The following is a 56,620-nucleotide window of genomic DNA, read 5'->3' as shown; positions in this document are numbered from 1 at the left end:
CACGCCTCGAACTCCTCCGGCTCGGTGGCGCGCAGCCGGAGCGGCAGCGCGCCCGGGTCGTCGTAGGTGGCCCGGCCGATCCGGACGCCGGCCGCGAGCTGTTCGTCGAAGGAGCCGTACCCGGCGAGCGCCGCTCGGGCGTCGGCCCAGTACGCCTCGTCGAGCCGGACGATCACGCTGCCGACCAGGCTCGCCTTGTCCGGGAAGTGCCGGTACAGCCAGGCCCGGGACACGCCGGCCGCCTCGGCCACCTCGGCCATCGTGGTCGCCCGGATTCCCTTGGCGCGCAGCGAGTCCTCCGTCGCGGCGAGCAGTCGCTCGCGGACGCTTCCGGGTTTCGTCTCGATGGGCACGCGCTGTTCCTCTCGGCCGGCGGACCGCGCGGCCCGCGAGCCGACCCTACGCGCAGTAGACACTTTCCGGAATGTGTGTACACCCGCCATGAACATGTTCTACATTGTGGTCGTCGTCACCGGACGCGCTCGCGCCGGAGATCGGACCGGCCCACCGGATGGCCGGAACCTGCACACGAGGAGCTGCGACATGCCGGCACCGACCACCGCCGTCATCGGCGCGGGAATCAGCGGTCTGACCGCGGGCAAGATGCTCGGGGACTACGGAGTGCCCTACACGTGCTTCGAGTCGTCGGACCGGATCGGCGGCAACTGGGCGTTCGGCAATCCCAACGGGCACAGCAGCGCCTACCGCTCGCTGCACATCGACACGTCCAAGCATCAGCTCTCGTTCAAGGACTTCCCGATGCCGGAGTCCTTCCCCGACTTCCCGCATCACACCCAGATCAAGCAGTACCTCGACGGATACGCCGCGGCGTTCGACCTCGAGTCGCGGATCGAGTTCCGCAACGGTGTCGTGCATGCCCGCCGGAACGCGGACGGCCGGTGGGAACTCGACACCGAGGACGGGCGTACCCGGTACTTCGACTTCCTCGTCGTGGCGAACGGTCACCACTGGGATCCACGGATCCCGGACTTTCCGGGCGAGTTCACGGGCATGTCCCTCCACTCGCACCGGTACGTCGATCCGCGCACGCCGATCGACTTCTCGGACAAGCGCATTCTCGTCGTCGGGATCGGCAACAGTGCCGCCGACATCGCGGTGGAACTGTCGTCGAAGGCGCTCGGCAACGAGGTCACCCTGTCCACCCGCTCGAGCGCCTGGATCGTGCCGAAGTACATCGCGGGCCGTCCGGCCGACAAGTACTACCGGACCAGCCCCCACCTTCCGCTCTCCTGGCAGCGCAAGCTCGCCCAGCTCGGGCAGCCCGTCATCGCCGGGCGTCCCGAGCGGTACGGCCTGCCCACGCCCAACCACAAGTTCTTCGAGGCCCACCCCACCCAATCGGTGGAACTGCCGCTGCGCCTCGGTTCCGGCGACGTCGTCGCCAAGCCGAACATCCGCCTACTCGACGGCGCGACCGTGCACTTCGAGGACGGCACCTCGTCGGACTTCGACGTCGTCGTCTACGCCACCGGCTACAACATCACCTTCCCGTTCTTCGACGAGGATTTCGTCAGCGCGCCCGGTAACCACATCCCGCTCTACAAGCGGATCTTCAAGCCCGGCCTCGACAACCTCGCCTTCGTCGGGTTCGCACAGGCCACGCCTACCCTGTTCCCGTTCGTCGAATGCCAGGCCCGGCTCGTCGCAGCCCACGTGATCGGCCGGTACCGGCTGCCGTCGGTGGACGAGATGGAGCGGGTGATCGAAGCAGATCAGCGCAAGTACACCGGGCACATGCTCGACCGGCCCCGGCACACCCAGCAGGTCGACTACTTCCTCTACGAACACGACCTGCGGGTACACGAACTACCCGCCGGCAGGAAACGGGCGCTTGCGCACCGGTAGTCGCGTCCACCCGACCGACCTCCCCGAGAAGGTGTCCGAATGACACACCGACACAAGACCTTCCGATCCGGTGACGCGCTCTGCGACGCCTGGCACTTCCCCGGGCAGGGCGAGGCGTTCGCCGGTGACGGCGGCCGCCCGGTCGTCGTGATGGCGCACGGGCTCGGCGGCACCAAGGATTCCGGTCTCCAGGCGTTCGCGGAGCGGCTCGCCGCGGCCGGTCTCGACGTCCTCGCCTTCGATTACCGGGGATTCGGCGCGTCCGGTGGTGCGCCGCGTCAACGGGTCGACCTGCGCGGCCAGGCGGACGACTACCGGGCCGCCCTGTGCGCCGCCGCCCGCCTCGACGGGGCCGACCCGAATCGCCTGATCCTGTGGGGTGTGTCGCTGGCGGGTGGACATGTGCTCTCGGTGGGGGCACACCGCCGGGACGTCGCGGCCGTCGTCGCCCTCACACCGCTGGTCGACGGCCCCGCCGCGGGTCTGCTGGCGGCGCGGCATCATTCGATGCCGTCGATGCTGCGGTCCACCGCGATCGGAACCCGCAGCCGAGTCGCGGCCCTGAGAGGCCTTCCCCCCGTGACGATTCCGATCGTGGGCCGCCCCGGCGAGACCGCGGCACTGACCCTGGACGGGTATTTCGAGGACTACACGGCACTCGCCGGCCCGACGTGGCGCAACGAGATCGACGCAGGCGTCGCGCTCGAACTCGGTACCTACCGGCCGGGCAAGGACGCCGCCAGACTGCGGTGCCCGCTGCTCGTCCAGATCGCCGACTTCGACCGCAGTGCACCCCCGCACGCCGCCGCGGTCGCCGCCGCCCGGGGACGGGCCGAGGTCCGCCACTACCCGTGTGACCACTTCGACGTCTGGCCGGGGCGCGACTGGTTCGATGCCGCGGTCGCCCATCAGATCTCGTTCCTGTCCCGGCACCTCGGTGCCGGGAGCCCGCCCGCCGGGAGTCCCCGGCACGACGGCGCCGCCGGGAGTCCCCGGCACGACGGCACCGCCGGGAGTCCCCGGCACGACGACGCCGCCCCCACGACGACGAGGTAGACCGATGGCAGAGACCGTCCAGCAAGCCCTCCGTGAGCGATGCGACCAGGACACCACCGCAGTCGTGTACGGCGACAGGACATGGACGTGGCGCGAGCACCTCGGCCGCGCATCCGCCCAGGCCGCGGCCCTGCTGGGCGTGGCGGACCCGGACCGCCCGATGCACGTGGGCACCCTGCTCGGCAACACTCCCGACATGCTCGAGGCCATGGCGGCGGCCGGACTCGGCGGCTACGTCCTGTGCGGCATCAACACCACCCGCCGCGGCGACGGCCTGGCCCGCGACATCCGGCGCGCCGACTGCCAGATCGTCGTCACCGACCCGGAACACCGGCCTCTGCTGGCCGGGCTCGACCTGCCGGGGGTGCGGATCCTCGACACGTCGTCGCGGGAGTGGGCCGACCTGCTCGCCGGCGCCGGTGTCCTGCACCCGCACCGCGAGGCCGAGGCCATGGACACCTTCATGATGATCTTCACGTCGGGCACGAGCGGCGATCCCAAACCGGTCCGCGTCGCCCACCTGATGGTGCTGTTCGCGGGTCAGAACCTCATCGGTCGGTTCGGTATCGCCGACACCGACGTCTGCTACTTGTCGATGCCGCTGTTCCATTCCAACGCCGTCCTCGCCGGCTGGAGCGTGGGCATCGGCAGCGGCGCCGCCATGGTCCCGGCCGCCTTCTCGGCGTCCCGGTTCCTCGACGACATCCGACGCTGCGGCGCGACCTACATGAACTACGTCGGCAAGCCCCTCGCCTACGTGCTCGCGACCCCCGAGCGGCCCCACGACCGGGACAACCCGCTGCGCGTGGCATTCGGCAACGAGGCCACCGATCGCGACATCGAGGAGTTCGCACGCCGGTTCGACTGCACGGTATGGGACGGCTTCGGCTCCACCGAGAACGCCGTCATCGTCACCCGCGAGCCCGGCACCCCGCGCGGATCGATCGGCAAGGGCCTCGACGGCGTCGCCGTCTACAACTCCGCCACCGTCACCGAGTGCCCCGCCGCGGAGTTCGACGCCGCCGGTGCCCTGATCAACGCGGACGAGGCGATCGGCGAACTGGTCAACACCCACGGCGCCGGGTTCTTCTCCGGGTACTACAACGACCAGGAGGCCACCGACGAGCGACTCCGCCACGGCATGTTCTGGTCCGGCGACCTCGCGTACAAGGACGCCGACGGGTGGATCTACCTGGCCGGCCGCACCGCGGACTGGATGCGCGTCGACGGCGAGAACCTCGCCACCGCTCCCATCGAACGGATCCTGCAGCGCCTGCCCGCCCTGAACCGCGTCGCCGTCTACGCGGTGCCGGACGATCACGTCGGCGACCAGGTGATGGCCGCGATGGTTCTGCAGGACGACGCCGAACTGACCCCCGAGATGTTCGAGGAGTTCCTCGCCGCCCAGCCGGACCTGTCGCCGAAGGCGTGGCCCCGCTACGTGCGCATCGCTGACGACCTGCCCGGTACCGCTACGAACAAGATCCTCAAACGCGAACTGGTGCAACAGGGCCCGACCCCCGGCGGCGGCGTGCTGTGGTCCCGCCGCGACCGTCGCGCGACGGGCACGACATCGGGGGAGGAGGGCGGCTACGTCGTGACCGGGTGAGCCGGGGGAGAGGCCGCGCGTTCGAGTCTCGCTGAGCGGGACTCCGGCGAGGGCGTCGCAGGTGCGCTCCTAGCATCCGCGTCATGACCGCAACCACCGTCGCCGCCTCCGACGTGCACGCGCTGCTCGAACGCCGGCAGCAGTACTCGCGTGACCACCTCGAGGAGTGGATGCGGCCCGAGGAACGCTCGGTGTTCTCCCCGTACGACCGGCTCGGCGCCACCGCCCAGGGCTTCATCGGCATGCACGAGGGCAGGAACCCGCGCGGAATCGTCGTCTTCTGAACGCGACGAGAGGTCTCGCCATGGAGAGGGTGGCGTCGTTGCCGGCGGACACGCAACTGGGCCGGGTGGCCGAGCGGGTACGCCGGATCGAGGCGCTCGGGTACGACACCGTGCACGTGTCGGAAACGGTGCGGGACCCGTTCGCCGTGTGCGCGCTGGCGCTGGAACACACCTCGCGGCTGACGGTGCGCACCAGCATGGTCGTGGCCTTCGCCCGGAGCCCGATGGTGACCGCGTATTCCGCGTGGGAGCTCGCCCGCTTCTCCGGGGGCCGCTTCCAGCTCGGTCTCGCGACGCAGGTCCGCGGCAACATCGTCGGCCGGTTCTCGATGCCGTGGAGCAATCCCGCCGCCCAGTTGCACGACTACCTCGACTCCCTGCGGGCGATCTTCGGGTCGTTCGCCACCGGAGAGCCTCTGTCGCACAGCGGCACGCACTACACATTCGACCGATTGCAGCCGTACTTCCGACCCGGCCCCGTCCACGTCCCGGCGCCGCAACTGTGGACCGGTGGCGTCAACCGGCGGATGTGTGTGCTCGCCGGTGAGTGCTCCGACGGATTCGTCACGCACCCGACGAATTCGCACCCCACATTCCTGCGCGAACACATCCTGCCCGCACTGCGCGAGGGCGCCGAACGCCGCGGCCGGCGCGACGGCGGCCCCCGCGTCGTGGTGGTTCCCAAGGCGATCACCGGCCGCGACGACCGCGTCGTCGCGGCCGCGCGTGAGGCGGCCCGCTCCGAATTCGCGTTCCTGTACTCGACACCCGCCTACCGCGGAACGCTGGCGGCGCTCGGTCTCACCGAATTCGGTGAGCGGCTGACCAGGCTGGCGCGGGAACAGCGTTGGAACGAGTTGACGGAGACGGTGAGCGACGACGTCCTGCGCACCCTCGTCCCGCACGGCACCTACGCCCAGCTGCCGGCCGTCCTCGAATCCTGGTACGGCGGCACGTGCGACGGGTTGTCGATCGACCCGCCCGAGGACCCGGCCGACGACGACGAATTCGCGGCCCTGCTCGACCGCATCCGGGCGATCCCGGTGCGGCCGGTGCGGTGAGGACCGCGGCGCCCGACCGGTCGCCTCGTCAGGCCGGTCCGCCGGCGGCCTCGCCGTTGCGCTCGGCACGACGCCCGACCTTCTCAGCCTCGGACAGATCCTCCAACCGCTCGGCGCGGGCACGCTTGTCGGCTGCCTCGCCCTGTTTGTCGGCGGCGTCCTTCAGCTGCGCCTCGGCCGGGGCGGCGGCGGCCTGCTCGGCGGCCCTGATCTGCTCCTGTTCCTTCCGCCGGGCCGATTCGACCGCCTGCGTGCGCTGTGCCGCCTCGGCGTCGGCCTGCCGTTTCGCCGCCTCGGCGCGTTGCTCGGCCTCCTGTGCGGCGGTGCGCTTGCGCTCCTCCTCACGGGCCCGGGCCTGCGCCACCTCACGCTGCCTCGCCTCGTGGGCCTCCGACTGCTGCGCCCGCGCCTGCTCGCGCTCGGCGCGCAGCGCGGCGTCGGCCTCCTGCTCCTTGCGGGCGGCCTCCTCCTCGAGGGCGCTCGCCCGGGCGAACGCGTCGGTGCGCTCGGTCATCGCGGCGCCGCGCTGCTGCACGTCGCGGGCGCCGAGGACAGTTCCCACGGTCCCGTCGAGCAGACCGAGGCCCCGCTCGTACATCAGTCGTGGGGGTGCGTCGGGCGGGAACCGCGAGAACACCTGCTGCTCGATCATCTGCAGCGGGAATCGGAAGATCTGGTACTGAAGGCGCAACACGGCCAGGGGCACGGTGGTGATGTTCATGTCGTCTCCGCTTCGTCGGGTATGAGAGGTCAGGGCGTTTCGGCGTCGTCGCCGAGGCTCTCGGCCTTCTGCCGGGCCCGCGCGGCCTCGGCGCGCGCCTCGGCGGCCTCGGCCATCGCCTCCCGGTGTTCCTCGGTGGCATCGATCGCGTCGGCGGTGGCCTCGGCCACCCGGGCGCGCTCGGCGGACTGCGCGCGCGCCGTCTCGACGCGGGCGTCGCGTTCGGCTTCGAGCCGCCCGGCCGCGGCCCGGTGCTGCGCCTGCTGCTCGGCGGCCAGATGCTCGCTCTGCTGCCGGCGGCGCACGTCCTGCTCCGCGGCCGCGGCCTCCTGCCGGACCGTCGCTCGTTCCTGCGCGCCCCGCTCGTGGATCGACCCGAGTTCGTCCGCAGCCTCCTCGGTCTCCGCCCGCGCGACGGCTTCGGCGGTGTTCGCCTCCTTGCGTGCGTGGGCCTCGGCCTGCTGGAGCTGGCCCTCGGCGGTGAGCGAGTCGTTGCCGGTCACCGCGCCCGCGACTTCCTTCGCCTTGCCCTTGATGGAATCCAGCAAGCCCTCGCGGGCTTCCGCAGACGTGCCCTCTTCGTCCATGACGTCCTGCTCCTCGGTGGTAGGGACTGTCTGTGCGGGGTTGTCCGCTACCCGGGGGTAACCCGAAATGGCCCGCGTCAATCACGCAGGCGGGGATTTTCGGAGTGCGGATCCGGGCCCGGCCGCCTGCGCTCCGGCGGACAATGAGGCGCGAGGATCCGGCTCAGGGGGAGGCGACGTCGATGACCGGGAACGACGGCTCGGCTCCGGACGGGACGTATCGACGGGTGCTTCCGGAGGCCGGAGCGCACGTCGGCGGCGGCCGCTACCGGCTGGTGGAGCGGCACGGCACCGTGGGCGGCCTGCAGTGCTGGCGGGGGCGCGACACGGCCATGAACCGGACCGTCGCGCTGACCCTCGTGCCTCGCCCCGCCCCGGATGCCGGCTTCTTCCCGGGGCTGTGCGTGCGGACCGCCTCGGCGGCCTTCGAGCGGGCAGGGGCCGCGGCCCGGGTCTTCGACGTCGTCGGCGACACCGACCACTGCGTGGTGGTGGCAGAGTGGACGCGGGGCCGGTCGCTGCGCGACGTCGCCGCCGACCGTCCGGACCCGGCCGCGGCCGCACGGATGACGCTTCGCCTGGCCGAGACGGTGCGCGCCGCGCACCGGCAGTCCACGGTCCTGTGCCTGGACGATCCGGTCCGCGTCCGGGTCGGCGAGTGCGGTACCGCCGTCCTCGCCTTCCCCGCGATTCTGTCCGGTGCGGACGAGACGACCGACGTCGCCGGGCTCGGCGCGGTGCTGCGCTGTCTGCTCGGCGCCGGCGAGGCGCGCCCCGGCGCAGAGCCGATGCGGCAGCTCGCCGACGAGGCTTTGGGCGGACATGTTTGTACCGCAACCGATTTCGTCGACCGGCTGGATCGGATGCTCCCGCGTGGCGACGTGCGGTTCCGGGGCGCGGAACGCACGGCCGAAGCCGTACGCCGCCAAACCCCTTCGCCGGCACCGGAACGGTTCCCGGCGCATCGGCCGCCCGCGACCCCTCCCCGGCGCATCGCGGTCGTGCCTGCCTCGGCTGCAATGGTTCTGGTGGCGTGCCTCGCCGCGGTCGGCTGGGTCGCCGGCACCGCCCTGAGTGGCCCGGGTGGCGATTCCGTGGTGACGGCACCGACGCTGCCCGCAGTCGCCGTCGTGGCGCCGACGATCGGTGCCGGGGCGGCGCCGCCCGGCGCCCCCCTCGTTCCGCTGTCCGTGCGCGCCCAGTCGCGGGACGGGACTACCGACAATGCGGTGACGGCGGACCTTGCGGCGGACGCCAACCCGAACACGGCCTGGAGCACCGACCTGTATCCCCGGCCGGTCCCGGCCGGCCGGAGCGGCGTGGGCCTGACGATCGCCTTCCCGCGGCCGGTCCGGCTCAGCGAGGTCCGGATCGACAGCCTCAGTGCCGGTTCGCGTGTCGAGATCCGAACCGCGCCCCGCGGTGGCGGCCCGCACCCCGCGGCGCAGACGATCGGCGGCGCTGTCCTCGTCTCCGGCGTGACACGCATACCGGTGGCGGCGACGGCGGCACCGATGTCGGAGGTCCTCGTCTGGATCACGGAGCTGGCGTCGGTCGGGCCCGACCGCTTCCGGACGTCGCTGACCGAGGTGGGATTCAGCGGAGACGCCGGACCGTGATCGTCCGCTGGCACCTCGTCAGTCGTACGCGCGGACGTGGCGCACGACCACCCGCGGACCGTACCGTGCGCGCGCACGCGCCAGTGCCTCCGACCGCACCTGCTCCTCGGTCACTCCCGTGGGCAGGGACAGGATCAAGCTCTCCGTGCGGTGGTCCGGGTCGGCGGGATCCTCGACCAGGCACATCCAATCGAACGTTCCACCGGCGCGTCTGCGGGCCAATTCGATCCGGGCCGCCTCGACAGGCCCGCACCCCACGGCGGCATCGTGCGTCGTGCTCTGGTCCACGAGCCGCACGAGATGCTCGGTGGACCACCGGTGCACACCGCTGTTCAGCCGAACAGGATCCATCGCGTCACCGCCTCCCCGCGGCACATCCCCGGACCCTTCGCTTCGGGCGTCGAGTCCGGTGCGGGAGCTCTCCGGTGATTCTTCCACCTGTGCGGCCGGACGAGAAGGCCGGTTGCGGCGTATCCGCCGAGCGGACCGGCCGGGTGCCGGGCGTGGCGCCGGAGCACCCCGTCGGCCACGATGACTTCACACCCCGCACGTCGAATCGAAGGACGGTCCCGCAATGAGCACCCCCGAGCTGGCCCGGCACGCCTCGCGGTTGCGGGCCGATCTGCACGTGTTCGATCGACGTATCAAGGAACTGAGCGAAGAGTTCGGGCGGATCGATCGCCATTCCCACGGAGACTCCGCCGAGGCCGCGCTCCTCGAGATCCTCGACCTCCTCGCCGACGCGCGCCTGGATCTGCGCAGCGTCGACAAACATCTGGAGACGGCGGTCCGGCACGCCGAGAACCTGCACTGATCGCCGCGAGGGCACACCCGCTCCGACGTCGGTGGCAGTTCATTCCATAATTCCATAGAATGTCGTAGTGAAGTCGGCCGCGTCTCCCGCCGGGAAGGCCCGGCGCGCGGCGACCCTGATCCCACACGTCCCCGGAGGGCGGCTCATGAACAGCCCCACGCGCCCCACCACCCCGTCCGGCGAACGCATCGGACTCGGCCTGCGCCGCAACGCCGCCCAGTTCACGCTGCTGGTGGTGGTCAACGCCCTCGTCGGCGGCATGCTCGGCCAGGAACGCACCGTGCTGCCGCTGCTCGCCGAGGAGGAATTCGGCATCCGCGCCTACACCGCCGGCCTGTCGTTCATCCTCGTCTTCGGCCTGTCGAAGGCGATCACCAACTACTTCGCGGGCACCTTCTCCGACCGGTACGGGCGCAAACCGGTGCTCGTGGCCGGCTGGCTGGTCGCAGTCCCGGTACCGCTGCTGCTCATCTGGGCTCCGTCGTGGGGCTGGGTGATCTTCGCCAACGTGCTGCTCGGCATCAGCCAGGGACTGACCTGGTCCACCACGGTGGTGATGAAGATCGACCTGGTCGGCCCGGCCCGCCGGGGGCTCGCGATGGGACTGAACGAGGCCGCGGGGTATGCCGCCGTCGCCGCGACCGCGCTGGCCACCGGCTACCTGGCCGAGTCCTACGGTCTGCGGCCGGCGCCGTTCCTGCTCGGCATCGCCTTCGCGGCGCTCGGCCTGGGACTGTCCACCCTCGCAGTGAAGGAGACCCGCGAACACGCGCGCCTCGAAGCCGTCGGCCACGTGGCCCGCGCCGACGGACGCCACGACCACCTGCACGACAAGCTCACCGACCGGCAGGTGTTCGTCCAGACCAGCTTCAAGGAACCGGCACTGTCGTCCGCCAGCCAGGCCGGCCTGGTCAACAACCTCAACGACGGCCTCGCCTGGGGCCTGTTCCCGATCCTGTTCGCCGCGGCCGGCCTCTCGGTCGGCCGGATCGGCGTCCTCGCCGCGCTGTACCCGGCCGTGTGGGGAGTCGGCCAGCTGGTCACCGGCGCGCTGTCGGACCGGTGGGGCCGCAAGTGGATGATCGTCGCCGGCATGTGGCTGCAGGCCCTCGCCCTGGCCGTGATCGCCGTCTCGGATGCGTTCCTGCCGTGGGCGATCGCCGCGGTGGCGCTCGGCGCCGGCACCGCGCTGGTCTACCCGACCCTGCTCGCCTCGATCGGCGACGTCGCCCACCCCGCCTGGCGGGCACGGTCCGTGGGCGTGTACCGGCTCTGGCGCGACGGCGGATTCGCCGCCGGCGCCCTGCTGGCCGGTATCGTCGCCGACGCGTTCGGCGTCCACGCCGCCGTGTGGGTCGTGGCCGCGCTGACCGCCCTGTCCGGGCTGATCGTCGCGGTGCGCATGTACGAGACCCACCCCCGACCTGCCCGCGTCGCACAGGAGGACCCCGCCCATGCCTGACCGAGCCGCCAAGGATGCCCTCTTCGGGGAGTTCGCCGCCGTCGGCAAGGTGCTCGGCAACCCCGCGCGCCTGGAACTGCTCGACCTGCTCGCGCAGGGCCCGCGCAGCGTGGACGAGCTCGCCGCCGCCGCCGGCCTCGGGGTGAGCACCTGCTCGGCGCACCTGCAGACGCTGCGCGCGGCCGGGCTGGTGCAGTCCCGCCGCGACGGCAAGCGGATCTTCTACTCGCTCGCCGGGGACGACGTGGCCGTCCTGTGGGACACCCTGCGCCGCGTCGCCCAGCGGCACCGCCCGCACACCGAGCTCGCCCGTCGCGCGTATGTCGGCCCGGACGACACCACGGCCGTCGGCACCGAGGAACTGCTGCACCGCCTCGAGACCGGCGAGGTGGTCCTGCTCGACGTGCGCCCCGAGGCCGAATACGCCGCCGGGCACCTGCCCGGCGCGCTGCACGTGCCACTCGACGAGCTGACCGAGCGGCTCGCGGACCTGCCGGCGGGCCGCGAGATCGTCGCCTACTGCCGCGGCCGGTACTGCGTGCTCGCCCACGACGCCGTCCGGCTGCTGCGCACCCACGGCGTGCCCGCCCGGCGAGCCGCCGACGGTGTGCTCGAGTGGCGACTCGCCGGCCTGCCCGTCGACTCCGACGTCGCCTGACCGCCTCCGCGACGTTCGCGTCCGGTTCAGTTCCGGGTCACGCGCCGGCCACCGAACCGGGCTTTCCGGTACCTACGGTCCGAAGGACTCGACCGGATCGATGGAGGTATCGAAACAGTGACGACGGCACCACTGAATCGCCGCGGGTTCCTCGGACGCACCGCGCTGGCCGGCCTCGGCGTGGCCCTCGCCGGCAGCGTCGAGGCGATCGTCCGCCCCGGACTTGCGTCCGCCGTGCCCGGCACGGCGATCGGCTACGGCCCGCTCGTCCCGGATCCCAACCGCATTCTCGCCCTGCCTGTGGGCTTTTCGTACACCGTGGTGTCGCGCTCCGGGGAGACGACCCTCGACGACGGCACGCCCGTCCCCAGCGATCCCGACGCCAACGGCGTGTTCGCGCACGGCAACGGTTCCACGATCGTGACCAACCACGAGATCGGCAAGGACGAGCCGTTCGGCGTGCCCGTCGTCGACGGCCTGACCTACGACCCCGGCGCCCGAGGCGGCACCACCACCGTCACGGTGGGGCCGAACGGGCAGCGCACGGGCCAGTACGTCAGCCTGGCCGGCACCGTGAACAACTGCGCCGGCGGAATCACCCCGTGGGGCACGTGGCTGACGTGCGAGGAAACCGAGGCACGCGCCGGCTCCAAGGGATTCACGCTCGACCACGGTTACGTCTTCGAGGTCGACCCCGCGAGCCAGGCAGCCAACCGCGGCAAGAGCCCGGTGCCGCTGAAGTTCCTCGGCCGGTACGCGCACGAGGCCGTCGCCGTGGACCCGGCATCGAGCGCGATCTACCTCACCGAGGACGCCGACGAGCCCAACGGCCTGTTCTTCCGGTGGACGCCGCCGCAGGGTTTCCGCGGCGGGCCGGGCGCCCTGCGTGAACTCGCCGTGTCGCCGGGCGGCGACACGGCGGGCAGCCTGCAGGCGATGAAGTGCCTCGACGGCGGCACGCACGTGCCCGACCTGTCGCAGGCCACCGAGCCGGGCGTGCGCTACGCGGTGGAGTGGGTCGACGTCCCCGACCGCGACGCCGCCACCACGCCGGTGCGCGCACAGTTCGCCGCCGACGAGGTCACCCGCAGCCGCAAGCTCGAGGGCCAGTGGTGGGGCGACGGCGGCGCCTACTTCGTCGCCAGCTACGCCCGCACCGGCGACGGCAGCGTCGCCGAGCACGACGGCCAGGTGTGGTTCTACGATCCGGCCTCGCAGACGGTCACGCTGAAGACGCTGTTCGGGGTCAACCCCGACCCGTCCGTCGACACCGGCAACTACGACGGTCCCGACAACATCACCGTCTCGCCGTACGGCGGCGTGATCCTCGCCGAGGACGGCGACGGCATCAGCCACCTCATCGGCGTCACCGCCGAGGGACAGCCGTTCGCCATCGCCCGCAACGAACTCAACGACAGCGAGTTCTGCGGACCGGCGTTCAGTGCCGACGGCAAGACCCTGTTCGTCAACATCCAGTCGCCCGGGCTGGTCCTTGCCATTACCGGGCCGTGGCGTCGTCCGATCAACTGATCGCACGGCCCGTGCGGCGCCGCGGGCCGTGCGTGTCAGGCGGACCAGGACCGCCAGCGCAGATCGGCGATCCGGAGCACCGGCCCCGCCGGACGGGCGGCGCGGTACTGCGCGTACTTTACGGCGAGCGCATCGAGACCGGCCGTGCCGACCGCGGAGCGCGGGTCGTGGACGGTGGCGGTGCCGTCGAGGCGGACCCACCACAGGTGCGTCCAGTCCTCCTCGTAGTGGTCGACGAGCACGGTGACATGCGGGTTGCCCTCGATGTTGCGCAGGCGCCGCAGCCGGCGCGTCGTCTTCGGTTTGTCGTCGACGCAGGTGTAGAGGACGTCGCCGGCGAGCGCGAACACGATCGGGACGAGGTGCGGGCGTCCGTCGCGCCCGGCGGTGGCGAGCCGTGCGACGCGGGCGGCGGTGACGAGAGCGCGTGCGTCCACACCCCCCACGGTAGGCGCTCGCCGGTCGTCACCTTCTCGGTCCGGGGATCCGCCTGTCGGGGCCGAACCGCGAGCCCGCGAGGCCCGGCGGCGCCGGCCGCCAGTTGTACTGGTTCTGCGGCGGCGGGGATTCCAGGTCGGCCCAGGCTTCCCGCGCCCAGGACTCGGCCTCCGGTCCCGGGCCGAAATCGATGCCCAGCGACGGGTCGTGGGTGCAGATCACCCAACGGTGACCGTCGGGAGTCTCGTGGATGCGGTAGTGCCGTGCCGTCGTGGCGTCGGGGAGAGGTGCCATGGGGACCGGGTTCCCCGCGGCGCGGCGAATCATGTCGGGCGCATCCCTCAGGTGCTGCCGAGGCGCTGCGGCCGGGCCGTGTCCGCTTCCACCCGAAGCACATCGAGGACGACGCCGCCGTCGACGGTCTCCTCCTCGACGAGGATCGCGGCCAGCCGGTCCAGCGCCGTCCGATGCTGCGTCAGGAGCGCGACCGCCCGTTCCTCGGCGGCCCGCAGCAGCCGGGCGACCTCGCGGTCCACGAGCTGCTGGGTGTGTTCCGAGTAGGGCCGCACGAGGCTCCGGTCGCTGGTGTCGGCATGGAGGTAGTTGGGATCGCCGGAGCCGTACCCCACCGGGCCGAACGCTTCGGACAGCCCGAATTCCCGCACCATGCGCACGGCGATCCGGGTCGCGCCGCTCAGATCGTCGGCGGCGCCGGTCGAGCCCTCCCCGAACACGACGATTTCCGCGGCCCGCCCACCCACCCGCACGGTGAGCAGATCGTTGAGATATCCCTCGCTGTAGAGGTGGCGTTCGACCTCGGGGAGCTGCTGGGTCGATCCCAGCGCCATGCCCGCGGGCAGGATCGTCACCTTCGCCACCGGGTCGGCGTGCGGGCACAGGGCCGCGAGCAGCGCGTGACCCGATTCGTGCACCGCCACTGAGGTCCGTTCCTCGGGGAGCAGGGCGTTGGCGCTCTCGCGGCGGCCGAGCAGCAGGCGGTCGCGCGCGGACGACAAGTCGTCGGCGCAGATGACGGTGCGGTCGTCGCGGACGGCGTTGATCGCGGCCTCGTTGACCAGGTTCGCCAGATCCGCACCCGAGAACCCCGGGGTGGCCCGCGCGAGCACACTCAGATCGACGTCGGGCCCGAGGTGTTTGCCCTGTAGGTGCACCGAGAGGATCGCGGCCCGTTCCGACTGGGTGGGCAGGGGGATGACCACCGTGCGGTCGAACCGGCCCGGCCGCAGCAGTGCCGGATCGAGCGCCTCCGGGCGGTTCGTCGCTGCCAGCACCACGATGCCGACGCTCTGATCGAAGCCGTCCATCTCGGCCAGCAACTGGTTGAGCGTCTGCTCCCGCTCGTCGTTTCCGGCGTAGGTCCCGACGCCGCGTTTGCTGCCGATGGCGTCGATCTCGTCGATGAAGATGATCGACGGGGGGCTCTTGCGGGCCTGCTCGAACAGGTCCCGCACGCGGGAGGCGCCGACGCCGACGAACATCTCCACGAACTCCGAGCCCGTGACGGACAGGAAGCGCACCTCTGCTTCACCCGCCACCGCGCGGGCCAGCAGCGTCTTGCCGGTGCCCGGCGGGCCGATCATCAGCACGCCGCGGGGACCCTTCGCGCCGGCGGCCGCGTACTTCTCCGGATCCCGCAGGAAGTCGACGACCTCGCTGATCTCCTGCTTGACGCCGTCGTATCCGGCGACGTCGGCGAAGCGGGTGGTCGGCCGGTTCGCTTCGATCACCCGGGCCTTCGAGCGGCCGAACGTTCCGATGCCCCCGATACCGCCGGCGCCGCCGCTGAATGCGCGCTGCGCCCGGCGGCCGAGCCACAGCAGCAGTCCCGCGAACACCACGAAGGGCAGCATGCTGAACAGAATCGCCCCCCACGGGCTGTCGTCGGTCTGTTCCGCGCTGACCCGGACCTGCTTCGCCTGCAGCTTGTTGTCGAGCCCGGCGAGGTCCAGCGCGGTGGGTAGCTGGGTGACGAATTCGGTTCCATCGAAAAGTGTTCCGTAGACCGATCCCTTGTCGTCGATCGTCACCTGTTCCACGGTGCCCGCGTCGACCCGGTCCACGAAGTCGCTGTAGGTCAGGGTGCTCGAGGTCGGGGTCTGCAGGGCCAGGGCGACCACCAGGCCGCCGAGCAGGACGGCGACCGCGACCAGCTGCCACCACAGGCCCGAGGACGGCGCCGGCGGGGGCGGCGGGTCCGGGGGAGGCCCCGATCGCGCCGACCGTGAGTGGTGAACGGAGAAGAACCTGGTCCGTGTGATCATTCGGCGCTCTCCTGACCTGTCCGTGTCGGATCCACGGTATCCGGACGCACGGAGGTCCTCACCCGTGTCAGAAGGATCGACGAGAGACTGTCGAGTGTGGCGGCGAACCTCGACGTCGGTATCGCAGGGTTCGCCGCCACGGTCCGGGGCTCAGGCCCGGACGGGGACCGGTCGGGGCGGCGGTGCCTCGGCAAGTTCACGGACGAGGTCCTCGGCGGCTGGCCAGTGGCCGTAGCCGGCGGCGGGGTTGAGGTGCCCGACCGGTCCGGCGTCGACGAGTCTGCTGTCCCAGTGCCGCGCGAGAGCGGCGGCCCGGTCGAACCCACAGAGCGGGTCGTTGCTGCTGGCGGCGACGATGCTGGGAAACCGCAGCGGTGTGCGCGGGGTGGGATACCAGCCGTTGTCGCGTAGCTGCTCGGGGGTGGGGTAGCCGGCGGGCAGCGCGACGGTGAGGTCGGGTGGGGTGGCCAACAACGCGCCCACGACGGGGTGGTCGTGGCGCTGGGCCCACGCCACGGTGATCATCACACCGGCGCTGTGCGCGACCAGCAGCACCGGGCCGGTCGTGCCGGCGACGACCTCGTCGAGGGCGGCGACGCGGGCGGCGAGACCGAACTTGTCGCGCTGCAGCGGCTCGACCGTGGTCACCTTCGGCAGCCGCGCGGCGAGCAGGGTCTGCCAGTGCTCGGCGACGTGGCCGCGCAGGCCCGGCACGATCACCACGGTCGTGGTATCGAGGATGCTCACTTGTCGGCTCCGGTCTGCTGCGCGGGGGTGGCGGACAGGGTGGCGAGCTTGCGGACGCCGGCGGGGTAGACGCGCTTGCCGACCAGCAGCACCGCGACCGCGCCCAGGTAGACGAGCGGCGCGAGTTGCAGAGCATCGGCGAGGCTGATCCTGTCCGCGAGGACACCGACGACGAACGGGCCCGCGGCCAGCCCGAGCAGGCTGTTGGCCAGGGTGGTGGTGCCGAACGCCGACGCCCGCACGGTGGGGTGGGTCAGGTTGGCGACCATCGCGGTGACCGCGCCGGTGGAGCCGGCGGAGAAGAACGCGCCCAGTCCGAGCAGCACCAGCTGGGCGGTGCCGACCGGCAGCCGGAACCCGACGATCAGCAGTACCCCGGCGGCGAGGCTGATCGCGATCGCGACTGTCCACTTGCGGGCCGGGTCGAGGCGGGCGGCCCGGTCGGCGACGATGCCGCACACGATCATGCCGGCGCCGATGAGCAGCACGAAGACCGCGGCCATCGCGGCGGCCTTGTCCGCGGCCAGCCCGTAGGAGCGGCCGAAGAAGCTGGGCAGCCACGCCATCAGCGCGGCGGCGGTGAACATCTGCAGCCCGCCGCCGATGTAGGCGCACAGCACCGCGGGGTTGGTGAACAGGCTCGAGATCGGGGCACGCGCAACCGGGCCCGGCGCAGCGGTGTGGGTGGTGTTCGCGTCGTCGTCGATGGCGTGGCGGGCGAGCTTGCGCTCGCTGACCAGGGCCCAGAACAGCGCGACCAGGACCAGCCCGAAGACTGCCATCGACGCGAAGGACCAGCGCCAGGACAGCTGCACGGCGATGACCCCGCCGAATGCGACGCCGATCACCGACCCGAACGAACCGCCGGCCATGAACGCACCCGAGAGCGAGGCCCGCAGCCGCGGCGCGAACACGCTGAGCACGACCGCGATACCGACGCTGCCGTAGGCGGCCTCACCGACCCCGACCAGGAACCGGGCGCCGAGCATCTGCTCGTAGGAGCCCGCCACCGCGCACAGCAGGGTCGCCACGCTCCACAACGCGGCCATCACGACGAGGCTGCGCACCCGGCCCCACCGGTCGGCGAGCATCGACAGCGGCAGGGTGAGCAACCCGACCATCAACGCGACCACGCTGTTCAGCGATGCGAGGTGCGAATCCGACAGCGACCATTCGGCTTTCAGGAACGGGAACACCGCACTGAGGACCTGCCGGGACATGTAGTCCGACAGCAGCAGCCCGAAGGTGAGTGCGAACACGAGCCACGGGTAGAACCGGGATCGCCCGCTGCGGCGAGACGGCGCCGACACGGTCGCGGCCCGCTCCGGCGCGGTGGTGGTGGGAGAGGACATGATCTTCCTAAACCTCGGGTGGGGTGGGGGGAGAAGCGCGATGGCTGGGGTGGAACTTGTGGTGCTGACGGCTGGTGGGAGAAGGGGTTTCGCGTGCCCGGGGGCGGGGCGCGCACCGGGCGTGGTGTCACGCCCCGCGGGTCACGCGGATGCTGCGTCAGGCGTGCTGGGTGAAGCCGCGCTGGCCGGGGCGGCGGTTGGGCGCGAAGCCGATCTTGGCGAGGGTCTCCTCGGCGCTGGTGTAGTGCTCGTCGAGCTTGTAGATCTCGCGGGCCTCCTTGCCGGTGGCGACCTCGCGACCGAGTTCGTTCGCGATGCGGACGAGCTGTTCGACCTGCGCCACGGAGGTCATCTTCTCGCCCTTGCGGCCCCACAGGGTGTCCTCGGTGCCGCAGCGGGCGTGCAGGCCCATCGCGATGGCCATGGTGTTGACCGGCAGCACGCTGCGCATCAGGGTTTCCAGGGTGAGCACCGCCCCGTCGGGGGTGCGGCGGATGAACTCCATCATGTTGTACGGGTTGGGACCGTCGAAGCCGCCGCCGATGCCGACCCAGGTCACCATCAGCGGGCCGGTGTAGACGCCGCGACGGATCAACCGCTCCACGGTCTCGAGCTGGGCGATGTTGGCGAGCTGGAAGTGCGGCTGGATACCGTTGGCCTGCAGCCGGCGCAGGTGCTCCTCGACCCAGCCCGGCCCGGCCGGGACGGTCATCTCGCGGTAGGCGTCGTAGACCTCGGGGCGCTCGAAGGAGGTGCCGGCGATGTCGTCGGCGGTCATCAGCTCGACGATGTTCATCTGATTGGTGTTGATCGCGATGGTGACCTGGTCGGGCTTGGGGTCGAGTTCGGCGAGCATGTGGCGGGTGTCGTCGGAGAGCCACTTCGCGTCCGCGCCCTCGCCTTCGGGTGCGAACGAGATCGAGCCGCCGACCTGCAGGATCATCTCGGGTACCGCCTCGCGCAGCCGTGCCAGCAGCTCGTTGAACTTCGAGAGCCGCTTGGAGCCCTTGCCGTCGAGTTCCCGCACGTGGATGTGCAGCACGGTCGCGCCGGCCTCGTAGCAGTCCACCGCCTTCTGCACGTGCTCGTCCATGGTCAGTGGCAGGTCCTCGGCGAAGTCGTCGATGTCCCACTCCGGGCCGTAGGGGGCGACGGTGATGACCAGCTTCTCCTGGTTCTCCGGGAACAGGGCGTCGTCGTGGAAGTGCATGGTGGTGCTCCGATCAGAGTTGTGGTGGGGTTGGTGAGGGTGAACGGGACGGGGGAGGGGTCAGAAGGTGGCGTCGCCGACGATGCCGGCGCGTTCCATCTTGCGTACTGCGGGCCAATAGTCCTGCACCGCATAGTGTTGCGTGGATCGGTTGTCCCAGATGGCGACGCTGTTGGGGGTCCAGCGCCACCGCACCTGGTATTCCGGGATCGCGGCCTGGCTGATCAGGTAGCGCAGCAGATCCCCGGCGCCGGGGGCGTAGTCGATGCCGAAGCGGACGTTGTCGGGGGTGTGGTAGTTGACGAAATGGGTGGCGAAGGCGTTGACGAACAGGATCTTCTCCCCGGTTTCCGGATGGGTGCGCACCACCGGGTGCTCGGCGTCGGGGAACCGCTCGTGCAGCGCGTGCCGGGCCTCGAGGGGCATGTTCGCACCGAAGCTGGCCTCGATGCTGTGCCGGGCGCGCAGCCCGTCGATCCGGTCCTTCACCGATTGCGGCAGCCGCGTGTAGGCCTGCGCCATGTTCACCCAGACGGTGTCGCCGCCGACCGGTGGGATCTCCACGGCGCGCAGCACCGAACCCATCGGAGGGTTCTGCCGCCACGTGGCGTCGCAGTGGTAGGCGTTTTCGTAGTGCTCCGGCGCGCTGTCGAGGTCCTTGTAGATCCGCACCAGCCCGGGATGGTCGGGGTCGCTGCCGGCCACCGGGTGATCCTCGAGCGGGCCGAACCGTTCCGCCAGCGCGACGTGCTCGGCGCGGGTGAAGTCCTGCTCGCGCAGGAACAGCACCTTGTGACGCAGCAGCAGCGCACGCAGCTCGGCGAACAGGGCGTCGTCGCGCGACACCTCGCCCAGGTCCACGTCGAACAGCTCCGCACCGATCGTGGCGGTCAACGGCTCGACCCGGAACGGGGTCACCGTCCGTGTCCGCCGGGGCATCTCGATCGTGACAGACATTGCGTTGTCTCCTAGAAGAATTGGGGTTCGGTAATGGCGTCGGGTATTCGCCGGGCTCAGAGGGTGAACACCGAGGTGCCGATGCTGGCGCCGGCCTCGAGATCGCGGTGTGCGGTCACCGCGTCGGCCAGCTCGTAGCGCTGGTTGATGTCGATGCGGATCCGGCCGGCGGCGACGTGGCCGAACACCTCGCCGGCCAGTTCGGCCCGCTCGGCCGGGTCGGCGATGTAGTCCGCCAGCGCGGGACGGGTCACGAACAGCGAGCCCTTCACCGCCAGCGACATCGCGTCGATCGGCGGGATCGGTCCGGACGCGGTGCCGAAGCACACCAGCAGGCCGCGGCGGGCCAGCGAGTCGAGCGAGGTCGCGAAGGTGGAGGCGCCGATGCTGTCGAACACCACCGGCACCCCGACCCCGTCGGTGATCTCGCGGACCCGGGCGGGGACGTTCTCGCGGGTGTAGACGATCACGTGTGCACAGCCGTTGGCGCGGGCGATCTCGGCCTTCGCGTCGCTGGACACGGTGCCGATCACGTTGATGCCCAGCAGATTCGCCCATTGGGTGACGATGGAGCCGACTCCGCCTGCGGCGGCGTGCAGCAGCACCGTGTCCCCGGCGTCCAGCGCGGCGATGCGCCGCAGTAGATACGCACTGGTGAGCCCGCGCATGGTCATCGACGCCGCGGTCTCGAACGCGATCCCGTCCGGGAGCGTGATCAGGTGCTCGGCCGGCATCACCCGCTCGGTGCTGTAGGCGCCCAGCGGGCTGCCGGTGTAGGTGACGCGGTCACCCTCCCGCACGTGCGACACACCGGCGCCGACGGCCTCGACCACACCCGCCGCCTCGACGCCCATGCCGGCGGGCAACGCGGCCGGGTAGAGCCCGGTCCGGAAGTAGGTGTCGGCGAAGTTGAGGCCGACCGCACCGTGGCGGATCCGGACCTCGCCCGGGCCGGGTTCCCCGACCTCGGCGTTCTCCCACCGCAGGACCTCCGGTCCACCGGTCTCGTAGAAACGAACGGCCTTCGCCACGGTATTCTCCTTCTCGGTCCCGGGTGCTCGCGTCGTGACGACTCGGAGATCCGAAACGTTGTGCTGTGGAACAGCTTTTGGATTCGCTCGGGTGCGCCGGTTCGGCTTGTGAGGGCGGTCACCGGGTGGCCCGTGCTGTGATGAACCCAACTCTAGTCGGACCATCCCATGGATACTTATCCTGGCGGGACTCCAAATATTCGCTTCGGGACGCTGCGGCGATCCAGCTGTCTCGCCGGCCCGGGACGTGCATCCCGCCGGGTTCGAGCCGGCTGCATCCCGGATGCGAGGGTGTGTGGTGGTGTGGGGCGGTGTCGGTCGATCGAGCCGACCGGGGCGGCGTCGGTGTGCGACAACGGTGCTCATCGGATTCGCGTGGAATGCAGGCGGTGTCGTCCGTGCGCCATCAACCCTGTCCCGATACGAATAGTCTGCTGACCCGATGAGATAAGTACGGTGGGTGCGGTTCGGCTACCGTGGAGTGGCAAGCCGAAGACCCGCATGGGTTCTCGATCGAGTCCCGCACTCCGCGGGCCACGTCCCCAGCACCGGGATCGTCGATGCAGCCGGCCGAGGCGGCCACCTGCCCGACGTGCTCGAAACACCCGTCGCCACCCCTCAGGAAGATCGATGACCAGGACCATCTATACCGCCGACCACCTCGCCTTTCGTGACACGGTGCGTGACTTCACGCAGCGCCACCTGATTCCGGAGCACGAGCGGATCATCGAGCAGCGGTTCATCGACCGCGAGATCTGGATCGAGGCGGGCAAGCTCGGCCTGCTCGGGCTGGAGGTACCCGAACAGTACGGTGGCAGCGCGGCGGGAGACTACCGGTTCAACGCGGTTGTGGGGGAGGAACTCTCGCGGGTGAGTGCCGCGATCGCGTCGAGTTTCGGCATCCACTACGACATCGTGGCGCCGTATCTGGTGGAGCTGACCACCGAGGAGCAGAAGCAGCGGTGGCTGCCGGGGTTCTGCACCGGTGAACTGGTCGCCGCGATCGCGATGACCGAACCGGCCGCGGGCTCGGACCTGGCCGGATTGAAGACCACCGCCCGACGCGACGGGGAGGACTGGATCCTCAACGGGTCCAAGACGTTCATCACCAACGGTTACCACGCCGACCTGGTGATCGTGGCGGCGAAGACCAGTCCGGAGAAGAAGGCCAAGGGCATCACCCTGTTCGCGGTCGAGACCGGCACGGCGGGCTTCGAACGGGGCCGCAAGCTGGACAAGGTCGGCCAACCCGAGTCCGACACCGCCGAGTTGTTCTTCACCGACGTCCGGGTCCCGGCGGCGAACGTGATCGGCGAGGTTGACGGCGGGTTCGCGCACATGATGCGAATGCTGCCGCAGGAACGGATCTGCGCGGCGGTGTCGAATCTCGCGCACGCCGAGGCGATCCTGGCCGAGACCCTCGACTATGCCCGGGCGCGCAAGGCGTTCGGCCAGGCGATCGGCTCGTTCCAGTACAACAAGTTCCTCTTCGCCGAACTGGTCACCACGCTCGAGGTGGCGCAGGCGTTCGTCGATCGGTGCGTGCAGGCACACACCGAGGGGCGGCTCACCGCGGTGGACGCCGCGAAGGCCAAGTGGTGGAGCTCGCAGGTGCAGAACCAGATCCTCGACAGTTGCGTCCAGCTGCACGGCGGCTACGGGTTCATGAACGAATACCGGGTCGCGCGGGCGTGGAAGGACGCACGGGTGACCAAGATCTGGGCCGGGTCCAACGAGATCATGAAGGAGATCATCGGACGGGACCTCGGACTGTGAGCATCACCGCGCCGGCCACCCACGCGAGCGAACCCACCGAGTGGCTCGCCCGGCTGACGCGCACCCGGTCCGACGCCGCCGCCCGCATCGCGTGGCTGACCGGGGTGCTCGGCTCCATTCGCTGGGCTCCAGCGCTGTGCGTGCCCCTTCGGCCCCACGCCGGTTCGGAGGCGACCACCGACCACGACCCCTTTCTCGAACCACACCGGAGAACCACAGCATGACCAATCTCAGTACCAATCTCGTTGTATCGGCGCGCAACTACCCCGGCAAGACCGCGTTGCGGTGCGGCGAGGACACGCTCTCGTTCGCCGAGTTCGACGCGGCCGCGGCGCGGGTGGCAACCCTGCTCGAGCGGGCCGGGATCGCACCCGGTGACCGGGTCGCGGTGATGCTGCCCAACACCGCGGCGTTCGCGATCGTCTTCTACGGCATCCTGCGGCGCGGCGCGATCGCGGTGCCGATGAACCCGCTGCTGAAGGCCCGCGAGATCGAGTTCTTCCTGACCAACACCGCCGCGTCGGCGCTGTTCGCGACCCCGGTGTTCGCCGAGCAGGCCCGCGCCGCGTCCGACGCGGCCGACGCCCGGTTGTGGCTGGTCGACGACGACGACCTCGCCCGCCTGACCGCCGACCTGCCGGCGCAGGCCGCGCCGGTGGCGCGGGCCGGTGAGGACACCGCGGTGATCCTGCACACCTCGGGCACCACCGGCAAGCCCAAGGGCGCCGAACTCACCCACGCCGGCCTGGCCGGCAACGCAGAGGTGACCGCCCGCACCCTGATCCAGATCGGACCCGACGACGTCGTGATGGGCGCACTGCCGCTGTTCCACGTCTTCGGGCTCACCTGTGGGCTCAACGCCTCGGTCCTCGTGGGTGCCACGCTGACACTGGTGCCGCGGTTCGACCCACGAGTCGCGCTCGAGGTGATCGCCCGCGACCGGGTCACCGTGTTCGAGGGCGTGCCGACCATGTACGCCGCGATGCTCGGTGTCGCCGGGGAACTCGACGCGGCGGCGACGGCGAGCCTGCGAGTGTGCGTCTCGGGCGGCGCGTCGCTGCCGGTGGCAGTGCTCACCGACTTCGAGCGGACCTTCGACGCGGTGATCCTGGAAGGCTACGGGCTGTCGGAAACCTCCCCGGTCGCCTCGTTCAACCACCCGAACCGCGTCCGTAAGACCGGCTCGATCGGCACCCCGATCGAGGGCGTGCGGATGCGTGTCGTGGACGGCACCGGTGCCGAGGTTCCGGCCGACCAGCCCGGCGAGATCCAGATCGCGGGACCGAACGTGATGAAGGGCTACTGGAACCTGCCCGAATCGACCGCGGCCGCGATCGACGCGGCCGGTTGGTTCGCCACCGGCGACATCGGCCGCATCGACACCGACGGCTACTTCTACATCGTGGACCGCAAGAAGGACCTGATCATCCGCGGCGGGTTCAACGTCTACCCCCGCGAGGTCGAGGAGGTCGTCTACGAGCACCCTGCCGTGGCGGAGGCCGCGGTGGTCGGCATCCCGCACGTCAGCCTCGGCGAGGAGATCGGCGCCGCGGTCACGCTCAAGCCCGGCGCGAGCGCCGATCCCGCCGAGATCGTCGCATTCGTCAAACAGCGGGTCGCCGCCTACAAGTATCCGCGCCACATCTGGATCCTCGACACCCTGCCGCAGGGGCCGACCGGCAAGATCCTGCGCCGCGACATCACCATCCCGACCTTCGAAAGCAGCAACCGACCATGACCACCACCACCACCAAGCCGGCACACCGCCCCGACGAGCTCGCCGCGCCGCTGGACCTGCTGCTGGCCGGCTCGGCCCGCGGCGTGGCCGGCCGGATGCTGCCCAACCGATCCTGGGCCCGGCTCGCGGGCGGGCTGGCCACCCGCCCGGGCACGCTCGCGCACCGCGGCGGAAACCTGGCCAAGGAACTCGCTGCGGTCGCCGCCGGCCGCGCCGACCGCGCACCCGGCAAGGGCGACAAACGATTCGCCGACCCGGCGTGGCAGAACAACCCCTGGTTGCACCGCAGCATGCAGGCCTACCTCGCCACCGCCGACACCGCCTATGCCCTGCTCGCGGACGCGGGCTTGGACTGGCGCGACACCGAACGGATGCGGTTCGTGCTCGACAACCTCGTCGAGGGCCTCGCGCCGAGCAACAATCCGCTGCTCAACCCGCTCGGGTGGAAGGCGCTCATCGACACCGGCGGCCTGTCCGTGCTGCGCGGGGCGCGCGCGTTCGCCCGCGACATGGCCACCAAGCCGCGGGTGCCGGCGATGATCGAAGACGGCGCCTACACCCTCGGCGAGACCGTCGCGGTCACACCCGGGGCAGTGGTGTTGCGCACCCCGGTGTTCGAGCTGATCCAGTACGCCCCGCAATCCACGACCGTGCGCGAGGTGCCGCTGCTGATGGTGCCGCCGGTGATCAACAAGTACTACATCACCGACATCGCCCCCGGTCGCAGCATGATCGAGTACTTCGTCGCCCAGGGCCAGCAGGTGTTCGCCATCTCCTGGCGAAACCCCCACGCCGAGCATCGGGACTGGGACCTCGACACCTACGGCGGCGCGATCCTCGAGGCGATGGACGCCGTCCAGGGGATCACCGGCACCGACCGCACGCATCTGCAGGGCAGCTGCTCGGGCGGGATCCTGGCCGCGACGACCGCCGCGTACCTGGCTGCCACCGGCCACGGCGACCGGGTTGCCGGGCTCACCCTGGCGGTGACCGTGCTCGACCAGGCCCAAGCCGGGTTCGCCGCCGCCGCCCTCGACGCACGCACCGCCGAGACCGCGATCGAACGCTCGCAGTCCAGGGGCTTCCTGGACGGGGACGAGCTGGCCGAGGTGTTCGCCTGGCTGCGCCCGACCGACCTGGTGTGGCGCTACTGGGTCAACAACTACCTGCAGGGCCGCCCGCCCGCGCCGTTCGACGTGCTGCATTGGAACGCCGACACCACTCGCATGACCGCCGGCCTGCACCGCGACCTGGTCCGCATCGGCGCTACCAACGCGCTGGCCACCCCCGGCACGATCGACCTGTTGGGCACCCCGATCGACCTCGGAGCGGTCACCGCCGACGCGTACGTGATCGGCGGCATCGCCGACCACATTTCGCCATGGCAGTCCTGCCACCGCAGCGCCGCCCTGCTCGGCGGTGCCGACACCCGGTTCGTGCTCTCCACCAGCGGGCACGTCGCCGCGCTGGTCAACCCACCCGGAAACCCCAAGGCGTCCTTCCGGGTCGGGCCCGTCGACGCGGACACCCCGGAGCAATGGTTCGACCGCGCGACGGTCACCCGCGACTCCTGGTGGCCGGACTACACCACCTGGCTCGCCGCGCGCAGCGGCGCCACCGTCGCCGCACCCACCACGCTCGGCGGCGCCGGCCACTCCCCGCTCGACCCCGCACCCGGCACCTACGTACACCACATCTGACCCACCACGACCTCAGGAAGCGACATCATGACCACCACACTCGACAACCCGAAAGCACTGCTCGACCTGGTCGGGCACGAACTCGGCCGCACCGACTGGCGCGAGATCACCCAGGAGCAGGTGAACCGGTTCGCCGACGCCACCGGCGACCACCAGTGGATCCACACCGACCCCGACCGGGCGGTGGCCGGACCGTTCGGCACCACCATCGCGCACGGCTACCTCACCCTGTCGCTGACGCCGATCGTGCTCGCCGAGGTACTCGCCATCGACCACCTCGGGATGGCAGTGAACTACGGGGTGAACAAGGTCCGATTCCCCGCGCCGGTCCCGGTCGGAGCCGAACTGCGCGCCACCGTCACCCTCACCGCCGCAGTGGAGAAACCCGCCGGCATCGAGGCCGTGTTCACCCTCACCTACGAGATCCGGGGCGGGACGCGGCCGGTGTGCGTCGCCGAGGTCGTCGTCGTCTACCGATGACCGGAGACGCTCGCACCACGCAGCGCACCCTCACCGTGGGCCGGCAACGCATCCGGGTCCACATCCGGCGCGGGTCGGGGGTGCCGCTGGTGCTGTGCAACGGGATCGGCGCCGGGCTCGAGGTGCTCGACCCGTTCGTCGCCGCCCTCGACCCGGCCACCACGATCGTCCGGTTCGACGTCCCCGGCGCCGGCGGGTCGCGGACCTCGTTCGCGCCCTACGGGTTCGGCTACCTCGCGCGGCTGCTGGGACGGGTCCTCGACCGGCTCGGTATCGGCGTGGTGGACGTACTCGGCCTGTCCTGGGGCGGCGCGCTGGCCCAGCAGTTCGCCTTCCAGAACCCGCGCCGGTGCCGGCGACTCGTGCTCGTCGCCACCGCCACCGGGGCGCTCATGGTGCCCGGACATCCCCGGGTGCTCGCCAAGATGCTCACCGGTCGCCGGTTCACCGACCCCGATCACACCGCAGCGATCGCCGGCCAGATCTACGGCGGCACCGCGAGAAACCAGGGCAGCGACATCGCCGCCCTCTTCGACACCCAGACCCACGCCGGATCGACGATCGGTTACCTGCACCAGCTGCTCGCCGGCGCCGTGTGGACCAGCCTGCCGATGCTTCCCCTCATCCGCCAACCCACCCTGATCGTCGCCGGCACCGACGACCCCATCGTTCCGATCGTCAACGCCCACATCCTGCACCGACTGCTACCCCACGCCACCCTGTACCTGCACAACGGCGGACATATCGAACCGATCACCAACGCCGGCAGACTCGCCCCGGTGATCGACGCCTTCCTCCACGAACCCGAACAACGATGATGACGATCACCCACGACCACCGACGCATGCACTCGCGGCCGCCGCCCGCGCGGGGGACCGTCCCCGCGCTGCCGAACAGCCGTCGGTGCGACACGGTGCACCTGATCGTCGGTGTCCCCGGCGGCGATTTCGATCGGCGCCTTCCGGGGCGTGTCTCACCGCCCGATCGAGCGTATCTTGAGGTGACATAGGTGTTCTCTCCGGGGCGAGAGGTGGGGCCGGACATGAAGCCGTTGGCCCGCTACGCCGCGATCACAGGGTACGCCGACCTGTGCGCGTCGCTGGGCACGGATCCGACGCCACTGCTGCGCAGCGTCGGGCTCGATCCCGCCGGGTTGGGGCTGCCGGACCGGTGGATCCCCGCCGTCGCGATCGCCCGCCTGCTGGAACGCTCGGCCGCCGCGACCCGCTGCCCCGACTTCGCGCTGCGGCTCGTCGAGCGTCGGCGCTTTGCCAGCCTCGGCCCGGTGAGCCTGGTCATCCGGGAGGAACCCGACGTCCGCAGCGCGCTGAAGTTCCTGATGCGCTATCAGCACATGTACAACGAGGCCCTGCGGCTGCGGTTGGTCGAGGCAGAGGACGTCGCGACGATCCGGGTGGGGCTCGAGCTGGGCGAACCCGCCGACACCCGGCAGGCCACGGAACTGGCGATGGGGGTACTGCACGGGCTGTTACGCGATTTTCGCGGCGGCCGCTGGCAGCCCCTGGCGGTCTGCTTCACTCATTTCGCCCCCGAGGACACCAGCGCCCACCTCGAGGCGTTCGGCCCGATGGTCAAGTTCGACCAGGAGTTCTCCGGAATTGTCCTCTACACAAGCGATCTCGACGCTCCCAACGCCATGTCGGGTCCCTCGATCGGCCCGTATGCGCGCCAATTCCTCGACACCATCGACACCCGGCCCGAGGCGACGCCCGTCACCCGGGTCCGCGAGCTGATCGAACTGCTGCTGCCCACCGGGCGATGCTCGGTCGAGCAGGTCGCCCGCAGCCTCGGGGTCGACCGGCGCACCGTACACCGCCATCTCGCCGAGGCGGGGCAGAACTACACCGCGGTGCTCACCGCCACCCGCGTGGACCTGGCCGAACACCTCGTCGCCGGCCGTCGTTACTCGCTCACCGAGGTCGCCGATCTGCTCGGCTTCTCCTCGGCAAGCAACTTCTCCCGCTGGTTCAGCAACGAATTCGACTGCAGCCCAAGGCAATGGCGCGCCCAACACCGGACGGACACCGCCGTGCGGGCCGGGAACGCGCTGGTATGACACCGGCATCCGCGCGAACGCGGTGTCCCATATCGAATACACCGTGTCCCGATAGGGACAGTATGCCGTGCCGAATCCGGATACCGTGAGGTGCGTCGCAATTCAGGCCCTGCGGGGAGGTCCCCAGCCGGGTCGGTGATTGTGGCCCGTTCGATCGCGGCGACGTTGATCCCGGCGAGCCGGTCACCGCGAAGTGTCCGTAATGCACCGACATGGAACAGATCTCGGTCACGCACCGAGCCTGACGGACCCGACCCCACGTCGAATACCTCGACCGGGCCGGGATGCCCGGGCCGACATGACGAAGAAAGAGAGTGTGCAGCGTGCTGGATGCTACCGCGGCCGCGGAGTCCGACCGCAGAGATCCCGACCACGACACGTCGGGCGGAGCGGATACGCGGCCGGCCGCGGGCGTGGGGACCGGCCAGGCCGAGTCGGGCGGCCGAGGCGGGGACGGGCGCAGCGGCGGCCGCGGCACCCGGCTCAACGGGAAGGTTGCGCTCGAACGGGCGCGTGCATCGCTGCCCGGATTGGTGTTGTCTGCCGCCGCGGCGGCGGTGGCAGTTGTCGCGGCGCGCCTGTTGGGTGGGATCAGCCCTCTGCTGATCGCGATCCTGCTCGGCGCGGTGGTCGCGAATCTGGGAACGCTGCCGACGGTCTTCGAGCCGGGTGTGACCGTCGCCTCGCGGCGGCTGCTCCGTATCGGAGTCGCGCTGCTGGGTCTGCAACTGCTGCTGCCGAACGTGCTGGCACTGGGGTGGGGGACGCTCGCGGTGGTCGCTGCGGTGGTCGGCCTGGGCATCGCCGGGTCGATGGCGCTCGGGAAGTTGCTCGGGATCGGCTGGACGCAACGGCTGCTGATCGCGTGCAGTTTCTCAATCTGCGGTGCCGCGGCCGCGGCCGCGGTCGACGGCGTGGTGAACGCACGTAAGCGGGAACTGGTGACCACCATCGCGCTGGTCGTCGTCTTCGGCACCGTGATGATTCCGGCTCTTCCCGCGGCTGCGGCCGCCCTGGGTCTGGACTCGACCCAGGCGGGAATGTGGGCCGGCGCGGCGATTCACGAGGTGGCGCAGGTGGTCGCGGCCGGCGGCGCGCTCGACGCGGGGTCGTCGGCCGCGGCGGTGGGCGGCGGTGCCCTGGCCATTGCAGTGACGGTCAAGCTGGCCCGGGTGGCGCTGCTGGCGCCGGTGGTCGCGTGGATCGGGGTGGCGTCACGACGCCGCACCGCCACGCCCACGCAGACGCGGCGACCGCCTTTGGTGCCGCTGTTCCTGGTCGGATTCCTCGCCTGCGTGGCGCTGCGGGCCACCGGTGTTCTCGGACCGGCGTGGCTCGACGCCGCGCGACTGACCCAGACCGCGCTGCTCACCGCCGCGATGTTCGCGCTCGGCACCGGGGTCCGGCTGTCCGTGTTGCGCGGTGTGGGGTGGCGGCCCTTCGCTCTCGCCGCCGCCTCGACGATCATTGTCGCCGCGACCGCGCTCACCGGGGTGCTGCTGGTCGGCTAGCCGGTATGTGGGCGCCGACCCGCCAACGACGAAGGCCCCGGCTGCGCGATGCGCCGGCCGGGGCCTTCGGGAGAGCCGATGACGGGAATCGAACCCGCGTATTCAGCTTGGGAAGCTGATGTTCTACCATTGAACTACATCGGCACGCTGGGCTTTTGCCGATTTCTCGGCTCCGTCCACGCTCGTCGCACACTGTAGCAGACTCCGCGCGGACGCCGTCACATCCACCCCGGAGCGTTCCGTTTCGAGGGGGAGGTTGTTGCGGCAAACGCCGAGTGGAGGCCTCCGGAACCACCCCCTCGTCGCCGGAACCTCCCGCTCGCACCCGCCGCGACAGCGGCGCGTCGCACCCCCACACTGGGAACATGAAGGCCACGGGGGAGCGGTCCGAGGCGTCCGAGCTGGCTCGGCTGCTGCTGGACGAGGTGGGCGCGGCGACCGGGGGCGTGCAGGCGATGCACCGCAGCATCTCCGACCGGGTGTTCGGGGCGGTCGCACTGGGCGTCGGGACGCCGGCGCTGGCGGTGAAGGCCGCGCACGACGCGATCGCCGACGGGGTCTATTCCGCGATCAGGGGTGCCGCCGCGGCGACGGGGAAGCTGGCCGCGCTCGGGCTTGCGGAGTCCACCGGCGACCGGTTGCCGTCGGAGAGCGTCCGCGGGGCGATGGCGATCGCCGCGGTCGAGGGCCTCATCGGCGACGTCCTCGAGGCCGAGGGCTCACCGCTGGCGCTGCCGATGTCGGTGCGGGTGGACAGCCGGGCCGTGCCGCTCACGACCGAGGGCCTCGCCCGCGCGTTCCCGCCCGCGACGGGCCGCGTGGTGGTGTTCGTCCACGGTCTGATGGAGACCGAGACGACGTGGCGGTTCGGCGGCCGCCGCACCTACGGCGAACGACTCGTCGACGATCTCGGCTGCACATCCGTGTTCGTCCGCTACAACACGGGCCGGCGCATCTCCGCGAACGGTCGGGAACTGTCGGCGCTGCTCGACGCGCTCGTGCGGGCGTGGCCGCGCAAGGTCGAGCAGCTCGCGTTGATCGGCCACTCCATGGGTGGGCTCGTCGCGCGCAGCGCCTGCTTCTACGGCACCGAGACCGATGCGGCGTGGACTCATCGTGTGCGCCATGTCGTTTCGCTCGGATCCCCGCATCTGGGGGCGCCGCTCGAGCAGGCGGTGCACTACGCGAGCGCCGCGCTCGTCGCGGTCCCGGAGCTGCGGCCGTTCGGGACGCTGCTGCGACGGCGCAGCGCCGGCATCCGCGACCTGAACCAGGGCGCCGTGGTGGACGAGGACTGGTCCGGTCGCGGCATCGACGACCTGCGCCGCGCCGTGTGCCGGGAGGTGCCCCTGCTGGACGGGGCGATGCACTGCTTCGTGTCGGCGACCCTGACGCGCAGCCCGGCTCATCCGCTGGGGCGGTTGCTCGGGGACGGACTCGTCCTGGTGCCGAGCGCGTCGGGGCACGGCCGGACCCGGCGCATCGGCTTCCGCATGGAGGACGGCATGCACCGGGCGCCGGCGCACCATCTGACGCTGCTCAACGACGACGAGGTCTACCGGCAGCTGCTGATGTGGCTGCGCACCGGCCCCGGAGGGCCTAGACCAGCGGACGGCCCGTCCGGATCCGCCGGCGCAGATCGGCCATGAGCAGCCGGTAGGGGGCTTCGCGCAGCGCCACCGGGAGCCGCGAGTTGACCGCCCCGAGGGTGCGCATGAGCCGGTCGAAGCGGCGCTGGTCGCGCGGGCTCCACGGCAGCCGCATCCGGTCGCGGAACATCGGCGGCAGGAAGCCGGCGGTGAGGAACAGGTTGAGCCGGCCGAACAGCAGCGACACCGGGCGGGGCAGGAACCGCATGGCGGCGATGGCGTAGAGGTGGTCGCGCACGACGTCGTCGATGTCGACCTTGGCGAGCGCTTCGTTCCAGTACTCCTCGAACGCCTCGCGGTCGATCGGCCACATGTCGGGCTCGACCTGCAGGGTGGTGCCGAAGGTGGCGCCCTTGCGGTAGTACCACTCGACGGCCTCGGCCGGGATCGGTCCGTAGAGCGCGTGGTGCACGTCCTCGAAGCCGCGGTAGATGCACGCGGCCACCCACAGCTGCAGTTCGGGGTCGAAGGCGTTGTATTCGACCGGGCTCGCCTCGGTGGAGCGGACGTGGCGGTGGGCGGTGTTGACGGCGCGCCGGAAGAGTTGCTTCTCCTCGTCGGTGCCGGTGGCCGCGACCGCCAGGTAGGTGAGGGTGGTGCGGGTGCGTTTGATCGGATGGTCGAACAGCCGGCCGGAGGCGACACGGCTCTCGACGACACCGGAGCCGACGCCGGGGTGGGACAGCTGCATGATGACGTTCGCCGCGCCGGCCATGAGGCCGAGGCCGTCCATGACGTCGTCGAACTCGGCAGGCTTCTCGAGGGTGGTCACGAGGTCGATCCCTTCGTCCGTCCTATATGTGGACACGACTGTAGTCACATATATGATCGGGGTAAAGAGCTCTCCTGAGAAGATGGACGGATGGTGACAGGACGGCTCTACGGGGGACGCGGGGGAGAACAGCGGCAGGCGGAACGGCGGGCGCAGCTCATCGAGGCCGGGCTCGACATCCTCGGCGGACCCGACGGCGATCACACCCTGTCCGTCCGCGGCGTGTGCAAGCGCACCGGCCTGGCCTCACGCTACTTCTACGAGAACTTCCCCGACCGCGACGAACTCACCGTCGCCGTGTACGACCACGTGATCCAGCGGATCGCCGAGAGCACCCTGCGCGCGGTCACGGAGGCACCGCGCGACGAACGGTCGGTGGTCCGGGCCGGCGTGGAGAACATCGTCCGCGAGGTCGCCGAGGACCCGCGCATGGGCCGGCTGATCTTCTCTGTCAGCCAGGCCAACCCCCAGCTGGTGAGCCGGCGACTCGAGTCGTCGCGCATGTTCGCCGGGCTGGTGACGGCGCAGGCGGTGGACTTCTTCGAGGTGAGCTCGACGCCCCGGCTCGACCTCGCGGCGCACTTCGTCGTCGGCGGCCTCGCACAGGTGCTGACGGCGTGGCTCGAGGGCGACAGCCCGCTGAGCCAGGACGAGGTGATCGAGGCCTGCACCGATTTTCTGCTCACGATGTCGTCGCAGGCCCGCTGACGCGACCGGCGGCGACGGACATCCGGCGCGGCTGACAACCTCGAGCGCTCTCGGAGCCGCCCTGTGCGGGTTGTTAGCCTCTACCTCGTGCTGCTCTCCGATCGCGACATCCGCGCCGAGGTCGCCTCCGGGCGTCTCGGCATCGACCCCTTCGATGCGGCGATGGTGCAGCCGTCGAGCGTGGACGTACGGCTCGACAGCCTGTTCCGCGTCTTCAACAACACCCGCTACACGCACATCGACCCCGCGCAGCGCCAGGACGAGCTCACCTCGCTGGTGCAGGCCCCGCCCGGGGAGCCGTTCGTGCTGCACCCGGGCGAGTTCGTGCTCGGCTCGACGATGGAGACGTGCAGCCTGCCCGACGACCTCGCCGGCCGGCTCGAGGGCAAGTCGTCGCTCGGCCGCCTCGGTCTGCTCACCCACTCCACGGCCGGGTTCATCGACCCGGGCTTCAGCGGGCACATCACCCTCGAGCTCTCCAACGTCGCCAACCTGCCGATCACGCTGTGGCCGGGGATGAAGATCGGGCAGTTGTGCCTGTTCCGGCTGACCAGCCCGGCCGAGCACCCCTACGGCAGCGCCGCCGTCGGGTCGAAGTACCAGGGCCAGCGTGGCCCGACGCCGTCGAAGGCGTATCTCAACTTCGTGCGCGAACACCCCGACGCCCGCCCGAGCTAACCGGGCGGTTGTCGCGTCGAAGGGGCGGTTGCTGCGCCGGCCTCTCGGCGTTCGCCGCAACAGGCGCCCCCTCGACACGAGATCCTCCCGTTCAGCCGCCACTTCACAGTCCGGACCGCGATTTCCTGCCAGCGTTCGCACGGGGCCCGGCATAGTGTGAACGGGACAGGGGAGCCGGGTGCGTCCGTCCCGCGAACAGTTCGTCGATGCGGCACTGCGGTGCAGGAGGAGGCGGCCATGTACGGGTGCGAACGGATCGTCCCGGGCGGCGGACGCGGCCTCGGGGGTGTGCGATGACCGCAGCCCCGCATCCGGACGTCGCCGACCTCGTCCTCGCCGGCGGCGGGGTGAAGGGCATCGGCCTCGCCGGTGCCGTCGTGGCTCTGGCCGACGCCGGATACCGGCTCAACCGGGTGTCGGGCACGTCCGCGGGGGCGGTGGTCGGCGCCATCGTCGCGGCCGGATCGAAGGCCGGATGGACGGGCGAGCAGATGCGCGACGCCGTCTTCGGGATCAGGTACCGCAAGTTCCTCGACCCGGGGCCCGTCGAACGGATTCCCCTGCTGGGTCCCGCATTCGGGGTGCTCCGGGGGTCGGGGATCTACCAGGGCGACTACGCGCACGCCTGGATCCGGGACACGCTGAAGGACCTGGGCGTCAGCACCTTCGGGGATCTGCGGATGGAGGACGACGACATCCCGGAGGAGCGACGGTACCGGCTGGTGGTCACCGTCACGGACATCACGCGGGGCCTGCTGGTCCGGCTGCCGTGGGACTACCGGTCGGTCTACGGCCTCGATCCCGACGAGCAGTCGGTGGCCGACGCGGTGCGCGCGTCCATGTCGATCCCGTTCTATTTCCGGCCCGCGACGCTCACCGCCACGTCCGGGTTGACGTCGACACTGGTCGACGGCGGGCTACTGTCGAACTTCCCGATCGACTCGCTCGACCGGATCGACACCGAGCAACCCCGCTGGCCCACCTTCGGCGTCACCGTGCTGCCGAACCTGCCCGCCGACAACGACAAGGTCCTCCCACCGCTGCGGCTGCTGCGTCCGTTCTCGGCCCTCGGCGACTCCCCGGAGCTGATCGAGGGCATCGTCACCACCGTGCTCGTCGGCCGCGACCAGGCCCACCTCAACCAGCCGTGGGTCAGCGCCCGCACGATCCGGGTCGACTCGACCGAGGTGGGGGTCCTCGACTTCCACCTCGACAAGTCCGAGATCGAGGCACAGTTCGCCAAGGGGTACGAGGCGGCGCAGGGGTTCCTGTCGACCTGGAACTGGGTGGAGTACGTCAAGCGCTACCGTTCCCACGGAAAGAGATGGTGATCCCATGACGGCGCCCGCAGACAGGATCGAATCACTCTTCGCTGCAACGAAGATCGGCGCCCTCGTCACGCTGAAGCGGGACGGGCGGCCGCAGCTCTCCAACATCGTGTACCACCACGACCCCGGCGCCCGGACGTTCTCGGTCTCCATCACCGACGGGCGGGCCAAGACCGCGAACATGCGCCGCGACCCGCGCGTGAGCCTGTATGTCAGCGCCGCCGAGGGCTGGGCGTACGCGGTCGCGGAGGGCACCGCCGAACTGTCGCCCGTCGCGAAGGACCCGCACGACGACACCGTCGAGGAACTCGTCGCCCTGTATCGGGCGGTGCAGGGCGAACACCCGGACTGGGACGAGTTCCGGGACGCGATGGTCGCCGACCGCCGGCTCGTGCTGACGATGCGGGTCGAACGGTTCTACGGGATGGCCGGACCGACCGGCTGATCCGGACGAAGGGGGGAAGGCGATGCCGCGTGCGTCGACAACAGAATTCGCGGCCTCCACTGCGGGGAGGCAGTTCCTCCGCGCCTACGATGCCGTGCTCGCGAAGTGGCCGGCGGACGTCGGCGCAGTGACGGTCGAATCGGAATTCGGCACAACGCATATCAACGTCTGCGGCCGCGAGGACGCGCCGCCGGTCCTCCTGCTGCCCGGAGGGGGAGCGACGTCGACGGTGTGGTTCGCCAACGCCGCCGCGCTCGCCACCCGGTACCGGGTCCTGGCGGTGGATCCGATCGGTGACGTGGGACGGAGTGTCGCGCACGGAAAGCCGATGCGCAGCGTGGAAGATCTGCTGTCGTGGCTCGACGGCATCGCGGCGACGCTCGGCCTGTCCTCGTTCCGGCTGGCCGGCCACTCGTACGGGGCGATGATCGCGCTCGCCTACGCGCTCGAACGCCCCGAGCGGATCTCGAACATGGTGTTGCTCGATCCGAATTCGTGCTTCGCCGGGATGCGCGCACAGTACCTCGCCCGCGCGATCCCCTTGCTGCTCCGGCCGAGCGACCACCGCCAGCGCAGCTTCCTCGCGTGGGAGACCGGCGGCCGGCCCCTCGACGCGGACTGGCTGAACCTCGCCGCCCAGGGCGCTGAGCACTTCCCGACGGCGAAGCTGGTCGTCCCGAAACGACCCGCACGTCCCACCCTCGCCGGGCTCGCGGTCGACACGACGGTGATTCTCGCGGCCGGCAGCAAGATCCACGACAGCGCGCGGGTGGCGGCCGCGGTCGAGGCGACGAGCTCGCGGCTGCGGCCGGTGATCGTCGAGGGAGCAACGCACCACACGATGCCCATGGTCCCGGCCGCGGAGGTGAATTCCACCCTCCTCGGCGCGCTCGGCTGACCGTCGATTCCCGCACGGTCTCGTTCAGTGGGAACGGCGATGTGCGGCATGTCACAAGCCCCTACGTTCGGTCGGTAACAGGCCGTGCGCATCGACGTCCGTCCTGAAATCGACTGTGCGCGCGAGCGCTTCGAGGAAGGGGCGAGATGCCGGTCGCAACGGGCAGGTTTTCCATCCGGCGGTGGACGGCCGCCCTCGGGACGTGCGCGGTGCTGGCGGCCGCGTGCGGCTCCGAGGTGTCCCAGCACTCGGGTGTCACCGACCCGACGATCCCCCTGCGCTACGCGACGGTCTTCGGCGCGTCCTCCTTCGACCCGCACAAGACCAAGATCACCAGTGACGCCACGATGCTCAACCTGGTCTACGACCGGCTCGTGCACCGCGACGTCGACGCGCAACCCGTCCCCGGCCTGGCCGAATCGTGGGAGCTGACGGACGAGTCCCTCACCCTGCATCTGCGCGAGGGGGTGAGCTTCGCCGACGGTTCCCCCGTGGACGCGGCCGCCGTCCGGGCCAACCTGAACCGCGCCCTCGAACCGGACTCGGTGACCGCACCGATGCTCGCCGGGGTCACCGGCGTCACGACCCCCGACGATCGCACCGTCGTGCTCGCGCTGGACCGGCCCGGCGCCCAGCTCGTCCTCGCGCTGTCCGACCTGGCCGGGATGATCGTCGACCCCGACGCATTCGGAACCCCGGAGAAGAACGCCGCGCTGGCGCTCACCCCGGCCGGTGCCGGCCGCTACACGGTCACCCGCGCGCAGCCGGGCGCCGAGTACGAGTTCGCCGCGCGGCCCGGCTACTGGGATCCCGACGCGGTCCGCACCGACAGCGTGGTGTGGACCGTGATGACCGATCCGCAGGCCCGGCTCAACGCCGTGTCCTCCGGAGACCTGGACGCCGCCATCACCACGCCCCTGACCATCGATGCCGCCGAGCAGCAGGGCCTTCGGGTCGAGACGGCGCTGCGGCTCGACCACATGGCCATCAACCTCAACCGGTCGCGCGGGGAGTTCGGCAAGCCGGAGGTGCGGCAGGCGCTGGCGTACGCGATCGACCGGCAGTCCATCGCCGACACCGCGATGGAAGGCCACGCCGAGGCCGCGACGCAGAACTTCCCGAAGGACTACTTCGCCTACGAGCACGACTTGGCCGGAGCCTACCCGTACGACCCCGACAGGGCGCGGGAGCTCCTGGCACAGGCGGGACTGCCGAACGGGTTCTCCTTCACTGCGATCCTGCTCAACCTGCCCGAGAACGTGCAGGTGGCCCAGATCGTGCAGCAACAGCTCGCCGAGGTCGGCATCGACATGCAGTTGAAGCCGATGCCGCCGTCCGAAGCCTCCCCGACGTTCAACCGCGGGGACGCCGACGCCGTCGTCACCACCTTCACCGGCCGGTCCGATCCCGCCCTGCTGTTCTCCTCGCTGTACGGGGCGGAGTCTCCGCAGAACCCGTCCCGCAGCACGGCCCCCGGATTCCAGGAGGCCCTGGATGCGGCCAACCGCGAGTCCGATCCGCAGGCGCGCGCCGGCAAGCTCGGCAACGTGTCGAAGCTGGTCAGCGACAACGCGCTCGCGATCCCGCTGGTGTTCTTCGAGCTCGGCTCCACCCTGACCGATCAGGTCGTGGGCTACGAACCCACCCTGCTCGTCGACGAGTGGCGCGGCGTCGGCGTCGCCGCCCCGTGAACCCCTCGACGACCCGAAACCCCCGAGGAATCTGATGTTTCACAGATCGATGAAGGCCGCCCTGTCCGTGCTCGCCGTCGCCGTCGCGGTGGCCGGGTGCGGCAGTTCCGCGGCGACGGACGCCGCGCAGACCGTCGACCCGAACGCGACGTTGCGCTATGCCACCACCTACGGTGCGTCGTCGTTCGACCCGCACAAGACGAGGATCACCAGCGACTCGATCATGCTCAACCTGGTTTACGACCGGTTGGTGCACCGTGATCGGGACGCGAATGCGATTCCCGGGCTGGCCGAATCGTGGGAGTTCGCCGACGACGGGTCCACCCTGACGCTGCGCCTGCGGCAGGACGTGACGTTCTCCGACGGCACCCCGTTCGACGCCTCCGCGGTGGTGGCCAACCTCGAACGGGCGATGCAGCCCGACTCGATCACCGCCGCCATGCTCGCCGGCGTCGCCGCCGTCGAGGCCCCCGACCCGCAGACCGTGGTCCTGCGACTCGACGGCCCGGGCGGGCAACTCGTGCTCACCCTCTCCGATCTGCCCGGAATGATGGTCAACCCCAACGCGTTCGGCACCCCCGACAAGGACGCCGCCCTGGTGCTGACCCCCGCCGGCACCGGACGCTACACCGTCGCGCACGCACAGCCCGGTGCGCAGTACGAGTTCGTCGCCCGGGACGGCTACTGGGATCCGGAGGCGGTGCAGGCCCGCGCCTTCGAGTGGATCGTGATGACCGATCCGCAGACCCGGGTGAGCGCGGTGGCCTCCGGTCAGCTCGACGCCGCGATCGCCACCCCGCTGTCCGTCGACCCGGCCGAACAACAGGGCCTCGAGTCGCACGTGCAGACCACCCTCAACAACTACGTGCTCAACCTCAACCGGACCCGCAGCGAGTTCGGGAACCTCGAAGTGCGGCAGGCACTCGCCCACGCCGTCGACCGGGAGGCCGTCGTCGAGACCGCACTCGAAGGACACGGCGAGGCCGCCAGCCAGAACTTCCCCTCCGGGTACTTCGCGCACAACGCCGCCCTCGACGGCCAGTACGCGTTCGACCCCGAACGCGCGAAGGCCCTGCTCGCACAGGCCGGTGTGCCGAACGGATTCTCGTTCGTCGCCGGCGCGTCGAACCTGCCGGAGAACCAGCTCATCGCGCAGATCATGCAGGAACAGCTGGCGCGGGTGGGGATCACGATGGAGATCCGGTCGATGACGCCGACCGACCTCAATCCCGCATTCAACCGCGGCGAGCTCGACGCCATCCTCACCACCCTGACCGGTCGCGCCGAACCGTCGCTGCTGCTGACCTCGTACTACGGGCAGGACTCGCCGCAGAACCCGTCGCACGACGATATCCCCGGCTTCCGGGCGGCGATGGATGCAGCCAACCGGGCCACCGATCCCGGCGAACGTGCCGCCCTGCTCGGGGAGGTGAACGCGGTGGTGATGGATCACGCCGCGATGTTGCCCGTCGCGTTCGCCGACCTGGGTGCGATCACCTCCGGCACCGTCGTCGGCTACGAGCCGAGCCGGGTGCTCGACGAGTGGCGCGGCGTCGGGGTGGCCGCGCCGTAACACCCGTCTTCCTCCCACCCCGCGTCCCGTCTCCATCCCACGCCGAGAATCGGAGAACATCATGGCCCGTCGTACGAGACTCGCCCTGGGCGCCGCGCTGGCCGTCGCGCTCCTCGCCGGGTGCGGGTCCGCCGGCACCGCGACGTCGGACGCCGTCGACCCCCAGGCGACGCTGCGGTACGCCACCACCTACGGGGCGTCGTCCTTCGATCCGCACAAGACCCGGGTCGCGCAGGACAACATCATGCTGACCCAGGTGTACGACCGGCTGGTGCACCGCGACCGGGACGCGAACCCGATTCCGGGACTGGCCGAGTCGTGGGAGTTCTCCGACGACGGCCGCACCCTCACCTTCCACCTGCGGGAGGGACTGCAGTTCCAGGACGGCACCCCCCTGGACGCACAGGCGGTCAAGGCCAACCTCGAACGCGCCCAGGAGCCGGACTCGATCACCACGACGATGCTCGCTCCGGTCGAGGCGATCGAGACCCCCGACCCCACCACGGTGGTGCTGCGGTTGAACGGACCCGGCACACAACTCGTCCTGACCCTGTCCGATCTGCCCGGAATGATGTTCAGCCCGAATGCGTTCGGCACGCCGGAGAAGGACGCCGCCCTGGTGCTGCGACCCGTCGGCGCGGGCCGGTACATCGTCGCCGACGCCCAGCCCGGCGCATCGTACGACTTCGTGGCCTGGGACGGCTACTGGGATCCGGAGTCGGTGACCGCCGGACGCTTCGAGTGGGAGGTCGTCGCCGACCCACAGACCCGCATCAACGCGATGGCGTCGGGCGAACTCGACATCGCGATGGCCACGCCGCTCTCGATCGACCCCGCCGCCGCACAGGGCCTGGACTCGCAGGTGCAGACCAGCCTGAACCACTACGTCCTGCACTTCAACCGCACCCGAAGCGAATTCGGCAATGTCGACGTGCGCCGGGCGCTGAGCACCGCGATCGACCGGCAGGCTCTTGTCGACTCCGCCCTCGAAGGTCACGGCGAGGCGGCCAGCCAGAACTTCCCGCAGGGCTACTTCGCCTACAACCCGGAACTGGCCGACCGCTACGCCTACGAGGAGCGGGCCGCCCGCGAGACGCTCGCGGCCGCCGGCCTGCCCGACGGGCTCACGTTCACCGCCGGGGTGATGAACCTGCCCGAGAACGAGCGGATCGCGCAGATCGTCCAGCAGCAGCTCGACGCGATCGGGGTCACCATGCAGATCCGCCTGCTCAGCCCGGCCGAGATGTCACCGGTCTTCAACCGGGGGGAGCTCGACGCCGTGCTCACCACCTTCTCCGGACGCGCCGATCCGTCGCTGCTGCTGGCCACCTACTTCGCCCCGGATTCGCCGCAGAACCCGTCGCACGACGTCACTCCCGGCTTCGCGGAGGCCCTGGCCGCCGCGAACGCCGAACCGGACCAGCAGACCCGGGGACGGCTCATCGGCGACGTCTCCGCCACGGTCGTGGACCAGGCACTGATGATCCCCCTGGCCTTCGCCGACCTCGGCGCCACCCTCACCGACCGGGTCGTCGGATACCAGCCGTACCGCGCATTGGACGAATGGGGAGGGATCGGCCTCACGGCCGCCGAATGACCGCTGCGGCAGCGCCCCGAGCGACACCTCGAGAGATGTAAAGGACCGGCAGGATGCTTCGATTGATCGGCCAACGGCTGCTCGCGGTGCTACCGCTGCTGCTGATCGCCACCGCCATCACGTTCGGCCTGATATTCCTGATCCCGGGCGATCCCGCCCATCGGATCGCCGGGGAGAGCGCGACACCGCAGCAGATCGAGGCGGTGCGCGTGGATCTCGGCCTCGACCAGCCCGTCGTCGTGCAGTATCTCGACTTCCTCGGCGGTCTGGCGCGAGGTGACTTGGGGACGAGCTTCACCTATCAGGCCCCCGTGCTCGAGATGATCGTCGACCGGCTGCCGGTGACCGTGTCGTTGACCCTCGTGTCGGTGCTGGTCGCGCTGGCAGTGGGTATTCCGGCCGGCATCATCGGCGGCAGCCGCCCCGGCAGCTGGCAGGACCGGACCACCAGCCTCGGGTCCACGCTGGGCGTCGCGACACCGAACTTCGTGCTCGGTCTCATCCTGGTGCTGGTGTTCTCCCTGCAGTTGAAGGCACTCCCCGCGACCGGGTACACACCGCTCGCAAAGGGGCTGTGGCCGTGGCTCAGCCACCTGCTGCTCCCAGCGATCGCGCTGGGACTGGCTGCCGCGGCCGAGATCGCCCGCCAGTTGCGCAGTTCCATGATCGACGTGATGCAGCAGGACTACGTCCGCACCGCCACGGCCAAGGGGCTCGGGCGACGTGCCGTCCTGTGGAAGCACGCCCTCAAGAATGCGTTCATCCCCACCGCGACGGTGCTCGGCATGCAGATCGCCTTCCTGCTCGGCGGCACGGCGGTCATCGAGTCGGTGTTCGGGCTCAAGGGACTCGGGGACTTCGCCGTGCAGGCGGTGCTGTCCGGCGACCTGCCTGCCATCCAGGGCGTGGTGATCTTCGGTGTCTTCGCGACGGTCGTGATGAGCCTGCTCGTCGACATCTCGTACGGCTACCTCAATCCCCGGACCAGGAGCGCCGCATGAGCGAAACCATCACGCCGCCGAAGACCGTCGAGGATGCGTCCCCGGTTGTCGTCGAATCCCCGCGCCGCCGGTTCCTGCGCCGGTTCCGTGGCCGCCGCGCAGCCGTCGCGGCGGCAGTGTTCCTGACGCTGATCACGGTGCTGGGTCTCGCCGCGCCGCTGATCGCGCCGCATGATCCGCTGGTGCAGGAACTGACGGCGCGCCGGCTGCCGCCGCTGAGCGAGGGCTATCTGCTCGGCACGGACAACCTCGGCCGGGACACGCTGTCGCGGTTGCTCTACGGCGCGCGGGTCGCCGTCTCGGCCGCGGCGATCTCGGTGTCGGTGGGGCTGGCGTTCGGCGTGATCCCCGCGCTGACGGCGGGGTTTCTCGGCGGCCGCTGGGACGCGCTGCTGTCCCGGATCGCCGACGCCTTCCTCAGCTTCCCGCCGCTGCTGCTGGCGATGGCGATCGTCGGCGTCATGGGGCCGAATCTCACCAACGCGATGATTGCCATCGGAATCGTCTTCGGGCCCAGGTTCTTCCGCGTGGTGCGCGGCGCGGTGATCGCGGTGCGGGAGAACACCTTCGTCGAGGCGTCCCGCAGCATCGGCACCCCGACCGCGTGGATCGTGCGCAAGCACATCCTTCCGCACACCCTGTCCCCGCTGATCGTGCAGGTCAGTCTCGCCTGCGGCTTCGCCATGCTCGCCGAATCCTCGCTGAGTTTCCTCGGCCTCGGGGTCCAGCCGCCCGACCCGAGTTGGGGGCGGATGCTCGCCGAGGGACGCGAGGCCTGGAACTACACCGCCTGGCCCGTCCTGATTCCCGCCGTCGCCATCGTCCTTGCCGTGCTGGCCTGCAACACCCTCGGTGACGGCATCCGCGATTCGGTGGGCCGCGAGAACCGGAGCGAACGATGACCGAACCACTGCTGAGCGTCCACGGCCTCGGCGTCGAGTTCGCCACCGCGTCCGGCTGGACGCCGGTCCTGCAGGACGTGTCCTTCGACGTCGCGGCCGGCGAACTGGTCGGGCTGGTCGGGGAGTCGGGCTCCGGCAAGTCCGTCACGTGTTCCTCGGTGCTGCGGCTGCTGCCGCCCCGGCAGTCCCGAACGGTCGCCGGCAGCATCCGGTTCCAGGGACGGGACCTGCTGACCATGCCTGCTCGCGAACTGGAGTCCGTGCGCGGCAACGACATCGCCATGATCTTTCAGGAGCCGATGACCAGCCTGAACCCGGTGTTCACGGTCGGTGACCAGATCACCGAGGTGGTGCGCCGGCACCGCCGCATGAGCCGGAAGGACGCCACGGCCCGGGCCGTGGAGGTACTCGACCTCGTCGAAATCCCGAATGCCGCACGCCGGGTCCGGCAGTATCCGCACGAGTTCTCCGGGGGCATGCGGCAGCGGGTGATGATCGCGATGGCCCTGGCGTGCGAGCCGAAACTGCTCGTCGCCGACGAACCCACCACCGCGCTCGACGTCACCATCCAGGCACAGGTGCTCGATCTGATCCGCGAGATGGCCGGACGATTCGGCATGGGGGTGCTGTTCGTGACCCACGACCTCGGCGTGGTCGCCGACCTGTGCACGGAGGTGGTGGTGATGTATGCGGGACAGGTGATCGAACGGGCCCGCACCGAGGCGCTCTACGCGGCGCCCCGGCATCCGTACACCGAGGGCCTGCTGCGATCGGTGCCCGACATCGGCGGCCGGACGGACCTGCACACCATCCCCGGCTCACCACCGCCGCCCGGCTCGATCCCCGTCGGCTGCCGGTTCGCACCGCGCTGCGCGCACCGGGCCGACGAGTGCGCCGTCGACGTGCCGCTGCGGCCGGTCGGCGACGACCGCGTATCGCGCTGCGCGCGGGTGACCGATCTGATCCTGGAGGGAACCTCATGACTGTGGACGTCGTCGAATCGGCCGCGAGCGCACCGCTGCTCAGCGTGCGGGGCCTGCGGGTCGAGTTCCCCGTCCGGGGCCGGATGTCGCGTAAGAAGCGGACGATCCGCGCGGTGGACGGGGTCGGCTTCGACATCCGGCCCGGCGAGACCTTCGCCCTGGTCGGGGAATCCGGATCCGGAAAATCCACCACCGCCCGCGGCATCCTGCGGCTGGTCGACGTCGCCGCCGGCTCGGTGGTCCTCGACGGCGTCGACCTCACCACGCTGAACCGGTCGGAACTGCGGGATGCGCGGCGCAGCATGCAGATGGTGTTCCAGGACCCGTACTCCTCGCTGGATCCGTCGCGCACGGTCGGGGACGCCATCGCCGAACCGCTCGAGGTGCACACCGACCTGGACGCCGAGGCTCGGCGTCGGAAGGTGCGCCGCCTGCTCGAACAGGTGGGGTTGCGGCCTGAGCACGCCGAGCGCTACCCCTACGAGTTCTCCGGCGGCCAGCGTCAGCGCATCGCCATCGCCCGGGCCATCGCGGTGGAGCCGAGGCTGGTGATCGCCGACGAGGCGGTGAGTGCCCTCGACGTGTCCACCCAAAACCAGGTCATCGCGCTGCTCGAGGAGTTGTCCGCCGAGCTGGGCATCGCATATCTGTTCATCGCCCACGACCTGGCCGTGGTCCGGCACATCGCCCACACCACGGCGGTGATGTACCTGGGCCGGATCGTGGAGTGGGGGCCGTCGGAACGGCTGTTCACCGAGCCCGCGCATCCGTACACGCAGGCGCTGCTGTCCGCGGTGCCCGTCCCGGACCCCGTGCGGCAACGCACCCGCGTACGGATCCGGCTCGACGGCGAGCTGCCCGACCCGGCGAATCCCCCGGCCGGATGTGCGTTCAGCTCCCGCTGCCCGCAGGTGATGCCGGTGTGCCGGGAACGCCGACCGGAGACCACCGAGGTGCCCGACGGCGGGCAGGTGGCCTGCCACCTCGCGTGACGCGTTCGCCGGTGCGACGATCACGCGGCCGGCGAACCCCGGAACTCTCTTCCTCCACCTCGATCCAGCCGGTTCAGTGGAACGTGCCGACGTGCTCTGCCTGGTGCAGCGCCCAGGCGGCGTTGACCAGTCCGATGTGGCTGAACGCCTGGGGGAAATTGCCCAGCTGTTCCCCGGTGGCGGAGTCGATCTCCTCGGCGAGCAATCCCACGTCGTTGACGTAGCCCACCGCGCGTTCGAAGACCTCGGCACCTTCGTCGGTGCGACCGGCCAGGGCGAGGGCCTGGGCGAGCCAGAAGGTGCACAGCAGGAAGGTCCCCTCCTGGCCCTCGAGGCCGTCCACCCCCGCCGCGGTGTGGTAGCGGTGAACCAGGCCGCGGGCGTCGGTGAGCCGCTCGCGGACGGCATCGATCGTGGACAGCACCCGCGGGTCGTCCGGGGGAAGGAAACCCACGATCGGCAGCAGCAAGGCGGTGGCGTCGAGGTTCGATGCGCCGAAGGACTGCGTGAACGAACCGAGGGCCTCGTTCCACCCCTGCGTGAGCACCGCATCTCGGATCTCCTGGGCAGCGGCCGTCCATGCCTCGACATGGCCGTCGGCGTGGAGCCAGTCGGCCAGGGCGACAGCACGGTCGAGGGCCACCCAGCACATGACCTTGGAGTGCACGAAGTGCCGCGGCTCGCCGCGGACCTCCCAGATGCCGTTGTCGGGTTGGCGCCAGCGTGCCGCGGCGGCGTCGGCGAGGCCCACCAGGAAGTTTCGAGTCGGACTGTCGAGCGAGCCGACCTGGTCACGGAGCTGGGCGGCGGCGTCGAGCAATTCGCCGTAGGTGTCGAGCTGGGGCTGGGTCCAGGCACCGTTCCCCACCCGGACGGGCTTGCTGCCACGCCAGCCGGAGAGGTGCGGAAGGGTCCGCTCCGACAGGTCGTGCTCCCCGCCGATGCCGAACATGATCTGGAGGGGGCGGTTGGTGTAGGAGCAGGCAGCGGCAGTGGCCATGAAATCGAAGAACTCGTGTGCCTCGTCCGGACAGGCAGCGACCCACAACGCCTGCATGGTCATGCTGGCGTCGCGCACCCAGGAGTAGCGATAGTCCCAGTTGCGCGCACCGCCGACCTGCTCGGGAAGCGAGGTGGTGACTGCCGCCACGATCGCGCCGGTGGGCTGGTAGCTCAAGGCCTGCAGCACCCGTCCCGAGTGGTGGACCAGGTCGCGCGCGCGGCCCTGGTAGGCCTGGTGCTGCGCCGACCAGTCCTGCCAGCCGGTCGTCGTGTCGTCGACCGCTGCCCTGACGGCGGCTCCGGGACGCACCGGCGGGACGGGTGCGCCGAGTGCCGCGTGCTGCAGCGCGAAGTACGCGCTCTCCCCGGCGTGCAGGTCGAACTGGGCCCGGGCTGCGCCGCCGCCGACCTCGAGGGGCACCGTGCTCGACAGGGTCAACCGGCTCGCCCCACCGGCGGCCGTGATCCCGCCGTCGACGGCGGTCAGTACCGGCGCGACGAGACCGTACTCCGGACGAGGCCGGAACAGCAGCTCCGCGCTGACGCTGCCGCGGGTGCAGCTGACGGTCCGGGCCAGCATGTGCGGCGCATGCTCCCCCAGGCGATGGGGGTCCTGCGCATCCCCGAGGATCAGGGCATCGCGCAGCTCGAGGGTCCCCCCGCCGGTGTGGAAGAGCGTGCGAAGAACCATGCTGCCCTCGACGTACTCGCGCCGAACCCGGAATTCGCCGGCCGGCCGGATCGACCAGTGCCCGGCGTTGTCGTCGAGGATCGCGGCGAAGATCGAGGGGCTGTCGAAGCGGGGCATACACAGCCAGTCGATCGAACCGTCGGACGACACCAGTGCGGCCGAGTGCCGATCCGAGAGCAGTGCGTAGTCGCCGATGGGCAGCGAACTCATGCCGGTGCCGGCCCGGTCGTCGCCGTCGGTGCGTCGCGGGTCTCCCGGTCGGCGGGGTCATCGGCTGCGAGGGCGGTGTCCACCACGATCTCCGAGTGCAGGGTCCGGTGCACCGGACAGCGGTCGGCGATGTCGAGCAGGCGCTGCCGCTGTTGCTCGTCGAGAACACCGGCGAGGTGGATCACGCGTTCGATCTTGTCGAGCCGCCCGGTCCGGGTCTCGCAGTCCTCGCAGTCCGCGGCGTGGATCCGGCTGTGACGCAGGGAAACCGTCACGTTCTCCAGGGGCCATTGCTTGCGATCGGCGTACATGCGCAGCGTCATCGACGTGCAGGCGCCGAGGGAGGCGAGCAGCAGGTCGTACGGCGAAGGCCCGGTGTCGTCGCCCACCGGTGGGGGCTCATCGGCGGTGATCAGGTGCCGGCCGAGGGTGATGCGCTGCCCGAACCGGGTGGCTCCGTTCCCGGTGACCTCGACGACGCCTTCGGCCGAGGCCGGCGCGGTGGGCGCCTGCGCCGCAGTGTTCTCGTCGAGGTACCTGCTCGCCCATGTCGCCAGCAGCGAGGCGGCGAACCGGGCGTCGGACTGCCGGGTGAGCAGGTGGTCGGCGCCGTCGAGGGAGAGGAAGGACTTGGGGTGGCGGGCGGCCGCGAAGATCTGTCGGGCGTTGTCGATGCCGACCGTGTCGTCGGTGGGGGAGTGCATCACCAGCAGTGCGGTACCGGGCCGGTGGATCCGCTCGGTCCCGGCCGGGGCACCGATCGTGATCACGGCTCGCGTCTCGGGCACGTGCTCGCTCGCCGCGAGGACGGCCGTGCCGCCGCGGGAGTGGCCGATCAGGATGCTGGGAGCGGCATGGTGGGTGCGCAGGAAATCCGCCGCACGCACGAGGTCGGCGACATCGGGACCGGAGGTGGTGCCGGCACAGTCCCCGCCGGACCCACCGCGACCGGCGAAGCCGAAGCGCAGGACGGCGATGTCGTGCTCGGTGAGGACCTCCGAGATCCGCGCCGCCGGTACGTCCTCGCTGGAGGGGAAGCAGTGCGCGAACAGTGCGAACGCGCGCGGCGTGCCCTCCGGCAGGTCCAGCCGGCCCGCCAGTTCCGTAGCGCCGGAGCCGGCGAAGTGGAGTCTCTCGCTGTGCATGCTGCCGCTCCCTTTCACCCTCTCGCCCGAGGCTATCTCGTCCTCGGGAAACCCGGTGAGAACCGCGGAAGATCCGCACCCGCAGGGGTGATCACGGCGTCTCGCCCGGTGCGCCGGACCGCGGATCAGTACAGCGGGCCGCCGCCGAACGCGGCCCGATGCGAATCCGGTTGATTGCCTTCGACGTCGACGACCCCGTAGTCGAGGGCGGTCTCGGCGGTGATCAGGGTGCGCCCGCTGCGCTCGTTCACCTTCGGATCGTTCGCCAGCGCGACGATCACGCGGCCGACGAACTCCGGGGTCTCGGCGTTGGCGAGGGAGAAGCCCTCGAAGTTGTCGATGCCGCGGGCGAGCATCGCCTCGTTCTTCACCAGTCCCGGCCACAGCGACAGGGCGGTGACGCCGGTGCCGGCGAGATCGACGGCCATGTCGGCGGCCATCTTGTCGATGCCGGCCTTCGAGATGCCGTACAGCACCGAGTGCAGGTAGCCGCGGGTGCCGAACGACGAGATGTTGACGATCATCCCGCTGCCGCGCGGCACCATCAGCTGCGCGGCGTCGACGGAGGCCACGTAGTGGGCGCGCAGTCCGACGCCGACGAGACTGTCCCAATCGCTGATCGGGCGTTTCCAGAACGGCTCGGAGAAGCCCGCGAACCCGGGCGGGCTCGCCCACACGTTGTTCACCAGCAGGTCCAGCCGGCCGCCCTGCTCGTCGGCGATGCGCCGGAACAGTGCCCGGATCTGCTCGTCGGCGGTGTGGTCGCACTGCACCGCGATGCCGAGCCCGCCGCGTTCGGTGACAGTCGCGGCGGTCCGGTCCAGGGGGCTGGCGGTGCCGACCGGGCCCCGCGCGGTGACGTAGACGGTCCAGCCGTCGGAGCCGAGGGCGCATGCGATGCCCTTGCCGACGCTGCGGCTCGCGCCGGTGACGAGGGCGACCCTGCGTTCGGTCATGTCAGAACACCACTTTCACGTCGTCGGTCAGTGCCCGTTCGATGGACCAGTGGACGCGCACGTGGCACCGGGCGATCTTCCACCTGCCGTCTTCGATCGCATAGTCGTCGTCGTAGTCGAGTGCGCTCACCCGCTCCGTGCGGGCACGCAGGTCGACCTGCCGGAACCGCAGCGTCCAGGCGCCGGTGGCGGTGCCGTCGCCGGTGAGTTCGATGCTGGGGTGCATGCCGTGGTGCATGTCGAGCACGATGTACCGGTCGTCGACGCGTTCGAGGGCGATGCGGGCGTAGACGTCAACGAGAGCGTCGGCGTCGTCGAAGCTGCCGAGGGCGGGGCCGTAATAGATGTCGGCGCCCGTCGCGACGAAACAGTCGCGCATGGCCTTCGGGTCCTTGGCGTCGCACGCGCGGAAATACCGGTGCTTGAGCATCCGGATCTCCTCGAGCGCTTCGAGGCGGGCCAGTCGCTCTTCGACGGTCATGGCGTCGTCCTTCCGTCCTGCGGATACAGCGGCGAGCGGACCGTAGCGCCGGGGGGCTCCTCTCGGCATCGGTCGTCCCGGTGATCGGACCGTGGCGCCATCCTGTCATAGAACTTGTTGCAGAAATATCGACGCAACACCTTCCGTGGCGGTACACACGTGTGCAGAATGCTCGGCATGCCGATGCGCACCGCCCGACTGCTCACCGCGGCCCTGACGATGCTGCTCATGGCCCTCGTCGCAGGTCCCGTCGCGGCCGCCGCTCCGACGGGGTCCGCGTCAGGCACGGGCGACGCCGGGTTCTACCTCCCGCCCGATCCGCTGCCCGACGGTGCGGCCGGCGACCTCCTGCGTGCCGAACCGGCCGTCGCGCCGGCGCTCGACGCCACCGCCACCCGCGTGATGTACCGCAGCGAGAACGCCACGGGCAGCCCGACCGCCGTCACCGGCACGGTGTTCGTGCCGTCGCAACCCTGGGCCGGTGACGGCCCGCGCCCGACGATCGTCCTCGGCCCGGGCACGCAGGGCATGGGCGATCAGTGCGCGCCGTCGAAGTTGACCCATCACGCCCAGGAGTACGAATACCTGCACATCGTGCCGCTGCTCGCGCGGGGCTACGCCGTCGCGATGACCGACTACGAGGGCCTCGGCACGCCCGGTGTGCATCCTTACCTGAACCGCGTCTCGCAGGGGCACGCCATGCTCGACATGGCCCGTGCTGCCCTGCGGCTGACCGACCGCGGCATCGACGAGGGCACCCGCATCGGCTTCTGGGGCTACTCACAGGGCGGCATGTCGTCGGCGGCGGCCGCGGAGCTGGCGGACACCTACGCTCCCGAGCTGCCCGTCGTCGCCGCGGTCGCGGGTTCACCGCCGGCGTCGCTCGCCGATCTCGCCGTCGCCGGCGACGGCTCGCTGCTCTCCGGCGGAATCGGCTGGGTGGTCAACGGATTCGGCGCCGCCTATCCGCAGTTGCGGGAGGAACTGCTGAGTGTGTTCAATCCCGCCGGACGCGACATCCTCGCGCGCGCCGAGACGTACTGCATCTACGACGCGCCGCGCATGAATCCGTTCTTCCCGACGACCTGGTACACGGTCGACGGCCGGCCCATCGCCGACCACCTGGCCGCCGAACCGTGGGCGTCGCTGGTGCACGAGCAGCAGCTCGGCAACATCGCCCCCGCCATCCCGACGTTCGTCGCGCAGAACACGACCGACGACTTCGTCCAGGTGAGCGGCGTCGACACCATGGTCGGGAAGTGGTGCGCGGGAGGCACATCCGTCACCTATCGCCGCTACGGCATCCCGCCGGTGCTCACCGGGACGGGTGCGGGTCACGGGATCGGCCTGATCCCGGCCGCCGTGGAAGGCATGGACTGGATGGACCGGCGGTTCGCGGGCGCGCCCGACGAGAACACCTGCGCCGGCTGACGGCCGCCGGCCGACCGCGGTGACATGATGCGGTCGACGACCGCGGTGACATGATGCGGTCGACGACCGCGGTGGCATGATGCGGTCGACGACCGCAGCACCGGGAGGACCTCGTGATCGACGAATCGGAGATGACGCACCTGCGGCGGTGTGTGGAACTGGCGCGGGAGGCGCTGGACGCCGGCGACGAGCCGTTCGGCTCGGTGCTGGTGTCGGCCGACGGCACGAGCCTCGCCGAGGACCGCAACCGCGTCGCGGGCGGGGACCGGACCCGGCACCCCGAGTTCGAACTGGCCCGCTGGGCCGCCGCGCACATGGGCGAAGCCGAGCGCGCCGGCGCGACGGTGTACACGTCCGGCGAGCACTGCCCGATGTGCGCGGCCGCGCACGGTTGGGTGGGGCTGGGCCGCGTCGTGTACGTGGCGTCCTCGGCGCAACTGGTCGGCTGGCTGGAAGAGCTGGGCGTGCCGCCGGCGCCCGTCCGGGCCCTGCCGATCCAGGAGGTTGCGCACGGGGTGACCGTCGAGGGGCCGGTACCGGAACTCCTCGACGAGGTGCGTGCCCTGCATCGTCGGTGTCACGGACACGCGGTGTGACTGTTCCGTGACACGCTGGGTCACGGCCGGGTGACAGCCAATCGATGTTGATCACGGGTTGTGTTCGACTGCGGCGCTTTGCAGTTCCTGTACCCGTACCTGGGTCGACCATTGAACCGGTCGGGCTGGTCAACGGTCGAAAGGAACGCCCATGAAGGGCTCGAAGCTCGGACGCGCAGCGGTCGCCCTCGCGGCGCCGCTCGCATTGATGACGGGCCTCGCGCCCACGGCATCGGCAGTGGACCCCTACCCGTACGGCAGCTGGAGCGTGAGCGTGCGGGAGCACACGGTCACGGTCAAGTTCATCTACTACCGCGCCCCCGAGGCGGACTACCCGCACTACTGCAACGCGGTGATCAACGGAATCCCCGACGTGCGAGTGGCCGAGATCTACTACGCCGACTACGAAACCGTGAAGTTCGACAACGTGCCCGACGGCGACTACACGGTCGACGCGGACTGCCAGGACGACGACCACGTGTACCGGAGCGTCGGTTCGATCGACGTCTCGATCCCCGGCCCGGCGCAGACACGGTTCGTCGGCAGCCACCACTTCTCCTTCGGCTGAGCGAACCGGCACCGGGGAAGGACTTGCTCGCATCTTCGGGATTCGCACAGGCCACGGCGTGGGCAGATTCCGAAGATGCGAGCAAGTCCATGTGCCCTCGACACCCTCCGGGCCGCCGCGTGATGGTGGACACGGTACGAGCGACGTCCCTACCATGCCGTTATGGCGGGGGAAGGGCCGCTCATCGGACGCGCAGGGGACTTGCGTCTACTCGAGGCGGCGCTCGACGGCACCGACGGTTACCGCGGATGTGTGATCGCGGGCCAGGCCGGGGTGGGCAAGAGCCGACTGGCGCACGAGTTGGTGCTCCGCTCATCGTCGGCCGGCATCTCCGTGCGGTCGGCGGTGGGGACGGCATCGGCGCGAACGGTGCCGCTGGGGGCATTGGTCGGATGGTGTGACCACCCGACCTCCAACCCCCTTCAGCTGATCGACCAGCTCGTACAGTCGTCCACTTCCGAAAGCCCCGACGAGGTGTTGTCGATCGACGATGCGCATCTGCTCGACGAACTGTCGGCATTCGTGATCCACCATGTGGCGTTGCGAGGGACTGCCCGGCTGATCGTCACGGTACGGTCCGGGGAGCCGGCACCTGATGCCGTCACCGCCCTGTGGAAGGACGGCATGCTGCTGCGGCTCGATCTTCAGCCCTTGTCGCGATCCGAGTCCGACGCACTGCTCGCCAGTGTGCTCGGCAGTCCTGTAGACGAGAAGTCGGCGTCGAAGATATGGGATCTGACGCGCGGCAATGCCTTGTACCTGCGGCATCTCGTCTCACAGGAGGTAACCAGCGGCCGACTTCGAGAATGTCACGGATTGTGGTTCTGGCAGGAGGAATTCACCGTTTCCGACAGTGTTGCGGACCTGCTCGGCGAACAGATCCGCCGCCTCCCGGAGGCGGTGCGCACGGTTCTGGACTTGGTTGCGGTGGCGGAACCGTTGCCCGTCGCGGTGCTGTCGGAGCTGTCCGACCTCGATGCGGTGGAAGAGGCGGAGAACCGCGGGCTGATCCGAATAGACGCAGCAAGTCGGCCGAGAGCTGCGCGAATGGCTCATCCGCTGTACGGAGAGGTGCGTCGAGCACGTGCCGGGGACACGCGACTGCGGCGCCTGCGAGGGCGTGTCGTGTCGGCGCTCGCGGCTCTCCCCCCGTCCGGACCCGAGGACGTCGTACGGCGGGCGGTCCTGCACGCTGACTCGGACCTGCCGATCGACCCGGACCTGTTCCTGCGCGCCGCTCGGGGCGCGATGGCGCTGCTGGATCTGTCCCTCTGCGAGAGGCTGGCACATGCGAGTTCCCTCGCCGGAGGCGGGGCCGAAGCCGACCTCTGTCGTGCTCACGCCCTCCTGCTGCTGAACCGGGGAACCGAGGCCGAGGATGTGCTCGCCGCCATGCCGCCCGAAAGCCTGACGGACGATCGGTTCGCGCGTCTGCTGACGCTCCGGGCTACGAACATGCTGTGGATCCTGGCGCGGCCGGAGGAGTCGAAACGGATCGTCGACAACGCGCTCGGCGACGCCCCGCCGACCGTGGCGGAGTCGTTGCGCGCCGTTCGCGCCGTACAGAGAGCTGTCGCGGGTGATCCCCTGGCCGCACTCGAACTCGGCCGGGATATCGACACGACACGGGTGCCCGCGTCGGCGGCGATGTGCGCGATCTGGGGAACTGTCATCGCGGCAGGGGATGTGGGCGAGTGGAACCTGGCCTCGGAGACCGCATCGAAGGGCTACAGACTGGCGGAATCCTGGCAGGAAGCCTCGTACCAGCGCGTAGGCCTCGTCGAGTTCCACGTCGACGCGATGCTCCTCGCCGGCGAGGTGGCCGAAGCCGAAGTCGTTGCCGCTCGAACCTACCGCGAGTGCATTCGGCTCCCCGGTGTGACGAGCGCGGTGGGAACCGCGATCGCGGGCATGGCCGCCCTCGGGGGCGGGCGGCTGGCACTCGCCCTCGAACGCCTCGATCGGGCCTTTGCCGAGTTCACGTCGCTCGACTACCCGGTCCTGATGTATCGGTACGGCATACTTCTCGCTCAGGCACTGGCGATGGCAGGTCGCGGTACTGCGGCGACGGCGCTGCTGTCCAGCGTCGACCAGAACCGGCACCCGGCCTTCGACTTCGTCGACTCGGAGCGGTTGCTCGCCCACGCCTGGGGCCATGCGGCGCTGGGGGCGGTCAGCACAGCGGCGGCGGTCGCGCTCCGGGCCGCGGAGTTCGCCGCCGAGCATCGGCAACATGCCCGGGAAGTGATGTGCCTACAGGTCGCAGTTCACCTGGGGGACGTGACGGGAAGAAGGCGGCTGGCGCATCTTGCGGAGAGCACGAGAAGTCGTCGCGCGTGCATCGCGGCCGCATTCGCCTCCGCTGCGTCCGACCACGACGGACAGGCGTTATCCGAGGTTGCAACGCAATTCGAGGAAATGGGGGATACGGCTGCAGCGGCTGATGCCGCTGCGCGCGCCGCTCTCGCGTTCGCTCGCGCGAATCTGCGCGGGTCGTCGTTGACACTGGGCGCCCGCGCGCAACGCCTTGCCCGGGAATGCGGAGGGCTGACCACCCCCGCCCTCCGCGAGACGGCGGACCGCGACCTTCCCCTGACGCCCCGTGAGCGCGAGATCATTTCGATGGTGATGCGGGGACTGACGAACCGTCAGATTGCCGAAGCGCTGACGATGTCGGTACGAACGGTTGAAGGCCATCTGTATAGGGCACAGAAGAAGACCGGAACCCGCAACCGGCACGAGCTCGCGGCTCTGCTGCGCGAGCAATGCCGTTGACGCACAACCGAAACGGGAGACCGATGTCATCGATTGGGGTGGGTGCCCAGGAGTTCTCCGAGCTCGTCCCGGCTGCAGACCCCGGTTCTCCGGCAGGCGCGGTACAGATGACCTTCCACGGTGCGCACGGAAACCCCCAGTCGCTCGGCGATTTCCCGATTGGACAAGCCCCGTTGCACGAGCTCCACGATCTCTCGCTGGCGTCCGGTCAACGGAACCGGCTCCAGATAGGCCCGCAACGCGGGGGTGTGCTCGCTCCCTCGCACGCGTCAGCCAATCGTCGTGCGACGGCACACGCAGTCAGCGCGGGCCCGCGGCGGCCGGCCCGCCGGAAGTTCGCGGCGGCGTGGGCCGCGGCGTCCGCAGCCGCGACGAGATCTCCGAAGACCTCGTACGCACGGGACGCTTCGAGCAGTGCGTCGCCGTCCCGTCCGGCCAGCGCGGTCGCGTGGGCAGCGGCGGCAGCCACCCGTGGACCCGAGACGACGGTCGGTGCGCGGCTGTCGGTCTCCACCACAACGAGCCTGCTCGCTTCGGCTGCGTCGAGTGCGGCGGGATCGACCACTGTTCGCAACACCGCGAGGTCGAGGGGCTCGCAGGTGGACAGAACGTCGAGCACCTCGCAGACCGACGCCGACTGCCGGCCGATGCTCGCTTCCACCAGACCGAGAAGGGTCGGTGACAGGCCCGACGGACCTGGCCACAGCCAGACGCCCGACGACTGCGTCAGCCGACCGCTTGCATATTCGTCTTCCAGAAGGTGGCGCAGATAGAGCACATTCCCCTGCGTGCAGGCCCGGAGTCGCTCGGCGCTGGACGCCTCCATCGGAGCTTCGAGCACCGTCTCGACGAGCGTGCGTGTGTCGTCCCGGGACAACGGACGCAGGTCGAGTCTGCGCAGCGGTCCATTCTTGCAGCACCGGACGAGCGCATCCGGCCAGCGTTCGCCGGCGTGGACGGTCAGAACCACTGTCGCCAGTCC

54 protein-coding genes and 1 tRNA gene (2 of these 55 cut by a window edge) are annotated in these 56,620 nt (G+C 70.4%); 35 read left to right on the top strand and 20 right to left on the bottom strand.

Annotated features, from left to right (window positions below; all coding sequences use genetic code 11):
• On the bottom strand, positions 1-353 hold the 5' portion of the coding sequence (locus ISO16_RS11725) for a TetR/AcrR family transcriptional regulator (RefSeq protein WP_006935252.1). 253 nt of this gene lie to the left of the window's left edge; the window shows 353 of its 606 coding nt (coding positions 1-353); the start codon lies at positions 351-353; the stop codon falls past the left edge of the window.
• Between the two features lie 190 nt (positions 354-543).
• Here ISO16_RS11725 and ISO16_RS11720 point away from each other — a divergent pair, with 190 nt between their 5' ends.
• The 5 genes from ISO16_RS11720 to ISO16_RS11700 all read left to right on the top strand — a co-directional run bounded on the left by ISO16_RS11720 (position 544) and on the right by ISO16_RS11700 (position 5,876).
• On the top strand, positions 544-1,866 hold the full coding sequence (locus ISO16_RS11720; protein ID WP_072636198.1) for a flavin-containing monooxygenase: 1,323 nt from the start codon (positions 544-546) through the stop codon (positions 1,864-1,866).
• 39 nt (positions 1,867-1,905) lie between these two features.
• Positions 1,906-2,922, top strand: coding sequence for an alpha/beta hydrolase (locus ISO16_RS11715; protein WP_083662319.1), 1,017 nt, complete (start codon positions 1,906-1,908; stop codon positions 2,920-2,922).
• Positions 2,923-2,926: 4 nt separating this feature from the next.
• On the top strand, positions 2,927-4,531 hold the full coding sequence (gene fadD1 / locus ISO16_RS11710; protein ID WP_072636092.1) for a fatty-acid--CoA ligase FadD1: 1,605 nt from the start codon (positions 2,927-2,929) through the stop codon (positions 4,529-4,531).
• 83 nt (positions 4,532-4,614) lie between these two features.
• Positions 4,615-4,815: a hypothetical protein gene (locus ISO16_RS11705; protein ID WP_072636091.1), complete on the top strand. Its 201-nt coding sequence runs from the start codon at positions 4,615-4,617 to the stop codon at positions 4,813-4,815.
• 20 nt (positions 4,816-4,835) lie between these two features.
• On the top strand, positions 4,836-5,876 hold the full coding sequence (locus tag ISO16_RS11700; RefSeq protein WP_072636090.1) for a TIGR03617 family F420-dependent LLM class oxidoreductase: 1,041 nt from the start codon (positions 4,836-4,838) through the stop codon (positions 5,874-5,876).
• 28 nt (positions 5,877-5,904) lie between these two features.
• On the opposite strand, the gene ISO16_RS11695 is transcribed toward ISO16_RS11700, so the two are convergent.
• Entirely contained in the window at positions 5,905-6,597 is a 693-nt protein-coding gene (locus tag ISO16_RS11695; RefSeq protein WP_072636089.1) for an IF2 family translation initiation factor, read from the bottom strand.
• 29 nt (positions 6,598-6,626) lie between these two features.
• Entirely contained in the window at positions 6,627-7,184 is a 558-nt protein-coding gene (locus ISO16_RS11690; RefSeq protein ID WP_072636088.1) for a CsbD family protein, read from the bottom strand.
• Between the two features lie 182 nt (positions 7,185-7,366).
• Between ISO16_RS11690 and ISO16_RS11685 the strand changes: the two genes are divergently transcribed.
• Positions 7,367-8,803: a hypothetical protein gene (locus ISO16_RS11685; protein WP_072636087.1), complete on the top strand. Its 1,437-nt coding sequence runs from the start codon at positions 7,367-7,369 to the stop codon at positions 8,801-8,803.
• A gap of 18 nt (positions 8,804-8,821) precedes the next feature.
• Here ISO16_RS11685 and ISO16_RS11680 read toward each other — a convergent pair whose 3' ends face one another.
• Positions 8,822-9,154, bottom strand: a complete 333-nt coding sequence (locus ISO16_RS11680; RefSeq protein WP_029545834.1) for a hypothetical protein — start codon at positions 9,152-9,154, stop codon at positions 8,822-8,824.
• A 223-nt stretch (positions 9,155-9,377) separates the two neighbouring features.
• On the opposite strand from ISO16_RS11680, the gene ISO16_RS11675 reads away from it, so the two are divergent.
• From ISO16_RS11675 to ISO16_RS11660, 4 genes are all read left to right on the top strand, one after another.
• Positions 9,378-9,617 (top strand): hypothetical protein, encoded by a 240-nt coding sequence (locus ISO16_RS11675; protein WP_006939756.1) that lies wholly within the window; start codon positions 9,378-9,380, stop codon positions 9,615-9,617.
• A gap of 145 nt (positions 9,618-9,762) precedes the next feature.
• Entirely contained in the window at positions 9,763-11,079 is a 1,317-nt protein-coding gene (locus ISO16_RS11670) for an MFS transporter (RefSeq protein WP_072636086.1), read from the top strand.
• Positions 11,072-11,737 (top strand): ArsR/SmtB family transcription factor, encoded by a 666-nt coding sequence (locus tag ISO16_RS11665; RefSeq protein ID WP_072636085.1) that lies wholly within the window; start codon positions 11,072-11,074, stop codon positions 11,735-11,737. The genes ISO16_RS11670 and ISO16_RS11665 overlap by 8 nt, the downstream gene beginning before the upstream one ends.
• A 117-nt stretch (positions 11,738-11,854) precedes the next feature.
• Positions 11,855-13,267 (top strand): alkaline phosphatase PhoX, encoded by a 1,413-nt coding sequence (locus tag ISO16_RS11660; RefSeq protein ID WP_050035836.1) that lies wholly within the window; start codon positions 11,855-11,857, stop codon positions 13,265-13,267.
• 35 nt (positions 13,268-13,302) lie between these two features.
• On the opposite strand, the gene ISO16_RS11655 is transcribed toward ISO16_RS11660, so the two are convergent.
• From ISO16_RS11655 to ISO16_RS11620, 8 genes are all read right to left on the bottom strand, one after another.
• A complete protein-coding gene (locus ISO16_RS11655; RefSeq protein WP_072636084.1) occupies positions 13,303-13,704 on the bottom strand; it encodes a TIGR03668 family PPOX class F420-dependent oxidoreductase in 402 nt (133 codons plus the stop codon).
• A gap of 28 nt (positions 13,705-13,732) precedes the next feature.
• Positions 13,733-13,999 (bottom strand): hypothetical protein, encoded by a 267-nt coding sequence (locus ISO16_RS11650; RefSeq protein ID WP_072636083.1) that lies wholly within the window; start codon positions 13,997-13,999, stop codon positions 13,733-13,735.
• A gap of 47 nt (positions 14,000-14,046) precedes the next feature.
• Positions 14,047-15,987, bottom strand: a complete 1,941-nt coding sequence (gene ftsH / locus ISO16_RS11645) for an ATP-dependent zinc metalloprotease FtsH (protein ID WP_230304528.1) — start codon at positions 15,985-15,987, stop codon at positions 14,047-14,049.
• Positions 15,988-16,137: 150 nt separating this feature from the next.
• The gene (locus tag ISO16_RS11640; protein ID WP_072636082.1) at positions 16,138-16,734 is read right to left on the bottom strand and encodes an RBBP9/YdeN family alpha/beta hydrolase; all 597 of its coding nucleotides are present in this window, start codon (positions 16,732-16,734) and stop codon (positions 16,138-16,140) included.
• Positions 16,731-18,086 carry an MFS transporter gene (locus tag ISO16_RS11635; protein ID WP_072636081.1) on the bottom strand — a complete coding sequence of 452 codons (1,356 nt, stop codon included), beginning with the start codon at positions 18,084-18,086 and terminating at the stop codon, positions 16,731-16,733. The genes ISO16_RS11640 and ISO16_RS11635 overlap by 4 nt, the downstream gene beginning before the upstream one ends.
• A gap of 157 nt (positions 18,087-18,243) precedes the next feature.
• On the bottom strand, positions 18,244-19,296 hold the full coding sequence (locus ISO16_RS11630; RefSeq protein WP_006937062.1) for a 3-keto-5-aminohexanoate cleavage protein: 1,053 nt from the start codon (positions 19,294-19,296) through the stop codon (positions 18,244-18,246).
• 60 nt (positions 19,297-19,356) lie between these two features.
• Positions 19,357-20,253, bottom strand: coding sequence for a TauD/TfdA dioxygenase family protein (locus ISO16_RS11625; RefSeq protein WP_072636080.1), 897 nt, complete (start codon positions 20,251-20,253; stop codon positions 19,357-19,359).
• A 56-nt stretch (positions 20,254-20,309) separates the two neighbouring features.
• Positions 20,310-21,284: a quinone oxidoreductase family protein gene (locus ISO16_RS11620; RefSeq protein WP_072636079.1), complete on the bottom strand. Its 975-nt coding sequence runs from the start codon at positions 21,282-21,284 to the stop codon at positions 20,310-20,312.
• Positions 21,285-21,914: 630 nt separating this feature from the next.
• On the opposite strand from ISO16_RS11620, the gene ISO16_RS11615 reads away from it, so the two are divergent.
• The 8 genes from ISO16_RS11615 (at position 21,915) to ISO16_RS11580 (ending at position 30,566) form a co-directional block, all read left to right on the top strand.
• A complete protein-coding gene (locus tag ISO16_RS11615; protein WP_006937057.1) occupies positions 21,915-23,060 on the top strand; it encodes an acyl-CoA dehydrogenase family protein in 1,146 nt (381 codons plus the stop codon).
• Entirely contained in the window at positions 23,057-23,284 is a 228-nt protein-coding gene (locus tag ISO16_RS11610; RefSeq protein WP_072636078.1) for a hypothetical protein, read from the top strand. The genes ISO16_RS11615 and ISO16_RS11610 overlap by 4 nt, the downstream gene beginning before the upstream one ends.
• The gene (locus ISO16_RS11605; RefSeq protein ID WP_072636077.1) at positions 23,281-24,798 is read left to right on the top strand and encodes a long-chain-fatty-acid--CoA ligase; all 1,518 of its coding nucleotides are present in this window, start codon (positions 23,281-23,283) and stop codon (positions 24,796-24,798) included. The genes ISO16_RS11610 and ISO16_RS11605 overlap by 4 nt, the downstream gene beginning before the upstream one ends.
• The gene (locus ISO16_RS11600) at positions 24,795-26,498 is read left to right on the top strand and encodes a PHA/PHB synthase family protein (protein WP_072636076.1); all 1,704 of its coding nucleotides are present in this window, start codon (positions 24,795-24,797) and stop codon (positions 26,496-26,498) included. Before ISO16_RS11605 ends, ISO16_RS11600 begins: the two co-directional genes overlap by 4 nt.
• 27 nt (positions 26,499-26,525) lie before the next feature.
• Positions 26,526-26,978: a MaoC family dehydratase gene (locus tag ISO16_RS11595; RefSeq protein WP_006937051.1), complete on the top strand. Its 453-nt coding sequence runs from the start codon at positions 26,526-26,528 to the stop codon at positions 26,976-26,978.
• A complete protein-coding gene (gene phaZ, locus ISO16_RS11590; protein WP_029545805.1) occupies positions 26,975-27,796 on the top strand; it encodes a poly(3-hydroxyalkanoate) depolymerase in 822 nt (273 codons plus the stop codon). The genes ISO16_RS11595 and phaZ overlap by 4 nt, the downstream gene beginning before the upstream one ends.
• A gap of 224 nt (positions 27,797-28,020) precedes the next feature.
• On the top strand, positions 28,021-29,055 hold the full coding sequence (locus ISO16_RS11585; RefSeq protein ID WP_065922126.1) for an AraC family transcriptional regulator: 1,035 nt from the start codon (positions 28,021-28,023) through the stop codon (positions 29,053-29,055).
• 314 nt (positions 29,056-29,369) lie between these two features.
• Positions 29,370-30,566 (top strand): YeiH family protein, encoded by a 1,197-nt coding sequence (locus ISO16_RS11580; protein ID WP_170913981.1) that lies wholly within the window; start codon positions 29,370-29,372, stop codon positions 30,564-30,566.
• A gap of 73 nt (positions 30,567-30,639) precedes the next feature.
• Here ISO16_RS11580 and ISO16_RS11575 read toward each other — a convergent pair.
• Positions 30,640-30,710, bottom strand: a tRNA-Gly gene (locus ISO16_RS11575).
• A gap of 221 nt (positions 30,711-30,931) precedes the next feature.
• Here ISO16_RS11575 and ISO16_RS11570 point away from each other — a divergent pair.
• On the top strand, positions 30,932-32,215 hold the full coding sequence (locus ISO16_RS11570) for an esterase/lipase family protein (RefSeq protein WP_072636074.1): 1,284 nt from the start codon (positions 30,932-30,934) through the stop codon (positions 32,213-32,215).
• Here the strand turns inward: ISO16_RS11570 and ISO16_RS11565 are convergent.
• On the bottom strand, positions 32,166-32,987 hold the full coding sequence (locus ISO16_RS11565; RefSeq protein WP_083662318.1) for an oxygenase MpaB family protein: 822 nt from the start codon (positions 32,985-32,987) through the stop codon (positions 32,166-32,168). The genes ISO16_RS11570 and ISO16_RS11565 overlap by 50 nt on opposite strands.
• Positions 32,988-33,077: 90 nt before the next feature.
• Between ISO16_RS11565 and ISO16_RS11560 the strand changes: the two genes are divergently transcribed.
• The 12 genes from ISO16_RS11560 to ISO16_RS11505 all read left to right on the top strand — a co-directional run bounded on the left by ISO16_RS11560 (position 33,078) and on the right by ISO16_RS11505 (position 45,783).
• Positions 33,078-33,695, top strand: a complete 618-nt coding sequence (locus ISO16_RS11560) for a TetR/AcrR family transcriptional regulator (protein ID WP_006947584.1) — start codon at positions 33,078-33,080, stop codon at positions 33,693-33,695.
• A gap of 87 nt (positions 33,696-33,782) precedes the next feature.
• Positions 33,783-34,373, top strand: a complete 591-nt coding sequence (dcd, locus tag ISO16_RS11555) for a dCTP deaminase (protein WP_006947585.1) — start codon at positions 33,783-33,785, stop codon at positions 34,371-34,373.
• A 293-nt stretch (positions 34,374-34,666) separates the two neighbouring features.
• Positions 34,667-35,704 (top strand): patatin-like phospholipase family protein, encoded by a 1,038-nt coding sequence (locus ISO16_RS11550; RefSeq protein WP_043798453.1) that lies wholly within the window; start codon positions 34,667-34,669, stop codon positions 35,702-35,704.
• Positions 35,705-35,708: 4 nt separating this feature from the next.
• Positions 35,709-36,146: a PPOX class F420-dependent oxidoreductase gene (locus ISO16_RS11545; RefSeq protein WP_072636073.1), complete on the top strand. Its 438-nt coding sequence runs from the start codon at positions 35,709-35,711 to the stop codon at positions 36,144-36,146.
• A 22-nt stretch (positions 36,147-36,168) separates the two neighbouring features.
• Positions 36,169-37,044, top strand: coding sequence for an alpha/beta fold hydrolase (locus ISO16_RS11540; protein WP_072636072.1), 876 nt, complete (start codon positions 36,169-36,171; stop codon positions 37,042-37,044).
• Between the two features lie 146 nt (positions 37,045-37,190).
• The gene (locus ISO16_RS11535; protein ID WP_072636071.1) at positions 37,191-38,735 is read left to right on the top strand and encodes an ABC transporter substrate-binding protein; all 1,545 of its coding nucleotides are present in this window, start codon (positions 37,191-37,193) and stop codon (positions 38,733-38,735) included.
• Between the two features lie 49 nt (positions 38,736-38,784).
• Positions 38,785-40,308 carry an ABC transporter substrate-binding protein gene (locus ISO16_RS11530; protein WP_072636070.1) on the top strand — a complete coding sequence of 508 codons (1,524 nt, stop codon included), beginning with the start codon at positions 38,785-38,787 and terminating at the stop codon, positions 40,306-40,308.
• 61 nt (positions 40,309-40,369) lie between these two features.
• Complete coding sequence (locus ISO16_RS11525; protein ID WP_072636069.1) at positions 40,370-41,905, top strand: ABC transporter substrate-binding protein; 1,536 nt, start codon at positions 40,370-40,372, stop codon at positions 41,903-41,905.
• A 53-nt stretch (positions 41,906-41,958) separates the two neighbouring features.
• A complete protein-coding gene (locus ISO16_RS11520) occupies positions 41,959-42,906 on the top strand; it encodes an ABC transporter permease (protein WP_006945898.1) in 948 nt (315 codons plus the stop codon).
• Positions 42,903-43,808 carry an ABC transporter permease gene (locus tag ISO16_RS11515; RefSeq protein ID WP_006945896.1) on the top strand — a complete coding sequence of 302 codons (906 nt, stop codon included), beginning with the start codon at positions 42,903-42,905 and terminating at the stop codon, positions 43,806-43,808. Before ISO16_RS11520 ends, ISO16_RS11515 begins: the two co-directional genes overlap by 4 nt.
• A complete protein-coding gene (locus tag ISO16_RS11510) occupies positions 43,805-44,791 on the top strand; it encodes an ABC transporter ATP-binding protein (RefSeq protein WP_072636068.1) in 987 nt (328 codons plus the stop codon). Before ISO16_RS11515 ends, ISO16_RS11510 begins: the two co-directional genes overlap by 4 nt.
• A 2-nt stretch (positions 44,792-44,793) precedes the next feature.
• Entirely contained in the window at positions 44,794-45,783 is a 990-nt protein-coding gene (locus tag ISO16_RS11505; protein ID WP_072636067.1) for an ABC transporter ATP-binding protein, read from the top strand.
• 73 nt (positions 45,784-45,856) lie between these two features.
• Here the strand turns inward: ISO16_RS11505 and ISO16_RS11500 are convergent, their stop codons facing one another.
• The 4 genes from ISO16_RS11500 to ISO16_RS11485 form a co-directional block, all read right to left on the bottom strand.
• Entirely contained in the window at positions 45,857-47,686 is a 1,830-nt protein-coding gene (locus ISO16_RS11500; RefSeq protein ID WP_050035820.1) for a glycoside hydrolase family 15 protein, read from the bottom strand.
• Entirely contained in the window at positions 47,683-48,831 is a 1,149-nt protein-coding gene (locus tag ISO16_RS11495; RefSeq protein WP_072636066.1) for a bifunctional alpha/beta hydrolase/OsmC family protein, read from the bottom strand. Before ISO16_RS11495 ends, ISO16_RS11500 begins: the two co-directional genes overlap by 4 nt.
• A gap of 125 nt (positions 48,832-48,956) precedes the next feature.
• Positions 48,957-49,787, bottom strand: a complete 831-nt coding sequence (locus ISO16_RS11490) for an SDR family NAD(P)-dependent oxidoreductase (protein WP_072636065.1) — start codon at positions 49,785-49,787, stop codon at positions 48,957-48,959.
• A gap of 1 nt (position 49,788) precedes the next feature.
• On the bottom strand, positions 49,789-50,268 hold the full coding sequence (locus ISO16_RS11485; protein ID WP_043798437.1) for a nuclear transport factor 2 family protein: 480 nt from the start codon (positions 50,266-50,268) through the stop codon (positions 49,789-49,791).
• A gap of 168 nt (positions 50,269-50,436) precedes the next feature.
• Here ISO16_RS11485 and ISO16_RS11480 point away from each other — a divergent pair, with 168 nt between their 5' ends.
• The 4 genes from ISO16_RS11480 to ISO16_RS28995 all read left to right on the top strand — a co-directional run bounded on the left by ISO16_RS11480 (position 50,437) and on the right by ISO16_RS28995 (position 55,638).
• Positions 50,437-51,699 (top strand): lipase family protein, encoded by a 1,263-nt coding sequence (locus ISO16_RS11480; RefSeq protein WP_072636064.1) that lies wholly within the window; start codon positions 50,437-50,439, stop codon positions 51,697-51,699.
• A gap of 113 nt (positions 51,700-51,812) precedes the next feature.
• Positions 51,813-52,295 carry a nucleoside deaminase gene (locus ISO16_RS11475; RefSeq protein ID WP_072636063.1) on the top strand — a complete coding sequence of 161 codons (483 nt, stop codon included), beginning with the start codon at positions 51,813-51,815 and terminating at the stop codon, positions 52,293-52,295.
• 151 nt (positions 52,296-52,446) lie between these two features.
• Complete coding sequence (locus ISO16_RS11470; protein ID WP_072636062.1) at positions 52,447-52,863, top strand: hypothetical protein; 417 nt, start codon at positions 52,447-52,449, stop codon at positions 52,861-52,863.
• 162 nt (positions 52,864-53,025) lie between these two features.
• Positions 53,026-55,638, top strand: coding sequence for a helix-turn-helix transcriptional regulator (locus ISO16_RS28995; protein WP_072636061.1), 2,613 nt, complete (start codon positions 53,026-53,028; stop codon positions 55,636-55,638).
• A gap of 26 nt (positions 55,639-55,664) precedes the next feature.
• Here ISO16_RS28995 and ISO16_RS29075 read toward each other — a convergent pair whose 3' ends face one another.
• A complete protein-coding gene (locus ISO16_RS29075; protein ID WP_083662317.1) occupies positions 55,665-55,904 on the bottom strand; it encodes a helix-turn-helix domain-containing protein in 240 nt (79 codons plus the stop codon).
• Positions 55,847-56,620, bottom strand: partial view of an AAA family ATPase gene (locus ISO16_RS11455; RefSeq protein ID WP_072636059.1) — the 3' portion only. The gene runs 333 nt beyond the window's last position; 774 of the gene's 1,107 nt are visible here — the last part of the coding sequence; its start codon lies beyond the right edge, outside the window; its stop codon occupies positions 55,847-55,849. The genes ISO16_RS29075 and ISO16_RS11455 overlap by 58 nt, the downstream gene beginning before the upstream one ends.

This window comes from Rhodococcus sp. M8, from assembly GCF_015654185.1.
Taxonomy (GTDB): Bacteria; Actinomycetota; Actinomycetes; order Mycobacteriales; family Mycobacteriaceae; genus Rhodococcus; species Rhodococcus aetherivorans.
The sequence above is the reverse complement of the archived record's forward strand: the minus strand, read 5'-3'. Positions and strand labels throughout refer to the sequence as shown.

Excerpts from the sequence above, each read along its gene's own strand:
- ISO16_RS11470 (WP_072636062.1), top strand. The coding sequence starts at position 52,447 with ATGAAGGGCTCGAAGCTCGGACGCGCAGCGGTCGCCCTCGCGGCGCCG.
- ISO16_RS11525 (WP_072636069.1), top strand. The coding sequence starts at position 40,370 with ATGGCCCGTCGTACGAGACTCGCCCTGGGCGCCGCGCTGGCCGTCGCG.
- ISO16_RS11540 (WP_072636072.1), top strand. The coding sequence starts at position 36,169 with ATGCCGCGTGCGTCGACAACAGAATTCGCGGCCTCCACTGCGGGGAGG.
- ISO16_RS11510 (WP_072636068.1), top strand. The coding sequence starts at position 43,805 with ATGACCGAACCACTGCTGAGCGTCCACGGCCTCGGCGTCGAGTTCGCC.
- phaZ (WP_029545805.1), top strand. The coding sequence starts at position 26,975 with ATGACCGGAGACGCTCGCACCACGCAGCGCACCCTCACCGTGGGCCGG.
- ISO16_RS11485 (WP_043798437.1), bottom strand. The coding sequence starts at position 50,268 with ATGACCGTCGAAGAGCGACTGGCCCGCCTCGAAGCGCTCGAGGAGATC.
- ISO16_RS11650 (WP_072636083.1), bottom strand. The coding sequence starts at position 13,999 with ATGGCACCTCTCCCCGACGCCACGACGGCACGGCACTACCGCATCCAC.
- ISO16_RS11600 (WP_072636076.1), top strand. The coding sequence starts at position 24,795 with ATGACCACCACCACCACCAAGCCGGCACACCGCCCCGACGAGCTCGCC.
- ISO16_RS11550 (WP_043798453.1), top strand. The coding sequence starts at position 34,667 with ATGACCGCAGCCCCGCATCCGGACGTCGCCGACCTCGTCCTCGCCGGC.
- ISO16_RS11480 (WP_072636064.1), top strand. The coding sequence starts at position 50,437 with ATGCTCGGCATGCCGATGCGCACCGCCCGACTGCTCACCGCGGCCCTG.
- ISO16_RS11675 (WP_006939756.1), top strand. The coding sequence starts at position 9,378 with ATGAGCACCCCCGAGCTGGCCCGGCACGCCTCGCGGTTGCGGGCCGAT.
- ISO16_RS11665 (WP_072636085.1), top strand. The coding sequence starts at position 11,072 with ATGCCTGACCGAGCCGCCAAGGATGCCCTCTTCGGGGAGTTCGCCGCC.
- ISO16_RS11560 (WP_006947584.1), top strand. The coding sequence starts at position 33,078 with ATGGTGACAGGACGGCTCTACGGGGGACGCGGGGGAGAACAGCGGCAG.
- ftsH (WP_230304528.1), bottom strand. The coding sequence starts at position 15,987 with ATGATCACACGGACCAGGTTCTTCTCCGTTCACCACTCACGGTCGGCG.
- ISO16_RS11700 (WP_072636090.1), top strand. The coding sequence starts at position 4,836 with ATGGAGAGGGTGGCGTCGTTGCCGGCGGACACGCAACTGGGCCGGGTG.
- ISO16_RS11520 (WP_006945898.1), top strand. The coding sequence starts at position 41,959 with ATGCTTCGATTGATCGGCCAACGGCTGCTCGCGGTGCTACCGCTGCTG.
- ISO16_RS11690 (WP_072636088.1), bottom strand. The coding sequence starts at position 7,184 with ATGGACGAAGAGGGCACGTCTGCGGAAGCCCGCGAGGGCTTGCTGGAT.
- ISO16_RS11715 (WP_083662319.1), top strand. The coding sequence starts at position 1,906 with ATGACACACCGACACAAGACCTTCCGATCCGGTGACGCGCTCTGCGAC.
- ISO16_RS11635 (WP_072636081.1), bottom strand. The coding sequence starts at position 18,086 with ATGTCCTCTCCCACCACCACCGCGCCGGAGCGGGCCGCGACCGTGTCG.
- ISO16_RS11515 (WP_006945896.1), top strand. The coding sequence starts at position 42,903 with ATGAGCGAAACCATCACGCCGCCGAAGACCGTCGAGGATGCGTCCCCG.
- ISO16_RS11630 (WP_006937062.1), bottom strand. The coding sequence starts at position 19,296 with ATGCACTTCCACGACGACGCCCTGTTCCCGGAGAACCAGGAGAAGCTG.
- ISO16_RS11680 (WP_029545834.1), bottom strand. The coding sequence starts at position 9,154 with ATGGATCCTGTTCGGCTGAACAGCGGTGTGCACCGGTGGTCCACCGAG.
- ISO16_RS11530 (WP_072636070.1), top strand. The coding sequence starts at position 38,785 with ATGAAGGCCGCCCTGTCCGTGCTCGCCGTCGCCGTCGCGGTGGCCGGG.
- ISO16_RS11495 (WP_072636066.1), bottom strand. The coding sequence starts at position 48,831 with ATGCACAGCGAGAGACTCCACTTCGCCGGCTCCGGCGCTACGGAACTG.
- ISO16_RS11595 (WP_006937051.1), top strand. The coding sequence starts at position 26,526 with ATGACCACCACACTCGACAACCCGAAAGCACTGCTCGACCTGGTCGGG.
- ISO16_RS11490 (WP_072636065.1), bottom strand. The coding sequence starts at position 49,787 with ATGACCGAACGCAGGGTCGCCCTCGTCACCGGCGCGAGCCGCAGCGTC.
- ISO16_RS11570 (WP_072636074.1), top strand. The coding sequence starts at position 30,932 with ATGAAGGCCACGGGGGAGCGGTCCGAGGCGTCCGAGCTGGCTCGGCTG.
- ISO16_RS11535 (WP_072636071.1), top strand. The coding sequence starts at position 37,191 with ATGCCGGTCGCAACGGGCAGGTTTTCCATCCGGCGGTGGACGGCCGCC.
- ISO16_RS11720 (WP_072636198.1), top strand. The coding sequence starts at position 544 with ATGCCGGCACCGACCACCGCCGTCATCGGCGCGGGAATCAGCGGTCTG.
- ISO16_RS11695 (WP_072636089.1), bottom strand. The coding sequence starts at position 6,597 with ATGAACATCACCACCGTGCCCCTGGCCGTGTTGCGCCTTCAGTACCAG.
- ISO16_RS11625 (WP_072636080.1), bottom strand. The coding sequence starts at position 20,253 with ATGTCTGTCACGATCGAGATGCCCCGGCGGACACGGACGGTGACCCCG.
- ISO16_RS11605 (WP_072636077.1), top strand. The coding sequence starts at position 23,281 with ATGACCAATCTCAGTACCAATCTCGTTGTATCGGCGCGCAACTACCCC.
- ISO16_RS28995 (WP_072636061.1), top strand. The coding sequence starts at position 53,026 with ATGGCGGGGGAAGGGCCGCTCATCGGACGCGCAGGGGACTTGCGTCTA.
- ISO16_RS11685 (WP_072636087.1), top strand. The coding sequence starts at position 7,367 with ATGACCGGGAACGACGGCTCGGCTCCGGACGGGACGTATCGACGGGTG.
- fadD1 (WP_072636092.1), top strand. The coding sequence starts at position 2,927 with ATGGCAGAGACCGTCCAGCAAGCCCTCCGTGAGCGATGCGACCAGGAC.
- ISO16_RS11705 (WP_072636091.1), top strand. The coding sequence starts at position 4,615 with ATGACCGCAACCACCGTCGCCGCCTCCGACGTGCACGCGCTGCTCGAA.
- ISO16_RS11545 (WP_072636073.1), top strand. The coding sequence starts at position 35,709 with ATGACGGCGCCCGCAGACAGGATCGAATCACTCTTCGCTGCAACGAAG.
- ISO16_RS11500 (WP_050035820.1), bottom strand. The coding sequence starts at position 47,686 with ATGAGTTCGCTGCCCATCGGCGACTACGCACTGCTCTCGGATCGGCAC.
- ISO16_RS11670 (WP_072636086.1), top strand. The coding sequence starts at position 9,763 with ATGAACAGCCCCACGCGCCCCACCACCCCGTCCGGCGAACGCATCGGA.
- ISO16_RS11615 (WP_006937057.1), top strand. The coding sequence starts at position 21,915 with ATGACCAGGACCATCTATACCGCCGACCACCTCGCCTTTCGTGACACG.
- ISO16_RS11585 (WP_065922126.1), top strand. The coding sequence starts at position 28,021 with ATGAAGCCGTTGGCCCGCTACGCCGCGATCACAGGGTACGCCGACCTG.